This window comes from Halobacillus aidingensis, assembly GCF_900104185.1.
Classification (GTDB): Bacteria; Bacillota; Bacilli; order Bacillales; family Halobacillaceae; genus Halobacillus; species Halobacillus aidingensis.
The window spans coordinates 230,182-287,477 of record NZ_FNIZ01000002.1; the positions used below are offsets into that span (position 1 = coordinate 230,182).

Genomic DNA, 57,296 nt, shown 5'->3' on the forward strand with positions numbered 1-57,296 from the left:
GACTGCACGTCACGCTTGGTATCGGCTGGGCGATTCTGCTCTTGATCCAAATCAAGCAGCGTGGACTGACGAACGTCACAAGCCGTAAATTCTTTATCATCAGCTTATACTGGCACTTCCTTGATGTCATTTGGATCTTCATCTTCACGAGTGTCTATCTGATTGGGATGGTGATTTAATATGGCAGATTCGAAAAAACGTGTACCGATGAATCACGTCATTGGCTTTATTTTGTCGCTTGTCATGACACTTGTTGCCGCATGGGCAGCGATTCAATCCGACCTGCCTGTCACATGGGTCATCATCGGCATCATGATTTTGGCTCTGTTGCAAGCAGGCGTTCAATTGTTCATGTTCATGCACGTCACGGAAGCTTCAAGTGGAAATGGACATGTGCCATGGAACATGATGTTTCACGGTTTCGCCCTCGCTGGCATCATCGTAGCAGGCTCCCTTTTCGTAATGTCCTTTGGGCATGATCATGGAGACACAGGCGAACACCAACAGCACGAGCAGCAAGAATCAGAAGACCATAGCGGTCATTAATACAAATGGGGGTTATCAGGATGGAACAAAAGCAGAACATGTCGATGGAGGCCGGCTGGCCGTGGAAAGATTTAGTAGGATTCGTTCTTTGCATATTGCTGACGGCTTTTTCCTTAGGCGGAGCGCTTTACTCCTCCTATGACCCTAAATTTGTCCTATATATTCTAACTGGTTTCAGTTTCGTACAGGCGATGATCCAACTGTACAAACTGCAGCCGAGAGACTAAAAAAAGAAACGCTTCTTTCCTGGAATCAGGAAAGGAGCGTTTCTTTTTCTTTGGTTAAACTTTCTTGGTACCCAGGACTTGATTTGACGGTCGCCACGATGAACATCACCCATGCGACGTGCGCGCCGATCAATCCAAGATAAAACATCGACCATGTAATCGAGAAGGCACCTGGATCTGCGTACATCGTCACCTGGAAGAAATACAGCCACATGCCGATGAGCAGAATCGATTGTGCGACGGCAAAAGCCATCTTTTTCGCTTGTAAAAATAGAAATGGAGCTACTGTCGCCAATAACAAGAACATTACGATCGCACCCATGAAAATCATCTCCTTATTGATGTTTCCTTAATGTAAACGTTTTCTTTGATTTCATTGTAACAAAAAATTCGCACTTTGGACACAAAATGTTCATAAATTAGGCTGACAATTTTAGAATTACCGATTTAAGGCTCGTTTAAACAGGTTTTTTAGGGGCGGATGGTCGTCCTGTATGAAAGTGCCCGGGCGGGAAGCGAAAGTGACTTAACGTCGGTTGAAAGCGCCCTAACTGCCACCAAAGTGACTTAACGTCACAGGAAAGTACCTTAACGCCAATACAAAGTGTCCTAACTCTAAATTTTATGAAAAATTTCATTTTCTTAGACACCAAACGCTCACTTCTATCGATTATAGTTTGAGACTATAAAATGGGAGTGGAAGGAAAATGGATTGGAATAATATAAAAGAACATCAACGCTTCAAAGATAAAAAGGAGCTCGATCTGCATGTGCGCAGTTTTTTATACAAAAGAAAGGCAGCATTGTCAGAGGGAACGCTCAAGGTACTGACATTCATCTGGCGTCATGCCGTCAAGTTTCCCGGTGTCGCTTTTCCGAAAAGAGCGACGATCACAAAAGGGACTGGATTGAGTGAGAGCACAGTGGTTCGTGCATTAAGAAGCTTAGTGAACGAGAAGTTGATTGAAAAAGTGACAACGAAGAAGCCGAACGGACGGCAGGGTGGCAACCTGCTCGTTTTCCTGCCCCAGCCGGATCTTTTTTTACCCTCGGATGACACCCCTCGTGACACCCTTCCTGACACCCCACAAAAAACGTCAACTCCCCAACAGGACAACCCTCAAGCGGCCAAATCCACACCTGAAACAGAGAAAAAACAGGGAGAATCTTCTATTAGTAAAGTTGTACCGTTTGATGTGACATTTCTGCCATCGTTCATCCCGTCTTCTTTCATTGAAACCTCTCAGCCATTTGTAGGTGTGGAGCAGGTGCTGCCAGCTTGGCGGACGGTGCAGAGTGCGTTTAAACAATGGAAGCTGCAACAACCGATCGAGCATTATTTGGATAAGATCAACGAAACGTTCAGGCAGGCGGTTTTTGCTTATAAAAAAGGAATGGTACGTACAGAATTGCTGCGCTATTTTTATGGGGGATTGATGGAAGTGTTCAAACAGGTGGTGCGGAAGGAAGGCTTTGAGTCGGGGAAAGGTTTAATTTTTTATGATTGGCTGGAGGGAATGCATTCGTAATTGTAAGGATAGCGCCCTAAAGGAAATAGTAGCGACTTTAGGAGGTGGAGGAACGACTTAACGCAGGGAAGTAACGCCCTAACCACTTGCCATAGCGACTTAAGGTGGTTGAATATCAGCCTAATGTTTCACAAGCGATTAATTGAGAAAAGTTTTCATTGACAGAAATTTGAGTCTGAGGTAGGATAGTGATTGTGATGATAATGAGAATCTTTATCAGTTGTTAAGTTTTTCTATATAAGGGTATAAAGATGAAGCGACGGATAAAGGATTCTACATAAAAGAAACGTGTGAAAGGATGTCAAATATGAAGAAGTTTTGGTTGTTTGCCCTTATGCTTGGGCTAGTCGTTCTTGCTGCCTGTGGTGACGGATCTGAAGAAGGTTCCGAGAGTGAAGGAACAGAAAATCAGGAAGAAGAAACAACGGAAGAAGAGGAAACTCGTTCCGTGACAATTGAAGATGCAAACGGAGAACAGACGATCGAAGGAACACCTAAGAAAGTCGTTGTTTTAGAGTGGACCTATGCGGAAAACCTTCAGGCACTTGGCATGGAGCCGGTGGGTGTCGCTGGTCTTGATCAATATGGCGACTGGGTCAATGTCGGTATTCCATTCAGCGAAAAAGTGGAAGATGTAGGAACGCGTCAAGAGCCGAACTTGGAAGCGATCTCCCGTTTGAATCCTGATTTGATCATTGGTGTCGATTTCCGTCACAATGCCATCAAAGAAGATTTAGAAAGCATCGCGCCAACGGTCATGTTTGCACCATATTCTGAAGAAGCAGCACAGGATCAGTTCCAGAACATGAAAGATGAGTTCAACACGATGGCGAAAATCGTCGATAAAGAGGACAAGGCTGAACAGGTCCTTTCTGATATGGAGAATACATTCAAAGAGCAGCAGGCCCGCTTAGAAGAGGCGGGGAAAGATGGCATGAACTACGTGATCACACAAGCGTTCACGATGCAGGATACGCCGACGCTTCGTTTGTTCACAGACAACTCCATGGTCGCACAAATCATGAACAGCATGGGCATGAAGAACGATTATGAGTCTGAAAAGCTTGAAGTGTACGGCTACACAGAAACAACAGTAGAAGCGCTTCAGAACTATCAGGACTCCAACTTCTTCTACATCGTTCAGGAAGAAGACAACATTTTCAAAAATCAGCTGGCGGGCAACCCGGTATGGGAAAACCTTGCGTTCGTAAAAGAAGACCGTACGTATCAAATGCCAGGAGATGCTTGGACATTCGGTGGACCGCTTTCCGCAGAAGTCTTGGCTGAACAAGTGGTCAACGCAGCCCTTGAAGAAAAATAAAGTGAGTGGATGTTATGAATTCTACACTTAAGAACACAATGATTGCGGTTCTCACCTTCGGAGGTGGGACCGCGTTGTTGTGTCTTTTAACATTTATACATATTAATCAAGGAAATGTAGAGATACCGCTAGGGGTCGTCGTTGAATCAATTATCAATCCTCAGGATACCCTGCAGCACCATACCGTCCGTACACTGCGGATGCCGCGTGCAGTCATGGGAATTATCGCCGGTGGCGCACTTGCCGTTTCCGGTGTGATTTTGCAGACGGTTACGAAAAACCCGTTATCGTCTGCAAGTACGCTCGGCATCCATTCAGGGACGTATTTTGCCGTTGTCGTCACAACGATTTTTCTGCCGGCCGCTATGGTCGGAAATGGAATCATGACCGCTTTTCTCGGCGGTATTCTGACGTTCCTGTTTGTTTACGTTCTCTCCGGTGGTTCGGATGCAACGCCTGTCCGGATGGTGCTTGCCGGGATGATTGTTACGTTCCTATTCTCAGCGCTTACGTCCGTCCTGCAGATTTTTTATGAAAATGAAACGCAGGGGTTGTTTTTGTGGGGATCTGGAACACTGATTCAGAATGACTGGGATGGAGTGACCTTTTCTCTGCCGGTGATCATCGTTGGAGTGATTGTGACTTTAGTCTATTCAAGCAAACTTGATACGTTAACCCTCGGAGACGATGTCGCGACAGCGCTTGGACAGAATGTGCGCAGCGTTAAAGTGGTGACGATTATCGCTGCTGTGCTTTTGACGAGTGTGACGGTCAGTATCGTTGGACCGATTGGCTTCGTTGGACTTGTCGCGCCGCACTTGATCAAACTAATCGGTTACAGAGCCCACCTGCCGCTCATCTTAGGGTCGTTTTTATGGGGAGGAAACGTGCTCCTCTTAGCGGACGTCCTTGCCCGGGTCATCGATCCGTCCTTCAATGAACTGCCGGTAGGTGCTATTACAGCACTTGTCGGTTCGCCGTGGCTCATCTGGCTTGTCATGCGGATGAAGCGGACAGGGAGCCAGGACAGCGGGGCGATTATGGCCGGGAAGAATTCCGCTACTTTGTCCATGAAAAAATTGCTGCCCGTATTGTTAGCGCTTATTACGATAACGCTGCTCGTCAGCCTTGCTTCAGGGAACTACGGATTCGAACCGTTGGTTACCTACAATGCGTTCTTCGGGGAAGCGAACACCTTCTTACAAAGTTTGATCATAGACTTGAGACTGCCTCGTGCGCTTGTTGCTTTGTTCAGTGGGGCGGTTCTCGCGGTCAGTGGTCTTATTTTCCAAGGCGTGTTACGGAACCCGCTTGCCGATCCTTCCGTTATTGGTATCACCTCAGGGGCAGGGGTCGGTGCGTTGATGACGATGTACTGGTTCAGTGTCTCGGCCGTCTGGATTCCGGTCGGCGCGATGGCCGGTGCGTTGGTGTTTTTCATCGTCGTCATGGCTCTAGGAGCAAAAGCCGAATTCCAGCCGACGGTGCTTGCATTACTCGGAATCGGGATGTCTGCGTTCGGTTCGGCTTTAATTCAAATCATAGTCGTCCAAGCGGATATCGGGGTGGCTTCTGCGTTGACGTGGCTATCCGGGACGACTTATGCCAAAGGGTGGAGTGAGCTGCTGCAATACTTGATCTGGCCGGTCTTGTTGTTCATCCCGCTGCTTGCGTTTTACATTAAAACGCTCGACGTCCTGTCACTCGGAGATGATACAGCGAAAGGACTCGGACTTCGTGTTGTGAACGTCCGTTTCCAAATGGCCTTGATTGCCACACTTCTTGCTGCCTGCAGTGTGGCTGCAGTGGGTTCGATCGGGTTCGTCGGACTGATTGCTCCACACCTTGCGCGTTTGCTCGTCGGTAGCGTCAACCAGAAGCTGCTGCCTGTTACGATGCTGATCGGCGGGGCGCTGCTGGTCGTTGCTGATTTGTTCAGCCGGACACTGCTTGCGCCGAACGAAATTCCATCAGGGATCCTCGTTGCCCTGATTGGAGCACCTTACTTTTTATGGTTGATGAAAAAGCGTGCGACTTAACGGTCACACGCTTCTTTTTTTACGCGTATGTATGCTATGATAATGAAAAAATGAACGCCAGGGGAGAGTTTTATTATGAAGATTCCATACATCAAATGCCACGGGTCGGGGAACGATTTCATCCTCATTGACGAGATTGAAAAAGACTTTGGTTTTTCAGAAAAAGAGCGCGAGGAACTCTCGTTATTATTATGTGACCGTGAAAACGGAATCGGTTCGGATGGCATTCTTTTTGTGATGCCGAGTGAAAAAGCGGAAGGCCGGATGCGGATGTTCAACTTAGACGGCACGGAAGCGGAAATGTGCGGCAACGGTCTGCGCTGTGTCGCCCGCCATATGATTGAAAAACTCGGGAAAAAGGAAATTGCGATTGAAACAGAGAAAGCCGTGCTGCCCGTTTCTCAAGTAGAAGAGATTTTCCCTGAGATCGATACGTTCTCTGTCATGATTGAGCCTGTCAGTTTTGAGGTCGATTCACTGCCAATGAATTTTGCAGGGAAAGAAGCGGTCGATGTGAAGATTCCCGAGTTGTCTGAAGAGCGAACATTTACGGCTCTAAGTGTACCCAACCCGCACATCGTGACCATCGTCGATTCCGTCGATCAGGAAGAACTGCTATCGGTCGGGAAAAAGGCGAACGATTTGCCGGAAGTTTTTCCGAATGGTGTAAACGTAAGCTATGTCCAGGTGTTAGAGAAAAATAAAATCTTCGTCCGTACGTTCGAACGTGGGGTCGGATTGACAAACGCCTGCGGTACTGCCATGAGCGCTTCTTCGTTAGTGTCAACGATTCTAGGACCGAATGATTTGGGTACACCGATCGTTGTCATCAATAAAGGCGGACTCGTCAACTGTGTCGTCGAAAAAGACAATGGACGTTTTTCCATCCAGCTGCGCGGGAATGGAACCAATGTCTATCAAGCAGAGGTTGATGTCGATTTGGGAGCCCTTACTTTTGAAGTCTCAGAGAAGCAATTTTTTGCAGAAGAAAATGCGACCTATGAAAAACTAGAAGCGTTCGCCGCTTCAGAAATCGGAGGTTGATTCTATGTTAAAAACATTTCATGTTAAAACCGATCATCATGATCAAATGATTGATGTGACCAGCCAGGTTCAGGACTGGATCCGTGAAGAAGGCGTCAAAGACGGTGTTGTCGTTGTGCAGTCAATGCACACGACGGCAGGCCTGACTGTGAATGAAAACGCCGATCCTGACGTGAAAACCGATATGCTGCGCCGCTTCCGTGAAGTGTATCCATGGGACCACCCGGAAGATCGTCATGCGGAAGGAAACACAGCCGCACATATGAAAACAAGCACGGTTGGACATGCCCAGACGCTGCTTGTGGAAGATGGCAAACTCGTTCTCGGTACATGGCAGGGTCTTTACTTCTGTGAGTTCGACGGACCGAGAAGCCGGAAGTTTGTCGCGAAGTTGTTATAAGGAGAAAGGAAGGTACTTCGGTGCCTTCCTTTTTTAGATTATGGCCGGCTCGCGTAAGACTCAGTTTCGAGACGTTTTTTGAGTGGATGGGGGCTGCGGGGAATGAGTCGCTTTCCGCGGGAGCGCGGTGAGCCTCCTCGGACTGCGTCCTGCGGGGTCTCACCATGCACTTTTTTCCCACAGGAGTCTCCCCATTCCCCTCCGCCCCCTGCCATAAGAGTATCTCGAAACCATTTCTGAAAGCCGCCCATTCCAATTTGGTTGAGGCGAGTAATTCAAGTACCCTGGCCAGGCGTTTGTAACCCTAATGCTTGATATAGGGCGCTTTCTGCTTACAGCAAAGGTTTAGTGGAAGACAACTTGGTAAAGGGGTTCGTTTGTCACATACATCGAATGGGGGGGGTTGGGAAGCTGCGAGACTCCCGTGGGAGAAGGAGACAGGCGAGATCCCGCAGGACGTAGTCCGAGGAAGCTCGGCGCTCCCCCACAGGAAAGTGTTCAAATGCGGAATCGCTCTGGTAGACACGACTGGCATAAGCAGGACAGCATTGGAATGTGCATTTCATTCCTTTGCTGTCCTGCTTATGACGCGAGTGTCTGGGCGATGGAGCTAGACGAGTGGCTTCCCGACCACCCCTGACTCCAAACACGGCAAAGAACCCCGAAAACATCTCGAAACTGAGTCTTCCACAATAGGGAGCGATAGTGGAAGTAGGGATAGTCCAAAAAGACTGTCTGTTTCCGTGGAAGGACATGGTATAATTTAAAGTGGATCACGCTTTTCGCCAATTGAATAGGGTGTCGGCTAACCCCAGCGCAAAGGGGGTGATGCCTCTGAGTATGTATGAATCGTTGATGGTGATGATCGCGTTCAGTTCGTTCATCGTGTCCGTTCTCGGCTTAGTTGTCGCGATTTTACGCATAAAAAAATAGACTCCCTATTCTGACGTGAATGCGGGTGAGTCTATTTTAAGGCTGCGCCCTTTGGCTGAAGCGCTGATCCGGGAGGACCACAGTGCCAGCTGTGGTCCTTTTCTTATGTGTATCCTGTATCTGCTCTTATCATACCACATTTTTTGAAAAAGAAACAGGTGAGTGTTTCGAACAGATATCAATGGAACTTGGATGATATCGCTTGAAACTTAAATATATCGGTTGAAATCTCAATATATCAAGGAAAGGAAGACAGATCTCGGCTGAATATTCCACATATCAATAAACCTTAAAAACCTCCAGCCCGGAAGCTGGAGGTTTTCCTTTAGCATATCGAATCTTTAGGGTTCGGGTTTTTCATGCCGAACATCGGCCGCAGGAACAGAGCGAGATATGTTCCGGCTAAGGCCATGATCATCCATACCCAGCCATGCAGGCTGAAGGATGCGATGCCGCCGAAGTAGGCGCCGATGTTGCAACCGAAAGCAAGGCGTGCGCCGTATCCCATCAGAACGCCGCCGATGATGGATGCAGCCCCAATGCCGGGCTTGATTTTTCCCGGTTTGAAGTTACCTTGGAAGCTTGCCGCAATGAACGCTCCAAGGATGATGCCGAAGTTCATGACACTCGTGGAGTCGGCAAGGACCGTCTGATTCAATGGTGCCGGATCATTGGACCAATATGTCCAATTCGCGACATCTACGCCGAACATTTGGATGAACTTGGATCCCCAAAGCGCAAAGGCGGAGGTGATGCCCCAAGGGTTGCCGCGAACAGCAAGGGTGATGGCATTCAATACGCCTAGGATGACGGCAGCAAGCAACAGCGGCCACGCCCCGCGCCACAATTTTTTCAAACCGGTCGTCGTTTTGAGTGGCGCCATTTTCGGTGGGTTCTTTTTCCTGGCTACCTTAACGGTAATGCCGTAGATCCCTAAGAAAATCACCAGCTGCAGAATCCAGCCACCGAAATAGCCAAAGCCGGTGGATTCCGCTAAAGAAATGGCCGGTAGGGTCGGCGTCTCGCTCCAGAACCCGATATGATACGCACCGAGCACAGAGCCTCCGATGAAACCTAGCAGCGTGAGAATCATCGACGATTTTCCTCCTCCGACAGTATATAGCGTTCCGGATGCACAGCCGGATCCAAGCTGCATGCCGATACCGAAAATGAAGGAACCGAAGACGACGCTCATGCCGACAGGGAATACATAGCCTTGAGGGGCGTTACCTGTGAAGCTGAACCCTGTTCCTAATATAATGGCAAAAAGCGTTGTTGCAACAGCGAGCATGAGCATGTGGGCTTGAAGACCTTGGACATTACCGACAGATATCAGTCTTCTGAATGCTGAAGTAAAGCCGAACCTTGCGTGCAGAAGCACGAGCCCGAAAGCAAGGCCGATCAAGAATAGAACGCCCTGCGTGAAGGTGGTGACAGATACTATCGTTATAAATAAAAGCAGCGATACGATCGCACCGATCCATACGAATGGTTTTTGTACCGGATCTAATGGAGCGATGACGGTCGAACGGGTGTTGTTTTCTTCAACCGTCTGCTGGACAGTTTGTTGTTGCATGTTTCATTCCTCCTAAATCCGATTTGTTTACTTAGTTTTAAATGAACTTTTGATATTGTAACGGAGACTCGTCTATTTGTAAATCATCCTGCATACAATGGTTGTACAAAGAGAACAAAGCTCAGTCTTTACGTAGAATTAACATGATTCAACGAGGACAAGTGGTAAAATAAATGTGTAGACAGGACGACCTAAAACAATTATTGGAGGGATGTCTTATACCTGTCGCTCGCTCATATGTTACTCGCTGGTTTTTCTTTGTTTGTAAAAAAGCAAATCGAAGAACTTCTTGGCGTACATCTGGCGCACCTCCCCCTACATAAAGACTGATCGAAAGCGACGCTGCTGGCGTGGCTTTTTTGTTGTTTAGGGAAGGTGTTTTGTGAAAGTTGCTAATAAATGGGGGGAAGTCACTAATATATAGGAGAAAGTTGCTAATATTTATGCTGAAGCTGCTAATAAACAGGAGGAAGCCGCTAATATAGTTGCAAAAGCCGCTAATAATTAAGGCAATGTGGATATCTTATGTCAAGGTTTGGCGAACAGTACTAGAAGTTGATGTATGAGTTTTAATTTTAAGATTAAACTAAAAAACAGGTGGGTAAGTAATAGTAAGTTACATATAGGAAAAGGAGTGGTTAACATGGCGAAGAAAAAAGAGTGGCACGTGATTTTCCTTTTGGATAGCAAGCGTGTCGTGACGCACGACCTTGAGCTGAGTGAAGAAATGGATGAGCGTGAGGCGTCCGAATTCATCGTTAAACAGCTGGATAAGGGCACATGGTGGTTTTTGGAAGATGGTGTAGCGCTTCATACCAGTGGTGTGGAAAGTTTTTATTTGGACAAATGTGCGAAGAAAACAAGGTTTAGCAGAGATTAAACAAATGGGCAGCTTTCCTGTAAAAAGGAAGCTGCCCATTTTTTATACGCTTTTAAGGTTGAAAGAGTCGGCCTTTATGACAGCGTGATCGTTGATGAGAATTCATACCCCGTTCGTCAAGGCATTAGAATGAGTGGGTAAACAAGGAACGCTTCTAGGAAAAATGATTCGCTCTTAGAGAAGACTAATCGGTTTAAAATAAAAAACTCTCCCTGGAAGGAAGAGTTTAATTCAAGATCTCAACTTTTACTTGTCGGCGCCCATAGTCGAAGGCGTCTTTTTCCTGTGCCATAAAGAGATCGATGCGGTGACCTTCAATATCTCCGCCGATGTCGCCAGCAACGGCTACGCCATAGCCGGGCACGCGGACTTTAGAGCCGAGTGGGATGACGTTCGGATCGACGGCGATCACTTTTTGATTCGGATTGGCACGGAGATCGATCCCTGTGTACGTGACTCCGCTGCATCCTTCGCAAAAAGCCGTGTAGGCAGTCGCTTCAACAGCAACGGTACGCTTGACGTCATCTTTCGAAGCGGAGGCCGTGACGGCTTTCTTTTCTTTGTCAGGAAAACGTTCGAGATCTTTTGTTTTTTTATCTAAAGATAGGGATTTCGTTTCTATATTTTGTGCGGGCTTGTCCACTTCATCGGCAGCTACCGGAAGTGTAAGTCCGAAGATGATCATAGGCAGAAGAAGAAGGGAAAAAAGACGTTTGTTCATAAGTAATGGTCCCCTTTCAATATTTCACTTTGCCTATTGTAACAACCACCGGACCACCATACAAAGACAAAATACCTACAAAAAGATTACATTCCCGTGACAAATGACACCCTGTTGAAAAAGAGCCGCTTTTTTTTCGTGCGGCTCCTGCTATTTTCAGCGGGACGTCCCTTTACGTTTACGTCCACAACACGGTTTTGAGGGCTTTCTGCTCGGCTTGTTTTCATTAGGGCGATTCGACATGAGGACCCTCCTCTCGGGTTTGAGATATATCATTTTATGCAGACAAATGAGAACGGGCCGTGCGCTTACCCTGAATGCAGGAATTTTTTTAAAAAAAGGGACCTATGTCGTTTACTTATCCAGCGGAAGGCATGATATAATAGATAAGGATTCTTAGAGATTCCAGAATTATGAAAGTGATAGAAAAGGAGGACGGGACCATGACTGAATGTCCTCATTGTAAGCATATGGTGGATGACGGTGCCCGTTACTGTTCCCAATGTGGAAAGAACTTGATGGAAACACCTGAACCGAATAGCACGTCTAAACGATCGTGGTTGCCAATCATTACGCCTTTTATCATGCTTGCCGTAATGGGGGTAGCCCTTTATTTTGTTTATGACTATCAGAAAGATGTGAATGCCGAAGTCGTTGCGATGAAAAAAGAAGCGGAGCAGGAAGCTCTTGCCGGTGAGTACCGGGAAGCAGAAAAACTGCTCGTCGGAGCGATCGACCGCCGTCCGGAGCTTGAAGCGCTTCAAAAGGAACTCGGTTCTGTGCAGGAAGCTTTGACATGGGATCAGGAGCTTGAGACGGTCGGCCAGTGGATCGAAGAAGGTTCGTTGAAAAAAGCGAGTGAGAAGCTCACGGCCATTCAAGAGTCTTTGCGACAGGAAGACAGCCGTTTGCTTGTTACCCTTGTTCCAAAAATGAATGAAATGGATTCCAGACTGACATTGAAGGAAATCAATCAGGAACTTTCGAAAATCACAGATGTGGATGAACTGGCAGCAAAACTGAATACATTATCCGACCTGAATTTGGAGGAAGCTTCCAAAGTACGGGATAAAATTTTTGAAAAAATCGTAAACCAATCGACGAAAAAAGCGGAAGCGGCAGCGGGAGAAAAGCGCTATGCTGAAGCGATTGCCATCATCGATCAGGGCTTGCAGTACGTTTCCAATGACGAAAAATTGATTCAGTTGAAGGAACGGATCCAACAGGAGAAGAAGGCCTTCGAACAAGCGGAACAGCAAAGGCTGGAAAGTGCCATGCAGCAAGCGGCACAGGATGAATTGCGTAACCAGACCCAGGCACTTGAAGTTGTTGACCTCTCGATTACAAAAGATGAGTTCGGTGATTACAAAGTGAAGGGTTCCTTGAAAAGTGTGGCGACACAAATCATCAGTACGGTGACTGTGAAATATGACATCCTCGATAAAGAAGGAAACGTCGTCCGCTCTGAATCTGTGAAAGTTTTTCCGAACTATTTGAACCCTGGAGATCAGGGAACGTTTGATAAAGTACATTATGAATTAGAAGAGGGAGAATACTCCGTCGAAATGACAGAGATGGAGTGGCTCGTAGAATAGGGGGATGGAAGATGAAACGCTCTTGGATCATCAGCCTTCTCGCCACTCTTCTGATCCTCGGTGGCGGGATTGCGGGCGTTTTCTACGTCATGGATACCGTTCAAAAGGACGTGACGGTTTCAGCGGTTTTAAATGAACCACCGGCTGAGGATGACGAAGAGGGAGAAGTACCGAAAGAAACACAGGAGATCATTTTTGAATCACAGAAGCTTGTCGTGCAGTTAGAGCTTGAAGACGGTTCTGTCGGATCGGGGTTTTTGTACAATGATCAAGGAGATATCATAACGAACGCGCACGTCGTTGCGAATACAGAGAAGGTCAATGTCATTACATCCGATGGAAAGAAAATGCCCGGCGACGTAATCGGAGTCAGCCGCGACATTGACGTCGCTGTCGTTCGAGTGCCAGGCTTGAAAGGAAAAGAGCCACTGCCAATCAGAAAAGAAGATTCAGCAGAGCTGCTCGATGAAGTTTTGGCGCTTGGAAGTCCTCTAGGGCTGCAAAATACCGTCACACGAGGGGAAATCAGCGGCCTTGAACGGACGCTCGACATCGAGCCCTTCCATTACAAAAACTTATACCAAATTTCAGCACCGATCTCACCAGGAAACAGTGGAGGACCCCTTCTTGATAGGGAAACCGGTGAAGTCATCGGCATTAACTCCGCTAAAATGGATGACGAATCGATCGGTTTCAGCATCCCTATTGCCGATGTCCTGCCGATGGTGAGGCGTTGGAGTGAATCTCCGATGCGCTCCCTTCCGGAATTCCCGGAACTCACCGGTGAGGTCTACTCACCTGTAACAGGGACGGATGCCGAGCAGGCAAGTTATATGGTGCAGTATTTTTATGACAGTATCAATCAAGGTGATTTCGTCACAGCATATTCCCTGCTCAGCGCCAGCTGGCAGGAAGACATTTCGTTTGAAGACTTCCGCTCTGGGTACAACAATACGCTCAGTGTGAAAGTGGATAACCTCGTCGCAGATCCGCAGGGCGATCACGTCGAAGTCACCGCTTTCCTCACAGCCGAAGAAACGGTTGATGGCGAAGTACAGATGAAGAAATACAAAGTCGTCTATCCTGTCAAAAAAGAGAACCAATCCGTCAAAATCTGGAGCGGTTCCGGTGAAGAGCTAAGTGCCGAGCAGGAAGAAGCATCCTAAGAATAAAAATCCCTTTCCACTTTAAACGGTGGAAAGGGATTTTTTTGTTGGATATTGTGAAACGGTTAACAGCAAAACTGGCACTTGAGCTGCTTTTTTTGGTTCCAGGTACAGTCGCTCGTTTTTTGGTTCCAGGTACCGAACGCTTTCATGCGGTTCCAGGTACGAGAAAAAAGTTTTCCGTACCTGGAACCACCCACACAGTCACCGACCGTCACCGTTCATTAACTTCTTTCGCACTACGGATGCCGGATTCTACAGCTCCCTCCATCCAGCCGTGGTAGGAGGATGTTTGTTCTCCAGCAAAGTGGATCCGACCTTCCGGGAGCGGCATCACTTCTTCAAGGTCACGGCTCTGTCCCGGGGTGAATAAGGTGAAGCACCCGGCGGAGAATGGATTTTGGCTCCAATTGTAAACAACGCTCTGCATGTATTCTTCGTACACGACGTTTCCATACACACGAGCGAGATTCTCTAGTACTTGTTTGGTCGCTTCTTTTTTGCTGAGGCTGTTGAACAGCAGCGCGTTCTGCCCCCAGGTGTAACTGGCAAGCAGGATCCCCGGCCCCGGCATACCCTGATGATGGCTCGCCTGATAAGCAAAGCGGATCGGTAAGTCAGAAATGAGGTTTCCGACCGCATACCTTTCCCAAAAACGGGACTTGAATTCGATGCCGATCTTGACGGCTGGTACGTTAATGACCTCTCGAATGACTTGCCATTTTTTCTGTGATAAGCACCCAAAGGGAAAAACGTCAATGAATTGAAAGGCGCTGAAAGGAATGGTCGTCAGTAAAAAATCTCCACTCCAGCACGATGGCTTCAAAAAACGCTGGTCTTCCGTGTGAACGGTGACACGGTCATGGTTGTGGACGATCTTCGTCACTTTTTGTTCAAAGTAAAGGTTATCGATGAGTTCAGGAAGAAAAGCATGAGGGAGCCGGTCATTGCCGCCCTGGATTTCAACGAATTCTGTCTGCCCATTAAAAATGGGGAACGTGATATCAATTAAAATATCAAGAAAAGAAAACTCAGGAAAGCCTTCCATGCCAAGCACGACTTTGATCATGCGTACAGCATTATTAGACATCGAGGGGCCGTAAGGGTTGTTTCTCAAATATTCCCCCATCGAAAAATTAGAAAATTGATCCTCCAATTTCTTTTTTTCCTGATCTGAACTTTTCCGGTAAAGGTCTAAAAATGGCTGAACAGCGTCAAGAAACAATTGCTCCGCCGTTTTCCCTCGTTCGTGCGGGAGGAGGTGGTATTGTAATAGGTCAGGATTTTGTTCATATTGTGAACGGAACACCTTTTGACCATTAATCATCAAAAGGTCGTTGGGTTTAGAGTTAATAAAGGGGTTGGTCGTTATGCCAAACTTATCTATATACGTTTGGACGTATTGGTGGTTTTTGGGAATTCTCATGGCGCCGGCGTCTATGTAGTTTCCGTTTGAAAAAGGTTCCCGGATGGTATGGACCCTTCCACCGACTCGATCGTTTCCTTCTAAAATAATGACGTCATGCCCGGCTTTCTTTAAAAGGGACCCGGCAACAAGCCCGGCCATACCCGCACCTAAAATAAGTATCCGTTTCTTACGTCCGTAATTAGGTAACCCCTCGAGAATATAGGATTTATATTCTTGCACGCTTTCTTCATATGCACGATGCATCGTCGCCACCCCCTTTTACTATCTATTCAAAAAATGGAAATAAAAGTATAGGGAGAAATCCTTATCTAGAGAAAGGACATAATCCTCTGCCCTCCTTCATTAAATAAAAAAGGAGGAGATGCGAGATGTATTACTCTGGTATGAGACAGGTAGGAAGAGAAGGGGAGAGCCGACTTCTTAAAGTCAATGGCGTCGGTAAAGTTCAAGTGCGTCCCGATGTTGCGAATGTGAACATCGGCGTCGTGACACAGGATAATAACTTGGAAAAAGCACAGCAGGAAAATGCTAGTACGATGGAAAATGTGCGCAGTCAGTTGGTTGCTGCCGGGATTCCGGAAGAAAACATTCAGACGGCCGACTACTTCATTTTTCCTGAGTATGATTATGTGGATGGCAAGCAGGAGTTTCGCGGTTATCAAGTGACCCATACCTTAAAAGTGACGATCGATGATGTGAGTCAAACCGGTTTTATCATCGATACAGCGGTAGCGGCCGGGGCGAACCGGATATCCAATATTTCGTTTACCGTGAGTGATCCGTATCAGAATTATCAAGAAGCGTTAAGAATCGCTCTCGGAAACGCGCTCGCAAATGCGCAGACCATTGCTAACACGATGGGGCTGAACCTGGATCAAACTCCTGTTAAGATCATTGAACTAGGCACAACGCCTGCTGTGCCCGTGCAAAGTTTTCAAAAAGCGGATGTACTCGGAGCGACTGCCACTCCGATCGAACCCGGTACGCTTGAAACGGTCGCCAGGGTGGAAGCGCATTTTCAATATTTACCTTAAATAGCTGCTTTCCAAAATGGAAGGTGGTTTTTTTATGGGCAAAAAAGGATAGATTATGCACGGGAGGACCTAAATATGAATATAAAAGTTGGGAATAATGTGTAGCACTTATTTTATGGGCTCATAAAATATAACTGAAACTAAAAAAGTTGCTCTAAGGAAAAACCTTCGTTACAATGTGCTTAGAGAAAATGTTCGAATTGAAGGAGAGGTACAATGGAAAACTTGTTATTGGCTTTCGGGCTGACCTTACTTGCCGGATTAGCCACAGGTGTAGGGAGCTTGATCGCATTTTTTGCGAAGACGACGAACACGAAGTTCCTTTCCCTTGCGCTCGGTTTTTCAGCAGGGGTCATGATCTATGTATCTATGGTGGAAATCTTTTTTAAAGCACAGGATGCCTTAGTTGATGCAATGGGGAACGAACCAGGCCGGTGGATGACCGTTGGTGCCTTCTTCGGAGGAATGCTCGTCATTGCACTCATCGATAAATTCATACCGAAGTTAGGGAACCCTCACGAAGTGAAAAAAGTGGAAGACATGTCGAAGCGTCAAACAGCTGTGAAAGATCCGGATTTATTGAAGATGGGAACGTTCACAGCGCTTGCGATCGCGATACACAACTTCCCGGAAGGAATCGCGACATTTACGGCTGCCTTGAACGACCCGGCACTCGGAATTGCGATTGCTGCGGCGATTGCGATTCATAACATTCCAGAGGGAATCGCGGTATCCGTGCCGGTTTACTATGCCACAGGAGACAAGAAGAAAGCATTCAAGCTTTCGTTCCTGAGTGGTTTGTCTGAACCGATTGGTGCGGTTCTAGCCTATCTTTTGTTGATGCCGTTCTTGAACGACATGGTGTTCGGTATTCTGTTTGCAGGGGTGGCAGGGATCATGGTGTTCATTTCTCTTGATGAATTGCTGCCTGCATCCAGAAGATACGGAGAAGCGCATTTATCGATTTACGGGGTCGTCGCCGGAATGGCGGTCATGGCTTTGAGCCTTCTGTTATTTATCTAAAAGAAAATGCCCAGCAAGCGATATCGCTTGCTGGGCATTTTTTGTTAACACGTTTTCTCGTGGATTAGATCTTCGATGGTCTCTTGGATCTTTTGTTTCGATCTTTGAACAAGCCGCCAGTTGAGATGGATGCGGTCTTGATCTTTCACACCGAGCCTGAGGTAGTCTTGTTCTGACAAGACTTGCACATCTGAAAGCATCGAAAACTTTTCCTCCGCTTTCCGGCTAAGCCATTGGCTCGCTTCTATTCTGAGCTGTTGGTTCGCTTCTTCCGCTGTCCATGTTTCGGGATAAGCAAAAAGGAAGGTTCCTTTTCGAAAAGCGAAGTGCGCTTCATCTTTATGTTCAATTTTCAGCCGGTAAGAGCGGCCAAGGTAAGAGATCTTTTCATTCTCGGAAGCGGTAAACTCATCGACCGCGTATAGATCTTCATGCGTCTTCTGCCATTTTTCAAAAATCCAGTCCGCTTTTTTCTCTACAAAAGCCTGAATCTTTGCTTCCTCTTTTTGAGGGGAAACGGTCACTTTTACACCATTTAAATCGTCGAGATAAATTTTGATAAAAGAGACCTCTTGTTTTTCTACAGTATAAGTTATTTTTCTTTTGTCAAAAGTAACAGTTGGCATCATAGCCTCCTTTCTGCCTTACAACGTAATGTGCGTTTTCCGTTTTTGGAAATCGACACCTTCATAGTACGTGTTTTTGACAAGGACATTCGGGCCGAGGCATTTCACGGCTGGACAATGACAGTTCAGGCTTTTCGCTGTACTTGTAGTAAGCCAGTTGTTGTAAGCATCTGTAAGCTTCGTGTCTTGGATGTTCCCAAGCCCAGGCTCGTCACCGAAATCTGTCACAATAATATCGCCTGAGAAAATGTTGACGTTCAAGCGGGAGCGCCCGTCTGGATCATTTCTTACCGTCACATTCTTTTCGCTGTACAGGCGCTTCAGCATATCGAGATCATCCTGTGAAGAACTGCATGGATAGTAGGGAAGCGTTCCGAATAACATCCACATGTCGTTATCGCGATGATCAAGAAGACGGTTGATGCCTTCACGCATTTGTTCAAGGCTCAACGTCTCCAAACTGCTGGCAAAATCCACTGGGTACATCGGGTGTATTTCGTGGCGCGCACATTTCATTTCTTTCACATGATCATGAATCGATTCAAGGTAGGGGAACGTACGGCGGTTGAGCATCGTTTCAGCCGAGACCATGACCCCTTCTTCAGAAAGCCGCTGAGAATTTTCTACCATCCGGTCAAAGAATTTCTTGCGGTTTTCTTCCGATGGTTTCCGCTCCATGCGGGCAAAACCGGTATGGATGAATTCTTCGATCGTTCCCCAGTTGTGGGAAATATGTAAAACGTCCAAATAAGGAATGATCGGGATGTAACGCTCATACGGAAGCGTCAAGTTGGAATTGATTTGTGTCCGCACTCCGCGCTCGTGCGCGTATTTCAGCAATGGGACCACATAGTTCTCTACAGACTTCTTCGACATCATTGGTTCCCCGCCCGTGATGCTGAGCGTCCTCAAATGAGGGATTTCATCGAGTCGCTTTCTGAGCAAGTCCATCGGCAAAGCCTCGGGGTCCTTCGCACCTAACGTATATCCGACCGCACAGTGCTCACAACGCATGTTGCAGAGCGTCGTCGTCGTAAATTCAATATTCGATAACGTCATTTTTCCGTGTTCTTCCACGTCCATATACGCTTCCCACGGGTCATAAGAAGGGGTAAGCGCCTGAAGCTTCATGTTCGTACTCATAAAATATGAAACTTCCTTTCTATTAATATTTATTCGGTCGATAACCTTTACCATTCTACCATTAATATGCTTAAAACCATACAATATGTATCGGAATTATGCCGTGACATGCCCATATGGATCTGTTTAGCTTTTATGGAAAGAGGAGAATAAGGGTGTGACATCGAATGATATGGGGTAACGACTAGCACAAGGGGGAGTCAGAATATGAAACAAACCGTACTCATTACAGGAGCATCCAGTGGATTCGGTTTCCATACAGCTGTGAAATGTGCACAAAAAGGTTTTCGTGTTATCGCCACGATGAGAAATGTAGAAAAGGCCTCCGCATATGAAACGCTCGACGAGGAGGTACAGAAACGCATCGAAGTATGGCCATTGGATGTGACGGATGCACAGTCGCTCGAGCGTTTTTCAGAAAAAGTGAACACGCTGGAACGACTGGACGTACTCGTCAATAACGCGGGTTATGCTGTCGGCGGATTTCTTGAACAGGTGCCGCTTGAAACGTACCGCAAGCAATTTGATACGAACGTTTTCGGTGTCATTGCCGTAACTAAAGCGGTTCTGCCATTAATGCGCAAACAGGGGAGAGGAAAGATTTTAAATGTCAGCAGTGTGAGTGGCTTGATCGGTTTTCCGGGTTTATCTGCCTATGTTTCTTCCAAACATGCATTGGAAGGATTATCGGAAAGTCTCCGTTTCGAAGTGAAACCGTTTGGAATTGATGTCGCTTTGATCGAGCCGGGCTCTTACCAGACGAATATATGGTCGACAGGTCTTGAAATGCCGGAAGCCGTACAGGATCCGGAATCTCCTTATGCCGAATACATAAAAGGGTTGTGGAGTGCGCTCAACAAAGAAACGCATGGAAATCCTCAGGATGTATCTGACCTGATGACCGGGTTGATGGAAAAAGAATCGCTTGGGAAACTCCGCTATCCGATCGGTGCCGGTGTGAGGGCGAACGTGTGGTTCAAACGCTTGCTGCCGTGGAAGTGGCTGGAAAAGACCGTGTTACAAAAAATTCTAGGAAAAGAGAAAGCCAAAGGAGTGGGATTGAATGGAAAAAGTGATGCATGGAGCGGAGGAGATGCGCTTCGAGGGTAATGAAGTCGGAATCCTCGTGTCTCACGGGTTTACAGGAACGACACAAAGCATGAAGCCTTTAGTTGAAGCCTATGCTAGAGCTGGGTACACCGTTTATTGTCCGAGGTTAAAAGGTCACGGAACAAGCCCGGAGGATATGGAATCCACCTCTCATATGGATTGGGTGCATTCAGTAGAAGAAGCGTACACCTGGTTAAAAGAAAGGTGTTCGAAAATATTTGTCGTAGGGTTATCCATGGGGGGAACCCTTGCGTTGTATATGGCGAGTGAGTACCGGGACATTGAAGGAGTCATTCCAATCAATGCGGCCATTGATATTCCCGCACTTGAAAATAGCCAGGGAACGGACGAACGCTTTTTAGATGCGATCGGCTCGGATATCAAGGATCCTGCAACTGTCGAGCTTGCGTATGACCGCACACCGGTGAAATCGATCGGTGAGCTCGTCGGATTGATGGGCAAGGTGAAGGACAGGCTTGATGAAATTCATTGCCCGATTATGATTTTCGTATCGGATGAGGATCACGTCGTTCCTCCTCACAATTCAGAAGTCATCTTCGAATCGGTATTTTCTGAACACAAAGAGATCATCCATCTGGAAAACAGTTACCATGTGGCGACCCTTGATCATGATAAGGATATGATTATCGAGCGAACCCTGGAATTTTTCCAAATGTACACGAACACAAAGTGATTGCCCGGGAAATATAAAAGGTTTTGTAATCTAGTAAAAAGTTTATTATAATAGAGACAAATCAAGAAAAGTAAACGGTATAAAGCCTTCAAGGGGAGCCTCCGGCTGAGAGTGAACGTTAATGTTCTGACCCTTCGAACCTGTCAGTTAGCACTGGCGTAGGGATGGCGGCTTTTTTGATGGTGCAATGCAGAATTGGGACTCCTCCATCAGGAAGCTTCCCTATTTGGCGTTGCTTTTTTTGTGTCTTTTTTTAGGAGGAATGTTGAAATGAGAAATCGTCGCGTTTTATTTCTCGTAGAGATTGCGATTTTTTCAGCACTCGCACTATTGTTGGATATCATCCCGTTTTTATCGTTTAAACTGTGGGCGCAGGGAGGATCCGTATCCTTTGCCATGGTCCCAGTCTTCATCATGGCGTTCCGCTGGGGGGTAAAAGGTGGTGTCACCACTGGTTTGCTTTTAGGGATCTATCAAATCATGACAGGCGCCTATATTATGACCCCTCTTCAGGCGTTTCTTGACTATGTCGTCGCCTTTGCTGTGATTGGAACGGCTGGATTAGTAGCTAAACCGCTATGGAATGCGATCAAATCGAAAGAGTCCCGTCGATTGGTCGGATGGATCATTGTCGGCTGCCTGATCGGAAGTGTGCTGCGCTTTTTCGGACACTTTTTTGCAGGCATTGTTTTTTATGGCGAGTTCGCCCCTGAAGGCCAGCCGGTCTGGTTGTATTCCCTCGTCTATAATGGTGGATACATGCTTCCGGCGTTTATCTTAAGCAGTATCGTCGTCAGTCTCCTATTTGTAAAACGACCAACACTATTAAGCCATTAATAAGAATCCCCCGATTGATGTTTCGGCATCAAACGGGGGATTTTAGTTATTTCTTTATCATTGTTCCATAAACGCTCCAGTTTGTGGAAGATTCAGTTTCCAGATAACCGGGGTTCGTTTGCCTTATTTAGAGTCAGGGGTTGTTGGGAAGCCACTCGCTTTCCTGTGGGGGAGCGCCGAGCTTCCTCAGGCTATCGCCTTGCGGGATCTCGCCTGTCTCCTTCTCCCACGGGAGTCTCGCAGCTTCCCAACAACCCCATTCCATGTAACAGAAACGAACCCCTATACCAAGATGAGGGGTGTTCACACCATACTCAGATGTAGGCATAAGAGGCTCTATATCAGGCTTCCTGGGGAGAGTATGATGTTATCCATTTTGCTTGAGTACACAAGCAGCGTTTCCAGAAATAGTTTCGAGACACTTACATGGCAAAGGGGCGGAGGGGAATGGCGAGACTCCTGCGGGAAAAAAGTGCTTGGTGAGACCCCGCAGAGCGAAGCTCGAGGAGGCTCACCGCGCTCCCGCGGAAAGCGAGCTATTCCCCGTAGCCCCCACCCAATCAATAAAAGTCTCGAAATCGAGTCTTCCACAATCCTGCCATTTATTCGAATAAAATGTATTTTATTTGATTTTTTCTTCTATCGAGGTTTGAAACAGGCGATTATAGTGAAAATAAGATAAGCACTTTAGTTGGGGAGGCTACGTAATGGACCGTTTAAAGCGGATAGGGAAAAGTAAGTGGTTTTGGATCATCGTCATCATTATAGCTATTTTAAGTGTTACGATTGCTTATCATACTTCATGGAAAGCTCTTCCTGAGGGGATTTCTTATGAAGGGGAAAAGCACAAGATGGAAAATATCGAGTTTTTCCGTGATTTAACATACGAAAATGAAGCAGGAAAGACCGTGCATGACCTTCAGGTTTTTAAAGAGATCAATCAAACCATATCGGAAGCTGAAGACTTTATTGTAGCGGATATGTTCTTATTCAATGGCTACACGAATGGGAAAAACGAGTTTCCACAGATCTCCAGTAATTTAGTGGATGCCATCTTAAAAAGGAAAGAGGAAGTCCCTGATTTGAAGGTTGTTTTCATAACCGATCAAATTAACACGATTTACGGGTCGTATGAATCGGAGACGATCAAGCGTCTGGAGGATGGCGGGGTCGATGTCGTTTTGACCAATTTGAATAAATTGAGAGATTCGAATCCTTTATACTCGAGCGTTTGGCGCCTGTTGTTTTCATGGATGGGTACCGGAGACAATGGTTGGATCAGTAACCCTATGGCCAAAGAAGCTCCGGATGTGACGCTCAGATCGTATATGAAGCTGTTGAACATCAAGGCGAACCATAGGAAAATCCTTGTGACAGAGAAATCTGCGATTGTCTCGACAGCGAATCCTCATGATGCCAGTGGTTATCATGAAAACGTGGCGTTCAAGATGACGGGGCCGATCATCAAAGATATTTTAGAAGCCGAAGAAGCCGTTGTTAACTATTCAGGGGAGGCTGATTTTCCTGAATATGAGAACCGTAATTGGGAGGCGCAGGAAGGTCCTCTGACGACTCAATTTGTAACGGAAGGGAAAATTTATCGAGCGATTCTCGATGAATTGTCTGCAGCAGGTGAAGGGGATACCGTCTGGCTCGGGATGTACTATCTGGCTGATAAGAAAATCATGAGTTCGCTTGATGATGCAGCCAACCGCGGAGCTACGGTGAACATTGTGATGGACCCAAACAAAAAGGCGTTTGGTCATGAAAAAACCGGCATTCCTAATTTACCTGTAGCTGCCGAGTTACAGCGCCTGGGTAACGAAAATATCCACTTGCGCTGGTATGACGTCAATATTGAACAGTATCACACGAAAATGCTGTACATCGACCATCCTGAGGAAGATGTCATCATCGCGGGGTCTGCGAACTATACGCGTCGTAACCTATCCAATTTAAACTTGGAAGCCGATGTTGTCATCAAAGGGAATGGAGAAGAACAAGTATTTACAGATGTAAATGATTACTTTACACGTATTTGGAATAATGAAGATGGACATTATACGGCTGACTATAAAGAATACCAGGATAATTTAACATTCATCCGTTATGCCACCTATTACTTGCAGAAATGGACATGGTTTACCACATACTGATAGAAAAGGAGCGCACATTCCGTGCGCTCCTTTCTTTTTATAATAGGGTTTCTGCTTTAGCAGGGTTTGTCACGATAAGGAGAACTTTCCCTTCATCCAGATCTTCTTCGTATTCTTCTGCTTCCTGTTCAGAAAATCCGATTTCCTGAAGTTTTGTACGTAGTTCGTCGCCCTGTTTGCTGAAGAGATTGCTGATTACGTTTTTGATGTCCTGTTCGGAAAGGCCGATGGTATTGGCGTTGACGTTTTTAGCAATGCGGTCTGTACGGTCGTCATCGTGCGACAGGATGTAAATGTCTTTGTTGTCGATGCCTTCGTCTTTTAAGCGCTTCACATCTTCCATCAGTTTTTCATCATTTGTGTATTCACGAACTGTTGGTTTCATCTTTGATCTCTCCCTTTTTCTAATAGCTGCTACGGTATGGAATGTACCCGGGTGGAGATGAATTAAACGTGTGAATGCGCAGAGGTTTTATCAACCAAAACGAAAAGGATATCAATCAAAACGTAAAAATATCAATTGAAAATTTCTTATATCAATTAAAAATTCAATAAATCAACTGAAATCCAGATATATCAATTAAGCTTCTAATCGCTAAAAACTCCCAAACCGAAATTTTGCAGGAATTTGTCCAAACATCCCGAATTACATATAAGATTGGAGGGAAGAAAATGAAATCAAAGATCATCGCTACGTTTTCTATTTGTGCGCACGACCCTGAAACAGGGGAGTGGGGCGTTGCCGTACAGTCGAAGTTTTTAGGTGTTGGATCGATTGTTCCGTGGGCGAAAGCAGGTGTGGGGGCAATTGCTACCCAGGCGCTTGGAAACCCCCAGTATGGGCCGGACGGACTGAACCTGCTCGAACAAGGGCTTTCAGCTGAGGAAGTGATCGAGCGGTTAACTTCTGAGGATCCACAAAAGGAAGACCGCCAAGTCGGAATTGTCGATGCGAAAGGAAACGGGGCTACGTTTACAGGTAAGGAGTGCTACGAGTGGGCTGGCGGCAAAGTCGGCAAACACTATGCCGCTCAAGGAAACATCCTTGTGAATGAGGAGACCGTCACCGATATGGGGGGAGCTTTTGAACATGCAAAAGGTTCTCTTGCTGATCGTTTGATGACAGCCATCAAAGCCGCTCAGCGTGCTGGGGGAGACAGCCGCGGGAAACAATCGGCAGCCATCCTCGTTGTTAAAGATAAGGCAGGATATGGGGAACTCAGCGATGTCGCTGTCGATCTCCGAGTCGATGATCATCCGGAACCGATTGAAGAACTGGACCGCATCTATCAGCTGCACCAACTCTATTTCGGGGCATCCGATTCTGATGATGTCGTAGGACTGGATGGTGAGGTGAAGGCAGAGGTCGAAAGTCACTTGCGTCGTCTCGGTTATCTCGAATCAGAGGACGTTACCCTTGATGAGTTTTACGATACGTTCACAACATACTTGCACACGGAAAACTTTGAAAGCCGTGAGCAGGAGCGCGGTAAGATTGATTTGAAAGTTCTTGAATACATGAAAAATCAATGAGTGTGAAAGCCGTACATGAGAGATGTACGGCTTTTTGATTGAACTATTTTCTAGGAATCCTTTTACCTAATAGGGAAAAGTTCAGCAACTTTTGTCTTTTCTGTGAAATTCATAAAAGCGTTTGCAAAAACCACACCATCGGTATAAAATATAAGTAAAGCAGGTCATCTGATGACCTTACTTTTATACATGTATTGAAAGCGTTGACAAATCGTGTGGTGGGGGAGGATTTATATGATTTTATTCGTAGCTTTGAGTGCGATACTCGCTCCTTTTATTTTTCTGGTCCTTTTACGAATGCCAGCGAAAAAAGGGATGTTGTATAGCGCATTGATTGTGATCGGCCTTGCTTACTTCGTATGGGGTGTGGGGGAGAGGGTGATTGCTGCCTCTATACTGGAGGGCGCGCATAAGACGTTAACCATCCTGTTTATTTTATTCGGAGCGATTGTTCTTTTGAACACACTAAGGAACACAGGTGCGGTGGATCGGATCAATCAAGGATTCCGGAGCATTTCCAAAGATATGAGAGTGCAGATTGTCATTGTGGCCTTCTTATTCGGCGCCTTGATCGAAGGGGCCGCGGGTTTTGGGACGCCGGCGGCTGTGACAGGGCCGTTGATGGTAGCTTTAGGATTTTCACCACTGGCTGCCGCGGCCATTGCGCTTATAGCGGATAGTTCAGCGGTTTCTTATGGAGCAGTTGGCACGCCGATCCAGGTCGGATTGAGTAATATTCCGGGAGCAGATCTTTCTTATTACAAAGAAATTGGAGTACAAGTCGCGTTTTTTGATCTGTTTGCAGGAAGTTTCATTCCACTTATACTTGTAGTCATTCTAACCGTCTTTTTTGGGAAGAAACGAAACCTCAGAGATATTAAACAAATGATTCCTTGGACACTTTTGATCGGTTTCGCCTATACATTATCCGCTTATCTTTATGCAAGTTTGTTCGGTCATGAGTTCGTCGCAATATTAGCTTCTTTGACCGGCCTGCTCGTCGCCACCTTAACGGCGAAGAAAGGTTTTCTGCTTCCTGATGATCCTTGGCAGGAAGCCCTTCAAGAGGAAAAGGGGGCCGATGAACCTGTCTCTATGAGTTTGTGGGCGGCTTGGGCTCCTTATGTGATCATTGTCTTGCTCTTGCTTGTGACAAGGATTGTTCCATCAGTCAAATCATTCGCGTTGACCTGGGTTGATCTTTCCTGGGCAGATATTTTAGGTGTGGAAGGGATTACGTCCTCTTGGCAAGTGCTTTATTCTCCGGGATCTGTATTAGTCTTTGCTGCCATCACGGCGGTCGTTGTGCAGAGGAAGTCCTTTGACCGGTTTACGAAGGCAGCGAAAGAATCCGTGCTCTCCATGAAGGATGCGGCTTTAGCGTTAGTCGCGACACTTGCGCTTGTTCAGGTGTTTACGAATTCAGGAATGAACGCTCAAGATCTTGTAAGCATGCCCCAGTACATCGCCCAGACACTCGCCGCGGGATTCGGGTCCATGTGGGTCATGGTTGCTCCTTTTCTTGGCCAGCTCGGAGCGTTCATTACCGGAAGCGCTACGGTCTCAACGCTGACGTTTTCACCCGTTCAGTACAGTATTGCTCAGGAAACGGCCCTTGCAAAAGATACCGTGTTGTCCTTGCAGGTTCTCGGTTCATCGGCAGGCAATATGATTTGTGTGCATAATGTCGTAGCTGCAGGTGCGGTCGTAGGACTCGCAGGAAAAGAAGGGGATATCATTAGAAAAACGATCGGCCCTGCTTTGTTGTATGGGCTGCTTGTCGGAACCGCTGCTCTTGTTTATCTTTTCTTTACTTAGAAATCGCTTTCTCTTTTAAAGGATATGGTTTTCGATTAGAATAGTAGAAAGAGACAAGCGAAACTTTGGAGGAAACAGCGTGAATTATAAACCGATTCGTACGAAAAAAATATATGAACAAGTAGCCGATTCGCTTTTGGATTCATTGAAAAAAGGGGAATTGAAGCCGGGAGACAAGTTGGATAGTGTCGAGAGTCTGGCCGGCAGCTTCAGTGTCGGAAGGTCGGCGATCCGTGAGGCGTTAAGTGCACTGAGAGCCATGGGAATTCTCGAAATGCGCCAGGGGGAAGGAACGTATGTGAAGGCCTTCGATCCTTCGAGGTTTTCTTTACCCGTATCCGTCGCTTTTTTGATGAAACAGGACGATATGAAAGATTTGATGGAAGTGAGACATATTCTGGAGGTCGGTGCTGCTGGGACAGCTGCCCGGACGAGGCAGGAGGATGACCTCAGAGCGATGGAGCAGGCCTTGGCGGATATGGAAAAAGCGAAAGGAAACGGGGAGCTCGGCGAAAAGGCGGACCTCGAATTCCATATTGCCCTTGTTAAAGCGACACAAAATCAGATTTTAATTAATCTGATGAACAGTGTTTCTGAAATTATGATGCAGGCCATGAGGGAAACCCGCAAACTTTTGCATACGCCGCAAGGAACGAACCGTCTGCTGAAGCAGCATAAACAAATTCTGGATGCGGTCACAGCTCAAGATGAAGCCTTAGCCCAAGAGGCGATGGTCCGTCACTTGGAAAGTGTGGAAGAACATTTAGCTGAATATTTATCATAAAAAGGATTCTGTTGTCAGTATCCTTTCTCAAATGTTAAGTCATCTGATGACCTTATGTGTAAAAAGGAGGATATACCCTTATGAAGGTTTCATTATTTATTACCTGTCTTTGCGATACGTTCACACCAGACGTCGGGAAAGACACGGTCCAACTGCTCGAACGCTACGGATGTGACGTGGATTTTCCTGCCAACCAGACCTGTTGCGGCCAACCGGCATTCAACAGTGGATACAAGCAAGAAGCGATCAAAGCGATGAAACAAATGATCCGAGCCTTTGAAGCATCACAATACGTGGTCGGCCCATCCGGTTCCTGCGTGCAGATGATCAAGGAGTATCCACATGCGTTGAAGGATGAACCGGAGTGGCGCGAACGAGCACAGGCTGTCGCGGAGAAAACATATGAACTGACGCAGTTTTTAGTAGAAGTTTTGCACGTGGAGGATGTGAAGTCGACGTTTCAAGGGACAGCGACGTATCATCCGTCCTGTCATATGACACGTCTTTTAGGAGTGAAGGATGCGCCAAGAATTTTACTGGAAAACGTAGAAGGGTTGCATTTGATCGAGCTTCCGATGAAGGAAGATTGCTGTGGGTTCGGGGGCACGTTCGCTGTGAAAAATGCGGCCGTGTCTGGTCAAATGGTGGATGAAAAAGCCCAGCATATCGATGAAACCGGGGCTGAATATCTCATTGGCGGTGATATGGGCTGCCTGATGAATATGGGTGGATGCATGAGCCGGAACAAACAGGATGTGAAAGTACTGCACATCGCTCAAGTGCTGAACAGCCAATAAGAAAGGAGAAATCACATGGGAATTAAAATCGGGGATAAGCCGTATGCCGAACGGATTCAGGCCGGGATCGAAAATAGTTTTATGAGACAAGCCGTATCTTCGGCTCAGGGCCGTTTCCGAAGCGGACGTTTGAAAGCGGCCGAAGAACTCGGCGATTGGGAAGATTGGCGGACGCTTGGCGAAGAAATCCGTCATCATACGATGGAAAACCTGGACTACTATTTGCATCAGCTGAGCGAACAAGTGGAAAAGCGAGGCGGAACGGTATTTTTTGCAGAAACCGCTGAGGAAGCGAACGCTTACGTCCAGGAAGTCGCGAAGAAAAAGCAGGCACGTAAAGTTGTGAAATCAAAGTCGATGGTCACAGAAGAAATCGGCTTGAATGAAGCCTTGGAAAAGAGCGGCTGTGAAGTGGTGGAATCAGATCTAGGGGAGTGGATCTTGCAGCTCGATGAAGATCCCCCGTCCCACATCGTCACCCCTGCCCTTCATAAAAATAAAGAGCAGATCCGCGAAACGTTTGCGAATAAAAAGGGCTATACGAAAACCGATCAGCCCGAAGAACTGGCCGCCTTTGCCCGCGAACAGCTCCGAAAAGATTTTCTGGAAGCAGACCTCGGTGTGACGGGATGTAACTTCGCTGTCGCTGAATCCGGAGCGGTCACGCTTGTAACGAATGAAGGAAACGCCCGCATGGTCACTTCCCTTCCTGATACCCACATTGCCGTCATGGGCATGGAGCGCGTCGTTCCCACGTGGGAAGAGCTTGAAGTCGTGGTCAGCTTACTTACGAGAGCGGCCGTTGGCCAAAAACTGACGAGTTACATCACGGCACTTACAGGAACAAGGTTAGAAGACGAAACAGACGGGCCGGAGGATTTCCATCTCGTCATTGTCGATAACGGACGTTTGAAAATTCTAGGGACAGAATTTCAGTCTGCGCTGCATTGCATTCGCTGTGCCGCCTGTATCAATGCCTGCCCGGTGTACCGGCATGTGGGCGGCCACTCTTACGGTTCCATCTATCCCGGTCCAATCGGTGCTGTCTTAACACCACTCCTCGACGGGTACGAAGACCACAAAGATCTGCCTTATGCATCTACGCTGTGCGCCGCCTGCACAGAGGCATGTCCTGTGAAGATTCCGCTTCATGAACATTTGATCCGGCACCGCGAAATCATCGTTGAACGGGAACAAAGGGGGGCGAAGTCTGAAGAATGGATGATGAAAGGATTCGCCAAATGGGCATCCACACCTGCTGCCTATAAAATGAGTACGAAAATGGCGAGAACAGCGATGAAACCGTGGACGAAAGACGAGCAGATCGAAAAAGGTCCGGGACCGCTGAAAGGATGGACGGAGAGCCGCGATTTTCCTGCCCCCGCGAAGAAGAACTTCCGGGAATGGTACAAACAACGAGAAAAAAGGAGGGGAGAAGCATGACCGTTCATAATCGGACATCGTTTCTTGATCGTGTCGCCGAGAATCTTGGCCGGGAGCGGCGTACAGAAGTGCAAGCTCCCGTGTATTCCGTACAGCCGCAGGACCGTGTTTTCCAAGGAGCCACCCAGGACGAACTGATCGAAAAGTTGGAAGCCCAATGCAGCGTCATTCATACATCCTTCGATCGAACAACACGCGCTGCTCTTGGTGACTCCTTACAAAAAGTGCTCGCTTCGTTTGAAGGTTCCAGGAAAGTCATCAGCGCAGGAGGTCCGAGGTTGGATGAATTTGGGTTGCCCGGTATTTATGATGAGCTACGGGAAGAAGGCTTCGACTTTCGCATTTGGAATGACCAAGAAGGCGACGTAACCTTTGCCGAACAGGCAGGCGTCGGGATCGTCTTCAGTGACATCACCCTTGCAGAATCCGGGACGGTGACCCTTTTCAACGATAAACATAACGGTAGATCCATCAGCCTTCTCCCGGAAACGTTTATCGCCATCATTCCGAAAAGTACGTTGGTACCGAGAATGACGCAGGCAGCGCGGGTGATTCATGAACAGGAACAGAAAGGGAACCCTGTTTCGTCATGCGTCAGTTTTATTACAGGACCGAGCAACAGTGCGGATATTGAAATGAACTTGATCGTCGGTGTTCACGGACCTGTAAAAGCGGCCTATATTCTGGTGGAAGATTTATAGTGGTTGGGATAACGAAAAGCACCCGGTATGGGGTGCTTTTTTTTGATGGGAAATAGTGGAATCATCTATAATCAAACCGACATTTTAGAACCTTCTCCATTCACTTCCTCCTTCTCCAATGATTCAGTTATCCCATCACAATGGAGAGGAAGTTAATAAACGTAAACCAACCGAGTGAAGCTAAGCTTAGTGACAAGACGGAAACGCTCAATAGAGGGTGCTTTTTGGATCGTAAAAGATGGATGCTGGAATAGAAAAGGCTCGTGATGAATATAAAACCGAGCAAAATGTTCCACTCCATGGACATCCTTAGTCCGAAATCAAAAAGGGCATGCGCGATATAAAATACATGTACAACTAATAAAAACAAGAAAAATTGCTTTTTCATAAAATGCTCCTCTCCAGCACATTTGAACTTTATTCTCATTTTTCCAAACCTAGATCTTAAGCTCCATTATTTCAAAACTAGAAAAATTATACAAATCGTTTAGATATTAGGATTCTTCCAATTCCATGGGACTTGTCGTTATTGACATTTTCAACTAATTAGATTAATGTTTAATTAGATATACATTTAATTAGTGGGGTGGAAAGATGCAATTAGAAAAAATGGTCGCGTTTCATAAAGCGGTGGGAGATCCGACACGGTTAAGGATCATCGCACTTTTACGAAAGGGACCTCTGCACGGCCAGGCAATCGCAGGGAAGCTGGGATTGCGCCCGCCGACAATTACCCATCATTTGAAGAAGCTGAAAGATACAGGGGCGGTCTACTCGAGAAGGGATAAAAATACGATTTATTTTTATTTGAATGAACAGAATTTGGAATTCATGACGACCGCTATATTAAGGATTGGAGATGGTGAACGAGTGGTAGCCGAAGAATTGAAAGTAGATGCAAAAGATCAGGCGAAAATCATTAAAAATTTTGTCACGGTGGAAGGGAAACTGAAACAGATGCCAAGCCAGCTGAAGAAGAAAAACGTCATTCTTTCTTATTTTGTCCAATGGTTTGAACATGGAAAAACCTATGACGAGAAAGAGGTCAATGAATATATCAAAACATTCTTCGATGATTTTGCGACCGTCAGACGGGAATGGATCATGCAGCAGTTCATGTACAGGGAAAACAATCAGTATGAGCTGAACCCTGTGGAAATGTGGCCGGTCGTCGTCCAAAGGTGACGACATGGCTTCTTTTTTTGAAAATCTAATTAGATGTATATCTAACTGGTTGTGGTTTGTATGATACGCACGCATTCTTATCGTTATCTGTTTTATTCAGGGATCGTCAATGGGATCGGTGACCGCTTCAGTCAGGTAGCGGTTTTGACGCTTCTTTTACAACTGACCGGTTCAGGGTTGGCGGTAGGAGCGGCTCTTGGGTTAAGGGTGGTTCCCTACTTGCTGTTATCCCCGCTCGGAGGAAGGCTGGCCGATCGTTTTCACAAAAAGTGGCTGCTTGTGCTGACAGACGTGTTCAGGATTCCGTTTGCCCTCAGTTTTTTGCTGGTGGATACGAAGGAGATGGTGTGGCTCGTCTTCACGGCGATGTTCGTCCTGGCTTGCGGGGAGGCTGTTTATCAGCCGGTACGGAAAAGCTTGATTGCTACGATTGTAGAAAAAGAGGATTTGGTGAAGGTGAATGGCTGGGAGCAGCTGCTGCTTGGAGTCGTTTTGATCGCCGGCTCCATTACAGGTGGCGTGGTCGCATATGTCTTCGGAACTTCATTCGCCTTTTGGCTTAACGGCCTTTCTTTTGTTGCGGCAGCTGTACTGGTTCTCCCTCTAAAGCGACCTCTATCGAGCAGCCATTTTGAAAAAGAAGAAACGAAAAAACGCGTCCATTGGGAAGGGTGGATGATTTTTGTTGTTGTCATTCAGCTTGTCGGCGCTACGATGGATGGGGCGTTCAATGTCTTAATCAGTGTATATGGGGCCGAAACGTTTCATCTTGGCGAACTTGGCGTCGGTTTCTTATATGGAGCTCTCGGCACAGGGCTGGTGGCCAGTTTCTTTTTTTCTAGTAAGATTAAAACCTATGGTCTCCCGTTATGTCTGGCTCTCCTTATCGTCGAAGGGATGCTCCATCTGCTCGCCAGCCGTATGGCCAATTTTCCTGGTTTGTGGATGACGTTCGTATCGATCGCCTTGATCGGTGGTGTATGGGGCGCTCTGCTGGATGCTTTTCTCATGAAAAATATGAAAGCCGAAGATCAGGGGCGTGTTTTCGGTTGGATGGAATCATGGACTAACGTTCAGCTTGGGCTCATGATGTTTGCCTCCGGTTGGTTTTTAGATGTGTTCAGTGCCCGCACCCTTGGTTTGTGGGGAGGGGGGATCGGAATCATTGGAGGTGTTTGGCTGCTATTCTTCTATTTTCAATTTAGAAAAAGGCAAGCTTTCACATCAGTTGAAGAGGGAAGTGATGTATCCTGCCGCAATAAAGAGCGCGAATAGAACGATGAAAATGAGAACGATCGATAAAATAATGCCGCGGATTTTTCGAATGATTTGAAATAGGGTTTCTAGTACATTCATTGCCATCACCACTTTTCATAAGTTTATTTTATTTGTTACCTTCCCATTAATTGTAATTATAAACGCCAGCAAAAAAGGGAAATGGACACGAAAAGAGAAAATATTAAAGAGAATAATCACCCAGGCACCTGTCCAACTTTTCCAATGGCAGGTGTTTGTTTTGTCGAAAGAACGGGAATAAGTTAGGGAACGATTGGTAAGGGGGTAAAAAATTGGGGACGAGGTCGTGGCAGATTCATAGATTTCGAGAGAGAGAATGGTCCTCTGAAGAAGATGAAGTCGCTATCGAGTATCCACTCACGGTGACCGTCAACGGGGAAGAATTCGCGACGATGGTCTGCACTCCGATGGACAAAGAGGAAATGGTCATCGGATTCCTCGCATCCGAAGGTCTGATTCGGAATGTGAAGGAAATCAAGGAGATGACCATCGATGAAGACCGTGGGTTCGCTTATGTGGAAACAGTGAAGAGCCTTCCACAGATACAAAGCGGTCAAAAAAGGTGGCTGGGATCCTGCTGTGGGAAAAGCCGGGCGTTTTATTTTCAAAGCGATGCGGCGACAGCCCGTACAGCCATGGATGAAAGTACCTTCGATCCTGATGTCTGCTACAAATTGATGGAAGAGTTCCAGTCCCAGGCGGGCATGTTCCAACGGACGGGCGGGGTGCACCAGGCAGCCATAGCCACAGAAGATGGAATAGTGAAAGCGTATGCGGACATCGGCCGTCATAACGCGCTGGACAAATTGTATGGTTTTTTATTGAAAGAAAACGTAAGCAGAAAAGGGAAGATCATTTTATTTACAGGCAGGATTTCATCAGAAGTCCTTTTGAAAATATCGAAAATGGGGTTTGGTGTCCTGTTGTCCAAATCGGCACCGACAGATTTAGCCCTTCAGCTTGCGGATGATTTGAACATTACGGCTGTCGGATTTTTACGGGGGGAGCGGATGAATGTGTACACTCATCCGAGGCGTATTGCTGCAGCCAGTGGAGGAGGAGTAACGATTGAATGAACACACGGTAGTGACGATCAACGGAAAAGAATTTTTGGCTGAACCGGGGCAGAATCTGCTTCAACTGATGAACGAGGCGGAAGAACAGGTGCCGCAAATCTGCTACAACGAATCGCTGGGTCCGATCCAGACGTGTGATACGTGTATCGTCCAGGTCGATGGCGAACTGACGCGCGCATGCGGCACGAGTGTGAAAGCAGGGATGAAAGTCCAAACGAAACTTCCTCATGTACATAAAGCACAGAAGGAGTCGTTGGACCGCATTTTGGAAAAACACGAATTGTACTGCACAGTTTGTGATTACAACAACGGCTCGTGTGAGATTCACAATACGATGGCGGAGTTTGGACTAGAGCATCAGTCCCGTCCGTTTCAGCCGACGAGTTATGAAAAGGACGACTCCGGTTCTTTTTACCGCTATGACCCGGATCAGTGTATCCTCTGCGGTCGCTGCGTCGAGGTCTGTCAGGACGTCCAGGTGAACGAAACACTGACGATCGACTGGGATCGCAAGGAACCACGTGTCATCTGGGATAATGATGTGCCGATCGACGAATCGTCCTGCGTCAACTGCGGGCAGTGTTCCACCGTCTGTCCTTGTAACGCCATGATGGAAAAAGGGATGGAAGGCGATGCCGGATTCTTAACCGACACCGAGCCTGGGCTTTTGAAGTCGATGATCAATTTAACGAAAAAAGTAGAGACGGGCTATGGTCCGCTTTTCGCTGTATCTGATACGGAAGCAGCGATGCGCGAAGAAGTCATCCAAAAGGAAAAAACGGTCTGCACGTACTGTGGTGTCGGCTGTTCCTTCGACGTATGGACGAAAGGAAGAGAAATCCTTAAAGTCGAACCGAGCGCCGAATCTCCGGCGAATGGGATTTCGACATGTATAAAAGGGAAGTTCGGCTGGGACTACGTCAATAGTGAAGAACGTCTGCAAAAGCCGCTCATCCGTCGTGGCGACCATTTTGAAGAAGTCGAATGGGACGAAGCGATCGCCCATGTCGCTGATCGTATGACAGAGATCAAGGAAGAAAAAGGCGCGGACCACCTGGCATTCATTTCTTCATCGAAAGCGACGAACGAAGAATCCTATGTGATGCAGAAATTGGCCCGTCAAGTTATCGGGACGAATAACGTCGATAACTGCTCCCGTTACTGTCAGGCACCAGCGACGAAAGGATTGTTCCGTACAGTCGGATATGGGGGAGACTCCGGATCGATCGATGATATCGCCGCAAGTAAACTGGTCTTAACGATTGGATCGAATACGGCAGAATCCCATCCAGTTTTAGCTTCTAGAATTAAACGTTCCCAAAAGCTGTTCGGGCAGAAACTCTTCGTCTTTGATTTGAGAAAGCACGAAATGGCGAAACGCGCCGACCGCTTTTACCAGCCGAAGACAGGTACGGATCTCGTCTGGCTTTCCGCTGTTGCGAAGTACATTCTTGACCAAGGTTGGGAAGATAAGAGCTTCCTTGAGGAATGGGTCAATGATTTTGACGCATACCGCGAAAGCTTGGAGCCGTTCACGATGGCCTATGCCTCCGAGTTGACCGGCATCCCTGAACAGGAATTGAAGGATGTCGCGAAAGAAATCGCCCATTCGGAATCTGTTGCCATATGCTGGGCGATGGGTGTCACGCAGCATATGCTCGGAAGTGATACGAGTACAGCCATCAGTAACCTGCTTCTCATCACCGGAAACTACGGCAAACCGGGAACAGGGGCTTATCCACTCCGCGGCCACAATAACGTGCAGGGATGCAGTGATTTCGGAAGCATGCCGAACTTCTTCCCTGGTTATGAAGCGACTTCAGATGATGACGTCCGCGCCCGTTATGAAAAAGCGTGGGATGCGACGATTCCGAAAGAGCCGGGTATGGATAACCACGAAATGATCGAGGCGATCCATAATGATGAGCTTTCCATGATGTACGTCATGGGTGAGGACACAGGGGTTGTCGATTCCAACATTAACTACGTAACGGCAGCTTTCGAAAAGTTAGATTTGTTCATCGTACAGGATCTTTTCTTAACAAAAACCGCTGAATACGCGGATGTTGTGCTGCCGGCATCTCCTAGTCTTGAAAAAGAAGGTACATTTACGAATACCGAACGCCGCATCCAGCGTCTGTATCAGAGTTTCGAGCCACTTAAAGGAACGAAGCCGGACTGGCAGATCATTCAACTGATCGCAAAAGAACTGGGCCGTGACTGGAACTACCAGCATCCATCTGAAATCATGCACGAAGCAGCAGGCCTTGCACCGTTGTTTGCGGGTGTCCATTACGATCGTCTTGAAGGGTACAAGTCCCTGCAATGGCCGGTCGCAGAAGACGGATCCGATCAGCCGCTCTTGTTCACGGAAGGATTTCCTTTTGAAGATAAAAAAGCGAAGCTGTACCCACTGACGTATGAGCTGATGTATGATACGGATGAAGAATACGACCTGCATGTGAATAACGGGCGTCTGCTCGAGCACTTCCACGAAGGAAACATGACATATAAATCTGAAGGAATTAGACGGAAGACACCGAATGCTTTTGTTGAAGTGTCACAAGAGCTTGCGAAAGAACGTGGAATTGAAGAAGGAGCAGAAGTGAAGCTGATCTCAGAATCGGGAGAAGCGACAGGAACCGTTACTGTCACCGACCGTGTCCGTGGCAATGAACTGTTCCTGCCACTGAATGACAATGGCAAGTCAGCCATCAACTATTTGACAGATAACCGTGTGGATAAAGATACGGATACACCAGCATATAAGGAAATCGCGGTGAAGATGAAAGTGTTGAAGAAAAAAGGCAAATCCCCGATTCCGCACAACAACCACCGCCGCGGGAATCCTGTTCCGCAAAAAGGTGTCAAAGTACAGGAAAAATGGAAGCGTGAAGATTATATATTCCCAGGCAAGGGGGGACGATGATGGCCAAAGCCATTACGAAAATCAAAAGGTATGAAGTATCAAGGGAAGACCAGATCGAGCAGGATGTCCGCGAAGTGAAAGAAGCCGTCGCCGACAACAAAGATTCTCTTTTGAAGGGGATTGAATTGCTGAAGGCGCTCGACAACGGAGGAACCCTGGATTCTGTGACCGCTTTTGTCAAAGCGAAAGATGAAGCCTTAGCGAACGTTGTGAAAGAAATCGATAAAGATCAATACGAACCTTTGCTGCGCAACCTGCCTGAACTCGTCTTCCTGTTAGGAGAGATCAATGTAAGCGGCATCCGTGAGCTGAGTTCACGATTGAATCACGGTCTGGAAGCGATGGAAGGAGAAGGGACGACCGACAAGACGTCGTTCCTGGACCTTGCCAAAGCGTTGAAGGACCCGGAAATCAACCGCAGCATCACGATGCTCCTCCATTTTCTGAAGGGCATGGGAAGGTAACAAACGTAGAGGGTGAAGCCATAATGGCTTCACCCTCTTTTTAACTAAGCTCGCTGGGGATCTTACTGATAAAGTCAGTAAAGTCACCGATAAATGTGCGAAACCCACCGATAAAAGCCCGGAAGTCGCCGATAAAATCTCGAAACCCACTGATAAAAGGTTAAAACCCACCGATAAGGATTCGCGCCATACAACACCGCTGGGTAGAGACTAGCTTCTTACCCATTATTGGCTCTCGGTGGCAGCGCCCCCTGCCATATCGAAACCATACAAAAAGCTTGAAAAAGAAGAAAAAAAGAATTGACATTTTTCTGAAAACTCATTATGATTGAGTTACAGTCAGCGAGTGAAAACTGTGCTCAATAGAGCTTATATAACTCCAAAGGGGAGTAGCTTACAGTTATGTCGTCATTACGTGGCCCATCCGGCCTCCGGCATACCTGGCAACGTAACGTTGTTCGCGAGACCTTTGCCATGATGGTGAAGGGATATGATGAAGAACTCTCAAAAACCTTTACCATCTGTTGGTAAAGGTTTTTTTATATTCATAGGAGGGATTTTCATTGTTAACGAAATGGATGAATGGATTATGGGGCGGTAAGCCGAAGGTGGATCTAGTTCTGGACTCAAAAGGAGAGGATCCCTATGTTTTGTCAGGAATCTTTCAACTCTCTGGAAGTTGGAGAAAGCAGAACATCAAGCGTCTCGAATGCGATTTGGTCGTCGTTGAGCGGGGGAGGAAGCCTCTATTGGTAGAGCCGGTCACCACTGTCCTCATGACACGGACAATGGAAGCGGGAGGGTATGATGAGTATCCCTTCCGCTATGAACTGCCGCGAAATCTTCCTCTATTATCAGAGGGGAAATCTTATAAACTGCAGACGCGGCTGGTCTATGAAAACAATGCTAAAAGTTTTGATCATGATGAGATCGTCGTAAACTAAAAAACTTAAAAAATAAGGAGTAAAGAAGATGGACTTCGGTTTAGTTATGGAATACAGCTGGGTGTTGTTGATTTTGATCGGTCTTGAAGGGATTCTTGCTGCGGATAATGCGCTTGTTATCGCGACGATGGTGAAACATCTTCCTGAGGAAAAGAGAAAGAAAGCCTTATTTTACGGGTTAGCCGGTGCCTTTTTGTTCCGTTTCGGTTCCCTGTTCCTCATTTCTTACCTCGTCAACATATGGCAGGTTCAAGCGATCGGAGCCCTATATCTTATCGGTATTGCCGCTTATCATTTGTTGAAAAAACACGTCTTGAAACCTAAGGTGAAAACAGCCAAAACCCTAGCCGAAAAGGGGTCCGGTTTTTGGGCTACGGTTATAAAAGTGGAGCTTGCTGATATTGCCTTCGCGGTCGATTCCATTCTTGCGGCAGTTGCCTTAGCCGTAACCTTACCGTTGACAAGTCTCCCTCAAGTCGGAGGGTTGGATGGCGGCCACTTTGCTGTCATTCTTGCGGGAGGAATCATCGGTCTTGTCATCATGCGGTTTGCTGCCAGCTATTTTGTCGGATTGCTTGACCGCCGTCAGGGTCTTGAGACAGCGGCTTACATGATCGTTGGCTGGGTAGGCGTCAAGCTTGCCGTCTATACGATGGCCCACCCGGAAATCGCGTTTTTATCCGAAGGTTTTGCGAAAAGCGCTCCATGGAAAATCACGTTCTGGTCGATTCTATTGTTGATTGCTGTTGGCGGCTGGTTCTTATCTAAGGAAAAGAGCGAGGATAGGAATAAGTCTGAGGAAAAAGACGTTTCATGAAATAAGCGTATGTCCACTAAATGATTGTCACTCCTGGATGGTGCTTGCTATACTTGTTTTGGCAAGTGACGAAGGCCGTTGTAGGAGGGGGAATATGGGGATTTTATGGGTAATCATGGGTTTTGTGCTCTTTTTATATCTTGTTTTCCAAGTGAGCTATATGGAGAAATTGTTAAAAAAGCAACAAGCAGATGTTGAGGAAACCAAATCCTTACTGAAAGTCCTGATTAAAGAACAGCAGAGAGAGAAAAAATGAGCGAAACGATGGGCATGAAAAATCTCAGAGAAACAACCTCTGGGATTTTTTTCATTTATCACTAAATGGAAAGCATAAAATTTAGAAAGGCTTGGATGATGATCTTCACTATTGTGGCACTTTTCACAAAAGCGTTCTCGTTTGAAAATACCAATATCATCCATAATAATGAGTACATATACATAGGTAGAACAAAAGTAGCAACAGGAATGGTCATGGGGGGATGGAACCTGGAAAATCCAGCTGGTTTTTGGAACAGAGTCGGAGCAAGGTTTTTAGATGGGTTCATTTTGGCTGGCTTTTTCGGAGTCATAACGGGTGAGTTCGTTGTTCGGGAAAGTTTCACAGTTATCGATGTATTGTCGATTTTTTATGCCCTTCTTCTGCCGCCGATATGGTATGGTTATACGCTTGGCAGAAGAGCATTGGGAAACAGAATTGTCAAAACCGATGGTTCAGATGTTACTTTTATCAATATCGTCTTACGTGAGCTTGTCGGGGGGTTATTGTACTTTGTGACGTTCGGGATCGCTCTCGTCGTCAGCGCCTTCATGGTCGGACTAAGGGAAGATAAAAGAGGGGTCCATGATTTTATCGGCGGCACCTATGTGACGAAGGATGCGCCCAATGATCGTGACCGGTCCGAATACGATGAACTTAACGCGTAAAAAAAGAAACAAAAAAATCTCAGAGCCATGAACTCTGAGATTTTTTCTATCGCGTTTAAATGTCAAAGAAAAACCAGATAATGAGAATCGCCTGAATGATGATCTTCGCAACCGTTCCGCTGAGAAAGCCAAACAGAGAGCCGATGGCTGCTTTAAAGGCCTCTTCCGACGATCGTTTCTGCACAAGTTCCACAACGATGACGAGCACGAATGGAATGACGATGATGCCGAACGGCGGAATAATGAACGATCCAATGATGACACCGATCGCCGCTGATCGCTCGCCCCATTTGCTTCCACCGTATTTTTTCACGAAGTAGCTGTTGGCAATAATGTCAGATACGATGAGCAGTATGGTTAAGACAACCGCTCCGATCCAGAAGAAGACCGAAAGTCCGCTGCCATTGATGAAAAACGCATAAGCAAGGAATCCGATCCACAGCACGAGCGGTGCCGGTATGATTGGAAAAATGACGCTTGCAAAACTAGCGATGAAGCAGGCGATGATGATCACCCAAATAAGTATATCCATAAACGTGTACCTCCTGAGTTTCTGATTCTTTCCTTTATACGATTGACGAGAATAAAAGTTTCTAAACTTTTATGGGTTTCTAGTTTTCTATGCTCGTTCAACCTTTCAATGTCCTCAAACGTAAAAACGGACCCTCCTAAGAGAGAGGGTCCGCCCAAAATTCTTATTTTAATCCTAGTTCCTGACGATCAGGGGGAGCCATGAACTCCGGCCCCACGGGATCATTCACGTGTTTCAGCAAAATTTCATCAATGTCGTGTCGTGTTTCTTCATCGATCGTAAAGCTGTCTACGCCGTCAATCGGGTTGAGCTGATCAGGACGGCGGCCTCCCATGAGGGCGATGCCGGAGCCTGGCTGGTCAAGCACCCAGCGGATGGCGAGCTGTAAGACGCTTTTGCCAAAACGGTTTTCAGCGAGCTGTTCGAGTTCGTTTACAGCGTTCAAGTACTGCTTGAAGCGTGGCTGTTGGAATTTTGGATCATTGTTTCTCAAGTCGTCGCCTTCAAACTCACGTTTTGTGGACATTTTTCCTGACAACAGTCCACGGCATAAAGAGCCGTAGGAAATGGTCGTGATGTTATGATCCTGGACGTAAGGCAGTGTTTTCGACTCGATGTCCCGTTCGAACAGGTTGTACGGCGGCTGTAACGTGTGCAGCGGTGCTGCTTCACGGAAGATGTCCATTTGTTCTGGTGAAAAGTTACTGACACCGATGGCGCGGATTTTCCCTTGTTTGTACAAGTAAGATAGAGCTTCCGCTGTTTCGTGGATCGGTGTGATCGGATCCGGCCAGTGGACCTGGTAAATATCGATGTAATCGGTTTTCAATCGTTTCAGTGAATCTTCGACTTCTTTATGGATGCGCTCTTTGCTGGCATTACGGAACACGGAGTCTTCGTTCCAGTCGATGCCCACTTTCGTCGCAAGCAGAAGGTCTTCACGTCGCCCATATTGTTCGACGGCTTTTCCGATGATTTCTTCTGAGCGTCCGAACCCATAAGCAGGTGCGGTATCGATCAAGTTGATGCCCTGGTCAAGCGCAGAGTGGATCGTTTTAACGGATTGTTCTTCATCCGTGCCTCCCCACATCCAACCGCCAATCGCCCATGTGCCAAGGCCGATGCGGCTCGCTTCCATGGATGTATCACTAATTTTGATTTTTTCCATTTTTACACCTCCAAAGTCAAGCACATTCGTTCCATACCCGTTTCGAAAATTTTTTAATCTATTTTCTCGAAAATGAGATATAATGAAGAAAAGTTTTGGAGGTGGGGGAATGGAGACAGCTCGACAGATCGATCCACAAAAAAAGAAAAGGCCACGGTGGAAAAAGGCAACCTGGCTGACGCTTGGAATCATCGTGTTATTGATCGTTAGTGCTGCGATTTTTGTAAACGCTTACACCTTAAGGAGTTTGCCCGAGACCGACGGGGATGCATCACTTGCCGGACTGGAAGCTTCCGTGACCGTGACAAGGGACGATCAGGGTGTGCCTCATATTCAGGCTGAAAACGAACTCGATGTCTTTCGCGCCCAAGGCTATGTGCAGGCACAGGATCGGCTATTTCAAATGGAACTTGCGCGCAGGCAGGCCTCGGGCCGGTTGAGTGAAGTGGTCGGGGAGGCGACGGTCGATCAGGACCGTTATTTCCGGACGCTCGGTCTGAGACGGGCCGCAGAAAAATCGCTGGCGGTTTATTCAGACGAAGCCGTCGAACGGCTTGAGGCGTTTGCGGAAGGGGTTAATGCGTTCATAAATAACGAACCGCTGCCTCCGGAGTTTGCGATGATGAATATCGACCCGGAACCGTGGACACCGCTCGATTCGTTGACGATCGGAAAATACATGGCGTTTGACCTTGGCGGCCACTGGGAGCGGCAGGCGTTCAACTATTATCTCATGCAGAATTTTTCTGAAGAGGAAGCGTATGAACTTTTCCCGACGTATCCGGAAGATGCCCCGACAGTCCTTGCAGAAACGGACGCGGTCGATATTGAAAAAAGCTTTGCCGATGTCATCATTACGAACGAATTCAATGGCAGCAACAACTGGGTCGTGAGTGGAGATCGTACGGCTTCCGGATCTCCGATGCTCGCTGATGACCCGCACCTCGGAATGGCGACACCATCGATCTGGTACCAGATGCACCTCGAAGCTCCCGGCTACAACGTTTCCGGAGTAATTTTTGCAGGCATCCCCGGCATCATCCTCGGACATAACGACAATATCGCCTGGGGGGTGACGAACGTCGGGCCTGATGTGCAGCAGTTATACTTAGAAAAAAGGAATCCCAAGAATCCGCACCAATTTTTATATGAAGACGAATGGGAAGAAGCGGATGTGTTCACAGAAACGATTGATGTGAAAGACGGTGAGCCTGTTGAGCTCGAGGTCGTAGAGACCCGTCACGGACCTGTAATCAGTGATTACGCGGGGGAGTCTGGAAAAGATACGCTGCTCTCGTTACGATGGACCGCTCTTGATGCGACGACCGAACTGGAAGCGGTCCTAGAAATGAACCGCGCCGATGATTGGGAGTCGTTTGAAAAAGGGTTGGAAAAATTCCTCGTTCCCGCGCAGAATTTCGTTTTTGCGAGTAAAGACGGAACGATTGCCTACAAGGCGAATGGCCAGGTGCCGATTTATAATGAACCGGATGATGCGTTGCTTCCGATGCGGGGGTGGGAGTCTGAGGATGAGTGGCAGGGGTTCGTTCCTTTTGATGAGCTGCCGCGAGTGGTCAACCCGGAAGAAGGATTCATTGCGACTGCGAACAATAAAATTACAACAGATGACTACCCTTACCATATCAGCCACAATTGGGCACAGCCTTATCGTTACGCACGCATCAGCGAAATGCTCGAAGGGGAAAATGAGCTGACGCCGGAACAATTCCAATCGATGCAGATGGATGTGAAAAACCTCCAGGCGGAAGAGTTTCTGCCTTTATTGCTTGATCATGTCGAACCTGTAACCACGATTGAAAAAGAAATGACCGCTTTAATGGAGGAGTGGAATATGGAGGATGACCGAGCGCTCGCCCAGCCTCTGATCTTCCATCGCTGGATGGCGAACATTGAAGATGAGCTTTACAATGTAGATTTGTCCGCGGATATTCAAAAGTTTTTCAAAGGCTCCGGGCAGACGACCGATGAATTGCTGCGTATGGGGGAAGAGTCACGGTGGGTTCAAAAAGCAGGAGGCATGAATCCTATGATTTCCAATGCCTTTCATGCGACGATCGATGAAGTGGTGGAAGAATTCGGGGAAGAGCCTTCTAAATGGAAGTGGGGAGATGCTCATGCTGTCGAATTTACTCATCCACTCTCAAGCATCGGATTCCTGGAACGATTCCTGAACCCAGGCGATCCTCATCCAGTCAGTGGCAGCCGGGTGACTGTTCGTGCCGCTGGTTTCAACAGCGAAGGTCTCGTCAATCACGGAGCATCGTGGCGTTTTGTCATCGACATGGATGATCCGACCGAAGCGTACCACGTCGTCGGACCAGGACAATCCGGCCATTTCAGGAGTGACTGGTACCATGATCAACTGGAAGATTGGGTGGAAGGGGAGTACCACCTGACATCCACCGAAGAACTGGACGGCGATGTCCTGACCCTTACTCCGTAATCATTTAGGCTCAGAGTTTACCTCTGAGCCTTTTTCTTTTTCCGCCATTTTTTTCAATCCAGCGGCGCGAAGTTCTATGAAGCTTCTCATATATTTCTCCAGAAACAGCCGATCGGCGAGCATACCAAGAGGGCCGAGTGGTGATTTATAGGCAAACGTGTCCACCATCACTGTAACTTCTGTTTTTTCGAAAAACTCATGGGTATGGGTGAACGAGTGGAAAGTTCCTTTGACCATCACATCAACAAAACGATGGGGCCGGTCCATTTCTGTGATCCGGGCCGTCAGTCGTTGGCGGATCCCGAAGTGTGTCGCTTCCCACGTCACTTCGTCTCCTTCTTCCATCAAACCTTCCGTCACCCCAGCCACCGCTTTTTCATTCGTCTTGCTGGTCGTTTGTGTGTGAACATCCACATTTCTCGCGAGATCAAAGCACACATCCACTGGCGCTTTAATAAATGTCCGCTGAACAATGACAGGCACCTCCACCAACTCCCCTCAAATATCTTTCCTACCATTATAACGCATCTCTCTTCCATCAAATAAGCTCCCTATTCTAGAAGACTCAGTTTTGAGACTTTTGTCATTAGCCGCTGGCGCCGGAACCGCATATCGAAGAGGAAAAGAGAGCAGGATGAGATCCCGCAGAGCGAAGCACGAGGAGGCTCACCGCGCTCCCGCGGAAAGCGAGCTATTCCCCGCAGCCCCACCCACTCAAGACTTCCCTCGCTTCTGTACGATAAGTCAACATCGAATAAACCACGTCGATATAGGATTCTTAACCATAAAAGCGCTTGTTCCTGGAAGGTAGTTTCGAGAATTTTTTACGGCAAGGGACGGAGGGGAATGGCGAGACTCCTACCTTAAGTGTGGAGGCGCCTTGATCAGCGGCGTATGGACTGGACTGAGCTGGCGGAGGTAAAGGAAACTAGGCAGGACTTTGCCACAGAATTAGGCAGGGTACTATAAGAGGGATTTCGAGAACCTCATATGGCAAAGGGGCGGAGGGAAACGGTGAGACTCCTATGGGATTGTGCGGGACAGCTGAGACCCCGGAAGGCGTAGCCTGAGGAGGCTCAGCGCCCGCCCCATGGAAAGCGAACCTTTTCCCGCAGCCCCTAGAACCCCACAAACATCTCGGAATCAAGTCTTCAAGAATAATGTCATATACTTAAAGAAATTTAATGTGTAAAAAAGAATAGATTTGGAGTATTCGTGCCACTCTAGAATAAAGGAGTGGACACGGATGACGAAAGAACAAATGCAGGAAGTGTTTGAAACCTACGGACATGGAAAGATGTACACCCGTTTTCAAACCCCTTTATACGTGACAGGGTTACTGGATGAAGTGGAGGAGGAGCAGTTGGAGGATTTTTTCGATAATATCGAAATATCCCCACACACATTTTTTGATGAATTTCGATTCTGGTTCCAATATTTTTCTGTAACACAAAGATCTTAATGCAGGGAACAGCTATAAGCTAGACGATAAGAAGTCCTTTTCCAGAGGGCTTCTTTTTTTGCATGTTCTTCCTTGACGAAAAAATGATTTCCGTATACGATTAATTGAGAATGATTATTACTATCTAACTTGAACGGATATAGAACATGCAAGCGCATGCAAATAGAAAAGGTGAGGTGCACAACAATGGTGAGAATGTCCATGCAGGACTTAGGCATTGCCTATGGTGAAGTGAAAATTGTCGAAGATTTGAACTTACATATCCCTGAAGGCGAAATCACGACGATCATCGGTCCGAACGGCTGCGGGAAGTCGACGATACTAAAAACGATGTCGCGCTTGCTTGAGCCGAAGTCGGGGGTTGTCTATTTGGACGGAAAAGCGATTCATAAAGAATCGACCAAGCAGATTGCCAAGAAGATGGCGGTTCTTCCCCAAACTCCGCAGGCACCGAGTGGATTGACGGTTTATGAACTCGTTTCTTACGGGCGTTTCCCACACCAGCGTGGATTCGGGAAATTGACGGACGAAGACCGTGATATTATTCAGTGGGCGCTTGAAGTAACAGGGGTCCTCCAATTTTCTGAACGTCCGATCGACGCTTTATCCGGTGGGCAGCGTCAAAAGGTATGGATCGCGATGGCTTTAGCACAAGGCACGGATTTACTGCTTTTGGATGAACCGACGACCTATCTGGACCTCGCTCACCAGCTTGAAGTGCTCACTCTTTTGGAAAAATTGAACAAAGAAGAAGGCCGCACGATTGTGATGGTGCTCCACGACTTGAACCACGCGGCACGTTTTGCCGATCATTTAGTTGCGCTGAATGGTGGCAAGATCATCAAGGAAGGAACAGCTCATGAGGTCATGACTTCTTCTGTTCTAAGACGTGTGTTCAACATTGATGCAGCCATTGTCACCGACCCACGCACCCACCGTCCTGCGCTGATTACTTATGATTTGATTGGACAGGAAAAGGAACAAAAAGAGCCTGTTAGTATATATGGATAAGACGTAAAGCCTGGAGAATCGACCTCCAGGCTTTTTTTATATTTTGCAGGAAGCATTTCTTTCTGAAGAAATAAGGATGTGTTATGTTTTAAAAGAGAACATTTTCCATAATCAGGATTTTAAAAATATTATTTTAACAGGAGGAAATGGTGTGAAAACATTACCCATCGCGGACTTATTTAAAGATTTCGCCACGAACGAGTGTGAAGGCTCAAGTGAGCTTTATAAACAGTTATCTCTACATATTGCTGAAGATGAGAAAATCCTGCAACTATGCCGGCATACAAGAGAATCACAACCCGTCCCCAATCTGCTTTTCGGTGCTGTTCATTATTTGCTGCTGAAAGGAAATCATCATGAACTGGAAACCTTTTACCCTAGCCTCACGAAATCTCCTGATCTAACTCAAAACCCTTTCCCTTTCTTCCAATCCTTTTGTAAAGAAAATAGAGAAGCCATCATCACCATACTTGAAACGAAGCGTGTACAGACAAACGAAGTCCGCCGGTGCGCCTATCTCTATCCTGTTTTCTGCACCATCCACGAACAGACAAAGAAACCTCTCTCCCTCATAGAGATCGGAACAAGCGCCGGGCTACAATTGCTGTGGGACAAATACAGTTATTCCTATGGAGATCATGAAATTTACGGGAATCCATCCTCCCTCGTCCAGCTCCATTCGAAAGTAAGGCGAGGCACACTGTCGCCGGAGGTCATGAAATCACCACCTCCCGTGGAAAAACGGATAGGCGTTGATCTCCATGTCAGTGATTTAACAAAAGAAGAGGATGTTCAATGGCTGAAAGCTCTCATATGGCCGGAGCACGAAGAACGTAGAAGGAACTTTGAAACGGCCGTCCGACAGTTTAGAACGTCCCCACCTACAATGATGGAAGGTGATGGAGTGGCCCTGCTTCCGCGCGTTGCTGAGGATATTCCGCATAACTCTACTCTATGTATCTATCATACTCATGTAGCCAACCAAATGCCTGAGAATGTAAAAGAAGACCTTCTTCAAAAAGTGGAGGAAATAGGACAAGGAAGAGACGTCTTCCATATTTATAACAATATCCATGACAGAAGAAAGCTTCATGTGGATTCCTATTTGAAGGGAAGCTTTAAGACGCAGACGATCGGTGAAACGGATGGCCATGGACGGTGGTTTGATTGGGAACTGCAGAATTAGGAGGAGTGCAATGTGATAAGAGGAGTACATGTATGAATATTGTTGATTTAGGCGCACCATTTGCAGCAGGGAATACAGCAGAGGTGTATCTTTTTAAAAACAAGGTTGTCAAAATATTCAAAGAGTATTTGCCGGATTCGGAAGCTGTGAACGAGGCTCAAAAACAGAAGTATGCTCATTACTGCGGGCTTTTTGTGCCAAAGGTTCTTGAAGTCACAAAAGTAGATGGCAGACAAGCGCTGATCATGGAATATGTTCAGGGCGAAACGGTGGGCCATCTCATCTCCCAACACCCGGAACAGGTGGAGTATTATATGAATCTTTCTATAGATTTACAGCAAAACATTCATGAGCACGAAGCACACTCTATGGAATCTATGCAAGAGAAACTGAGTCGACAAATAAAAGAAGCCCCTCGTTTGGAATTCAGTCTGAAAAAGGAATTATTGGGTCAGTTGAATGCCATGACATATGAGAAGAAACTCTGTCATGGGGACTTTCATTTTTTTAATTTGATTCAATCAGGGAATGAAGCTGCTGTCATCGATTGGGTGGATGCAAGTGCAGGGGATATTCGCGCTGATATTTATAGAACGTACCTTTTATATTCACAAGTTTCAATAAAATGGGCAGAAATGTACATTGAGCTGTATTGTAAGAAAACTGGCCTCTCCAAAGATGAAATTTTCCGATGGGCGCCAATTATTGCTGCCGCAAGATTGTCTGAATCAGTATCTGCTGAAGAAGGCAGCAGGTTAGTGGAACTTGTCAATCACTATTACGATCGATTATAAATGGTATTTTGAATGATCTTTCATCACCTTCTGCCGCCACTTTGTTATCACTTTAACAGGGTGGGGGCAGGCACCGGCCACTTTCCTGAACAGTAACAATATATAGGCTTTCTTCATACGTTGTTGTGAACGTAGTGCTTTTTGTTTTTTGTGCACAAAGGATGGAATGATGGAGGGGAAACAAAGTGAATGAGTTTCAAAATCAAATTCAAAACTTAGACGTCGGTGAATATCGGGCTCAACAGTTGGTCCCGAGTCAGCAGCAGGAAGTTTATTCGAATGACGCACGTCTGTGTGTGGGGCTTGGGTTCGGAATCGGAGGATGTTTCGGCTGTTTCAGTTGCTTTGGTTGTGGCGGATGTGGAGGCTGCGCCCGTTGCGCGGGATGTGGCGGTTGTGCGCGCTGTGCGGGATGCGGCGGCTGCGCTCGTTGTGCAGGATGCGCCCGTTGTGGGGGTCGCTGCGGAGGACGCTGATCCATCGACCCGGACGGATATAATAAAAGAGAATGCTCACCCCTGTTGGATATTCCGACAGGGGTTCTTCCGTGTTGTCCACGCATAACTCCGGTGTCGGCATACATAAAATCGGTTAGGAAGTCACCTTAGCGGGCAAGGAGGAACGTCATGACAAAGGTCCAACCTTCCATGTGCTTGAAAGTCAAAAAGGGCACGTTTTTTATGCCGGAGACCGATCGTGTTTATTTCAGAAACAATGCGGGTTCTTTCCGTATGGAAGGCCCGATGATCCAGCAATGGATTGAAAAACTCATCCCGATGCTGAACGGAAGTCATTCTATGGAAAGTCTGACAGACGGCCTACCGAATCCTTATCGCGAACGGCTTTATGAAATTATCGACACCCTTTATCAGAATGGATTCCTTTTAGATGTCAGTCAGGTACGGCCTCACGACTTGAGAGAGCAGGTGGTGGGAGCATTCGCGTCTCAAATCGAATACTTAGAAAGTTTCGTTGCTTCCCCTGCATACCATTTTCAGCAGTTTCGTCAGAAAAAAGTGTTAGCCATCGGTGAGGGGACGATGGTGACCGGGCTTGTTTCCGCTATGCTTCAATCTGGGTTGGCGGACGTTTCTGTCTTTCTCACAGGTCCCAAGAAGACAAACGTACACCGGTTATCGGAATTAGAAACAGCAGCCAGAAAAATTGACTCTGACGTATCGGTGAATATCTTTGTTGAAAAGGAGTCCTTTTCCTGGGCTGAGGAGATCGATTCTTATGATGCGGTTCTCTACGTATCTCAAGAAGGGAAGGTGGAAGAGCTTCAGAGCATCATGAACCAATGTCTGGAAAAGAAGAAAGGCTTCCTTCCGGCTATGATTCTAGGAGATTATGGAATCGCAGGGCCCTATATAGATGAAGCTTCAGACAAAGCTTGGGAATCGGCCTGGCGGAGCCTGCCCCATCATATGAAAAGCGGATCCCCGTCCTTGAATGCTTCGAGTCCTGCTCAATCCATGCTTTCCACGATCCTGGTATTTGAACTGTTCAAGAAAATGACAGGAATCAAGGAGCCTCATCAGACCAATCACGTCTATCTGATGAACTTGGAAACCCTTGAGGGAAGGTGGCATCCTTTTAAACCGCATCCACTCGCTACAAAGAGTATTTCAACGGAAAAAATGAACCCTGGAGGAGAAGGCTCGACTCAAAAGAAAGACCAAAACGAATGGCTGTACTATTTTAGTGAGTTAACGGCAAGCCCTTTAGGAATCTTTCATCATTGGGAAGAAAAGGACCTGGAACAGCTCCCTCTTTCCCAATGTGCCGTTCAAGTGGTCCATGTCCGGACACAGCAGTTGAATCCAGAGATCATTGCCGGTGGGAGAACCCATGAAGAGGCAAGACGGGAAGCGGCTCTCATGGGGGTGGAAGCGTATGTGAAGCCTCTGAAAAGGGATATCTTACAAAGTTTTGACCCTCATGCAGAGGAACCGCAAACGGTTTCTGAAAATACCTTCCACATCGGTGCCGGAGAAACTCGAACAGAAGCCTGCCTCAGGGCTTTGCAAAAAGCGGTTGAAAACGTATGGATGATGCAGGACCATCACAAAGTCAAAAAAGCAAGAAAGATTACGTTAAACAAGATCGAAGATGAGCATTGCCGCTATTATTGGCAGGTTCTCAAGACGATGGATAAGGAACCGGAACTTGCCATTTCAGAAGATGGTTTCGGATTTCCTGTGGTGTGGGTGAAAACGCTCAACAGCAAATGGCGGGGGACGATCGCTCTGGATCAGACACTGGCTGTCCGCGAGGCATTACTCCTTCTCGTCATGGAACAGCAAAATCATGGCCTTCCCTCTGCTTATTCTTTCCTTTCTTGCTCTCAGCTCTATTTTGAAAATGAATCTCCAGACGTTTTTGACCTTCCTTCTATGGAAGCGGAAGATAATCAAAAGCTCCTTCGTAGTGCAGTCGCGCAGCTCGAAAAACGACGAAACAAACCTTCCTTCGTCAAAATTTCCATGGATCCTTTCGAGAGGGACGGGATGATCGAGCTTTACGGGGTATGGGTGGATAAGGAGGAAAGCCAATGAGCGCTTTGATTACGGCGGTAGGCGAAGGCGTTCTGCTTGATTGCGTCGTCAAGGAACTGAAAGCGGATTATGAAGTGGCCTGTATCCCAAGTTTTGAAAAAAAAGTTCCGGATAACACGGATTTGCTTGTTGTATTAGAGGACGGCTGGAATCCGGGGACCTCTCTCATGGGAGAAAGAATCGCCAGGGAATATGGCATCGATTGGCTGAGAGGCTTTGTTGCTTTTGGTGAAGGAGTCATCGGCCCGTTTGTGCGCCCGGGGGATGAGGGATGTTCGCAGTGTGCGGATTTGAGAAGAATCATGACAGCGAGCGATCGCGAAGACCTCTGGAATATTCAACAGACACTTGTGGAGGATACACGGGCAAGACAGGATGAATGGGTTTCACTGAACGGGGTCATGCAGATGACGTGCTTTATCAAAAATGAGGTCCAGCGTTGGAGCGAAGGGAAACGCGTCTTAACAGAACAGGCCGTGCATCTGGTCAATATGAAGACATTGGAAAGCTCGCGTCATCTCTTTTTACCAGATTCCCAATGTTTGTATTGCGGCAGAGTCGTAGAGGATTCCCCTTACCTTGCTGAGGTCCCCATGATGCCGAGTATGAAAATCACGGAAGACAGTTACCGAACAAGGTCGATGGAAGATTTAAGCACCTTTCTGACCAAGGATTACCTCGACCCGCGTACAGGAATTCTCAATCATAAAATGATCGATTTTGAGACACCGTTCGCTGATGTGATCGTGAATCTTCCGCTCATGAACGGCAATGAAGGATCGGCAGGGAGGACGAATTCCTATGCTGCCAGTGAAAGGACCGCCATTCTGGAAGGTTTGGAACGCTTTTGTGGAATGGATCCGAAAGGGAAAAGAACGCGTGTGTATGACAGTTACAGCAACCTACGCTCAGCGCTTAACCCTCTGGATGTCGGTATTCACTCTGATGCACAGTATGCAAAAAAAGATTTTCCTTTCACCCCCTACCATCCGGATAAAAAAATGAACTGGGTGTGGGGGTATTCGTTATTGCAGGAAAAGCCGATCTTAGTGCCGGAAAGGCTTGCCTATTACAGCATGGACTGCGGGGGCGGGTACATTTTTGAAACCTCCAACGGATGTGCCATCGGAGGAAGCAGGGAAGAAGCCGTTTTCCATGGAATCATGGAAGTCCTGGAGCGCGATTCTTTTCTCATGTCCTGGTATGCAGAACTTCCTCTTCCGCGCATAGATCCATATTCATCCGGTGATCAGGAACTGCATTTGATGATCGACCGGATGAAAGAGGTCGCAGGCTACGACCTTTATTTATATAACGCGACGATGGAACACGGCATCCCTTGTATTCTGACCATCATCAAAAACAGAAAGGCGGATTCGGGGGATTTGAACCTGATCTGTGCCGCCGGGGCCCACCTGGATCCTGTCAAAGCAGTGAAAAGTGCCGTATTTGAAAGTGTCGGCATGATCGAGCCTTTAAATAAAGAATTCAAAAAGAATAAAGAGACGTTTAGGAAAATGCTTCACGATTCTTTCCTTGTGAAGAAAATGGATGATCACGGGATGGTGTATGGACTTCCTGAAGCAGAAGAACGCCTCGGCTTTTTGCTGCATCAGGACCGCCCTCTCCAAACGTTTGAAGAAGCTTTCCATCGGAAGCAGACTCATCCTGATCTGACCGAAGATTTAAAGGAGATTCTGGAAGTTTTGCGAAATTTGAATTTGGATGTCATCGTTGTCGACCAGACGACTTCCGAATTAGAAAAGAATGGACTGCACTGCGTCAAAGTTATAATCCCGGGCATGCTGCCGATGACTTTCGGACATCACCTCAGGCGTCTTGAAGGGTTGAACAGAGTTTTCGAGGTGCCGAAAAAGCTTGGTTATACTGATCGGAATCTCACTCCAGAGGATCTTAACCCATATCCGCATCCATTTCCTTGATGGCTGAAGGAGGCTTGTGATGGATCTTGACAGGTTCTTGCATGATTTACAATTTCAGAGTGATCGGGTCATCCCGGCCGATTGGGAAGCGGCATGGGAGGATGCTCCGCTCCCTTATAAACTCTACGAGCGTTTACAGGAGGTTCCGCTCGACAGTGAAATTCCGCTGTCGTTACAGGAGGAAGATGATTTAGCTTCAAAGAGTGAACGTACGAGGCTCAGCGCTTTTCTCTGGTACACGTACGGGCTTGCCCGCTACAGTGAAACAGCGGTTCCCTCAGCAGACGGGTCCCACCCCGAAACCATCCATGCCTTCCGACGGTTCGTCCCTTCGGGGGGAGGATTGTATCCGAGTGAATTGTATATGTATTTAAAAATGGAAGGGTTTCCGGACGGCGTCTACCATTATGATGCCGCACACCACCGTCTGCTTTTGATTCGTGAGGGGAATTTCGATTTGTATATAACAGAGGCTCTTGGAAACCGATCTGATCTGTCCGAAGCGAAGGGTGTTCTGTTCGTGACGACGATGTTCTGGAAAAACTTTTTCAAATACAACCACTTCGCCTATCGTCTTCAAGGCCTCGATGCAGGGGCACTGCTCGGTCAATGCCGGGAAGTGGGTTCATGTGCGAGGTTTTTTACTAACGTACACTTTCAATTTGTGGATCGCTCCATCAACCACCTGCTTGGCCTGGATGATGAGGAGGAGAGCATCTATGCCGTTATTCCATTTGCAGATCGGACCTCTTCCTTTTTTAATCCATGGGCAGCAACTGAAGGGGGCAGAGAAATCCCCGTCGTTCACACGAGCCATTATCAACGTTCAAACAAGGTTCTGGACTTCCCGTACATTAAAAAAATGAACCAGCATTCCATGTTCGACTCTCCAGCGCAGTTCGGGCTTTTAAAAGAAAAAGAGGAGGTTCGGGATTTTTACCGCAGCCACCCGTTACCGGAAGTTGAACCATTGACCTACGACCTGGCTGAAGTCTGCCGGAAGCGGCACTCGCCAGAACTGGACTTTATCAAACAAACGATTCCATTAAAGTATATTGCTATGCTTCTTAAGGAAACAGTCCAAACATCCCATACAGACCTTTATACAAAAAGTGGTCGATCCTCTCTTTCTATTTATGGATGTTTTCATGGTGTGGAAGGGTTGGCTGACGGCGCCTATCGATATCATGCGCGGACCCATTCGTTGATTGAAATACGTCAAGGTGATTTCCGTCTCCCGTTGCAGAAAGCGATGAAAGTCGATAACGTCAATCTCCATCAAGTGCCAATCTGTTTTCATATCGTAGGTGAACGAACTCATTACAAAAAGGAACTCGGGTACAGGGGATACCGGATTCAGCAGATGGAAGCAGGCATGCTCCTTCAAAAATTGTTGTTAACCGCCAGTGCCCTTGGTATGAACGGCCATCCGCTGCTTGGGTATGATGGGAAGGCTTGTGATCAGATGTATCAGTTGGAGTGCTCCGGAGAAACGACGCTCATTCAAATTCCTGTTGGTTTTTATCGACCGAAAAGCTGGCTTGTTGGAAATATGCATACTTAAATATAAAGAACATGACCCTTTTCACATAGAGAAATCTCCTGAAAGATGAATGGGAGATTTCTGTTTTTTAAATCTGGAAATATAGCGTGAGATCTCCTGTATTTTCTAGAAAGGCCATGGTCTTTGACCCGAGCAGTTTAGTTGTGAATAGCAGGGGAGGCAGCTAGAATAATAGGGAAGAAGGGAGATGTTCATATGAATGAAGAACAGCTGTTTGAACAAATCAACTTGGTAAGACAAGCAACATTAAAGATATTGGAAAGTGTCACAGAGGAAGAGGCAGATGAACAACCAGAAGGATTCAAAAACACGATCCGCTGGAACCTCGGACACATATACGTTGTGCAAAACTCATTGCTGGCTAAGTTTGGAGGTAAAACTATTGAAACCCCATCCCGTTACATAGAGTTGTTCGCACCAGGAACAAAACCAGCTGATTGGCAGGGGGAGGTTCCTTCTCTTGATGAGCTGAAGCAAGTGCTTCAGGAGCAGCCGGTGCAACTGAAGGAATTACTGACTGGACAGTTGGAAGACGAAGCGGCACAAGCTTTCTTATCTTTGCCAACGGTAGGAGAAATCCTTAACTTCACCTTATACCATGAAGGAGTCCATACCGGTACAGTGAAAGCATTGAAAGAAAAGGTAGCCACATGAATGATGGGGGGAAGCTGACTAGATGTACTAGTCAGCTTTTTTTGATATCTATTCTTTTTTATGGCGCCCCGTATGTAGAGAACCCATTCCTACTTAGGGAGGGTGTTGAAAAGGCAAAAAACGTCTCCATCCTCTATAGAGGACGGAGACGTTCAATCATTAGCTGCGGATCAGGTTGTGCGGGTCAAGAACGAATTTTTTCGCTACCCCGCTGTCAAATTCCTCATAACCACGTGGAGCGTCTTCTAAACGAATCACTGTAGCATTTACGGCTTTTGCGATGTCTGCTTTTCCTTTCAAGATCGACATCATCAATCCGTGATGATATTGCATGACAGGTGTTTGCCCTGTCGCAAAAGATTGAGCTTTTGCCCACCCGAGACCGAAGTCAAGCTTCAATGAGCCTCTGCGGGCATCTTCATCAGAGGCGCCTGGGTCTTCGGTTACATAAAGACCGGGGATGCCTAAACCTCCGCCAGCTTTGGTCGCATCCATAATGTCATTAAGGACAGCGGAGGGAGCTTCCTGGTGGTTATGTCCATGCGCTTCGAAACCGACACAGTCCACGGCTGCATCCACCTCCGGAACCCCGAGAATCTGCTCAATCTGTTCGGAAATGTCATCATGCTTACTAATGTTGATCGTTTCACAGCCAAAGCTGCGTGCCTGGGCCAACCGTTCTTCTATCAAATCCCCTACGATGACAACAGAAGCTCCAAGTAATTGGGCGGAGTGGGCGGCCGCTAAGCCTACAGGACCTGCACCGGCGACATAAACCGTCGATCCCATTTTCACTCCAGCTGTATAGGCGCCGTGAAATCCGGTAGGGAAGATGTCCGAAAGCATTGTGAGGTCGAGCATTTTTTCCATGGCTTCGTCTTTATCTGGGAATTTCAGTACTTGGAAATCGGCATAAGGAACCATGACATATTCAGCCTGCCCGCCGACCCAGCCTCCCATATCGACATAGCCATAAGCGGAACCTGGTCTGTCAGGGTTTACGTGTAAGCAAATGTGGGTTTTTCCTTCAATACAGTTCCGGCAGCGACCACAGGCAATGTTAAAAGGAACCGAAACGAGGTCGCCCTTTTTAACAAACTCGACATCTCGTCCGGTTTCAATCACTTCACCTGTAATTTCATGTCCGAGCACAAGTCCTTCCGGAGCCGTCGTCCTTCCGCGGACCATGTGCTGATCACTGCCGCAAATATTCGTCGAAA

Annotated in this window: 55 protein-coding genes and 1 riboswitch (2 of these 56 only partly in view); of the genes, 43 read left to right on the forward strand and 12 right to left on the reverse strand. The window is 47.0% G+C overall.

Annotated elements, in window-relative coordinates; translation table 11 throughout:
• The 3 genes in view from qoxC to BLS23_RS02965 are tightly spaced (at most 20 nt apart) and all read left to right on the forward strand, a layout consistent with a single transcriptional unit that may run on beyond the window.
• A protein-coding gene (qoxC, locus tag BLS23_RS02955; protein ID WP_089651036.1) for a cytochrome aa3 quinol oxidase subunit III crosses the window boundary here: on the forward strand, positions 1-179 show its 3' portion. Its footprint begins 427 nt before the window's first position; 179 of the gene's 606 nt are visible here — the last part of the coding sequence; the start codon falls outside the window, past its left edge; the stop codon is at positions 177-179.
• Between the two features lies 1 nt (position 180).
• Complete coding sequence (gene qoxD, locus BLS23_RS02960) at positions 181-546, forward strand: cytochrome aa3 quinol oxidase subunit IV (protein WP_089651037.1); 366 nt, start codon at positions 181-183, stop codon at positions 544-546.
• Positions 547-566: 20 nt separating this feature from the next.
• Positions 567-773: a cytochrome C oxidase subunit IV family protein gene (locus BLS23_RS02965; protein ID WP_089651038.1), complete on the forward strand. Its 207-nt coding sequence runs from the start codon at positions 567-569 to the stop codon at positions 771-773.
• 25 nt (positions 774-798) lie between these two features.
• Here the strand turns inward: BLS23_RS02965 and BLS23_RS02970 are convergent, their stop codons facing one another.
• Positions 799-1,095, reverse strand: coding sequence for a hypothetical protein (locus tag BLS23_RS02970; protein ID WP_089651039.1), 297 nt, complete (start codon positions 1,093-1,095; stop codon positions 799-801).
• Positions 1,096-1,480: 385 nt separating this feature from the next.
• Here BLS23_RS02970 and BLS23_RS02975 point away from each other — a divergent pair, with 385 nt between their 5' ends.
• The 6 genes from BLS23_RS02975 (at position 1,481) to BLS23_RS22240 (ending at position 8,039) form a co-directional block, all read left to right on the forward strand.
• Positions 1,481-2,302 carry a helix-turn-helix domain-containing protein gene (locus BLS23_RS02975; RefSeq protein WP_089651040.1) on the forward strand — a complete coding sequence of 274 codons (822 nt, stop codon included), beginning with the start codon at positions 1,481-1,483 and terminating at the stop codon, positions 2,300-2,302.
• 307 nt (positions 2,303-2,609) lie between these two features.
• Entirely contained in the window at positions 2,610-3,623 is a 1,014-nt protein-coding gene (locus BLS23_RS02980; RefSeq protein ID WP_167355991.1) for an ABC transporter substrate-binding protein, read from the forward strand.
• A gap of 14 nt (positions 3,624-3,637) precedes the next feature.
• A complete protein-coding gene (locus BLS23_RS02985) occupies positions 3,638-5,662 on the forward strand; it encodes an iron ABC transporter permease (protein WP_089651041.1) in 2,025 nt (674 codons plus the stop codon).
• Between the two features lie 75 nt (positions 5,663-5,737).
• Positions 5,738-6,706, forward strand: coding sequence for a diaminopimelate epimerase (gene dapF / locus BLS23_RS02990; RefSeq protein WP_089651042.1), 969 nt, complete (start codon positions 5,738-5,740; stop codon positions 6,704-6,706).
• A 4-nt stretch (positions 6,707-6,710) separates the two neighbouring features.
• Positions 6,711-7,106 carry a secondary thiamine-phosphate synthase enzyme YjbQ gene (locus BLS23_RS02995; RefSeq protein ID WP_089651043.1) on the forward strand — a complete coding sequence of 132 codons (396 nt, stop codon included), beginning with the start codon at positions 6,711-6,713 and terminating at the stop codon, positions 7,104-7,106.
• A gap of 840 nt (positions 7,107-7,946) precedes the next feature.
• Positions 7,947-8,039, forward strand: a complete 93-nt coding sequence (locus tag BLS23_RS22240; protein WP_226591619.1) for a putative holin-like toxin — start codon at positions 7,947-7,949, stop codon at positions 8,037-8,039.
• 325 nt (positions 8,040-8,364) lie between these two features.
• Here BLS23_RS22240 and BLS23_RS03000 read toward each other — a convergent pair whose 3' ends face one another.
• Positions 8,365-9,615, reverse strand: a complete 1,251-nt coding sequence (locus BLS23_RS03000; protein ID WP_089651044.1) for a YeeE/YedE family protein — start codon at positions 9,613-9,615, stop codon at positions 8,365-8,367.
• Positions 9,616-10,258: 643 nt separating this feature from the next.
• Here BLS23_RS03000 and BLS23_RS03005 point away from each other — a divergent pair.
• Entirely contained in the window at positions 10,259-10,495 is a 237-nt protein-coding gene (locus BLS23_RS03005) for a hypothetical protein (RefSeq protein WP_089651045.1), read from the forward strand.
• Positions 10,496-10,721: 226 nt separating this feature from the next.
• Here the strand turns inward: BLS23_RS03005 and BLS23_RS22245 are convergent, their stop codons facing one another.
• On the reverse strand, positions 10,722-11,216 hold the full coding sequence (locus tag BLS23_RS22245; protein ID WP_089651046.1) for a 3D domain-containing protein: 495 nt from the start codon (positions 11,214-11,216) through the stop codon (positions 10,722-10,724).
• Between the two features lie 443 nt (positions 11,217-11,659).
• On the opposite strand from BLS23_RS22245, the gene BLS23_RS03015 reads away from it, so the two are divergent.
• Both BLS23_RS03015 and BLS23_RS03020 read left to right on the forward strand, forming a co-directional pair.
• Positions 11,660-12,811: a zinc ribbon domain-containing protein gene (locus tag BLS23_RS03015; protein ID WP_089651047.1), complete on the forward strand. Its 1,152-nt coding sequence runs from the start codon at positions 11,660-11,662 to the stop codon at positions 12,809-12,811.
• 11 nt (positions 12,812-12,822) lie between these two features.
• Entirely contained in the window at positions 12,823-13,977 is a 1,155-nt protein-coding gene (locus BLS23_RS03020; protein WP_089651048.1) for a S1C family serine protease, read from the forward strand.
• Between the two features lie 214 nt (positions 13,978-14,191).
• Here BLS23_RS03020 and BLS23_RS03025 read toward each other — a convergent pair whose 3' ends face one another.
• Positions 14,192-15,649, reverse strand: coding sequence for a flavin monoamine oxidase family protein (locus BLS23_RS03025; protein WP_089651049.1), 1,458 nt, complete (start codon positions 15,647-15,649; stop codon positions 14,192-14,194).
• A 125-nt stretch (positions 15,650-15,774) separates the two neighbouring features.
• On the opposite strand from BLS23_RS03025, the gene BLS23_RS03030 reads away from it, so the two are divergent.
• Together BLS23_RS03030 and zupT are read left to right on the forward strand one after the other, a co-directional pair.
• A complete protein-coding gene (locus tag BLS23_RS03030; protein ID WP_089651050.1) occupies positions 15,775-16,440 on the forward strand; it encodes an SIMPL domain-containing protein in 666 nt (221 codons plus the stop codon).
• A 216-nt stretch (positions 16,441-16,656) separates the two neighbouring features.
• A complete protein-coding gene (zupT, locus tag BLS23_RS03035) occupies positions 16,657-17,463 on the forward strand; it encodes a zinc transporter ZupT (RefSeq protein WP_089651051.1) in 807 nt (268 codons plus the stop codon).
• A gap of 44 nt (positions 17,464-17,507) precedes the next feature.
• Here the strand turns inward: zupT and BLS23_RS03040 are convergent, their stop codons facing one another.
• Both BLS23_RS03040 and yfkAB read right to left on the reverse strand, forming a co-directional pair.
• On the reverse strand, positions 17,508-18,089 hold the full coding sequence (locus tag BLS23_RS03040; protein ID WP_167355992.1) for a YgjP-like metallopeptidase domain-containing protein: 582 nt from the start codon (positions 18,087-18,089) through the stop codon (positions 17,508-17,510).
• A gap of 18 nt (positions 18,090-18,107) precedes the next feature.
• The gene (yfkAB, locus tag BLS23_RS03045; protein ID WP_089651053.1) at positions 18,108-19,232 is read right to left on the reverse strand and encodes a radical SAM/CxCxxxxC motif protein YfkAB; all 1,125 of its coding nucleotides are present in this window, start codon (positions 19,230-19,232) and stop codon (positions 18,108-18,110) included.
• Positions 19,233-19,439: 207 nt separating this feature from the next.
• Here yfkAB and BLS23_RS03050 point away from each other — a divergent pair, with 207 nt between their 5' ends.
• From BLS23_RS03050 to BLS23_RS03065, 4 genes are all read left to right on the forward strand, one after another.
• Positions 19,440-20,342 (forward strand): SDR family oxidoreductase, encoded by a 903-nt coding sequence (locus BLS23_RS03050; RefSeq protein ID WP_089651054.1) that lies wholly within the window; start codon positions 19,440-19,442, stop codon positions 20,340-20,342.
• Positions 20,296-21,036 (forward strand): alpha/beta hydrolase, encoded by a 741-nt coding sequence (locus BLS23_RS03055; protein WP_089651133.1) that lies wholly within the window; start codon positions 20,296-20,298, stop codon positions 21,034-21,036. Before BLS23_RS03050 ends, BLS23_RS03055 begins: the two co-directional genes overlap by 47 nt.
• Before the next feature lie 81 nt (positions 21,037-21,117).
• Positions 21,118-21,218: riboswitch (TPP riboswitch) on the forward strand.
• 88 nt (positions 21,219-21,306) lie between these two features.
• Positions 21,307-21,873 (forward strand): energy-coupled thiamine transporter ThiT, encoded by a 567-nt coding sequence (gene thiT, locus BLS23_RS03060; protein WP_089651055.1) that lies wholly within the window; start codon positions 21,307-21,309, stop codon positions 21,871-21,873.
• Positions 21,874-22,580: 707 nt separating this feature from the next.
• Positions 22,581-24,029 carry a phospholipase D family protein gene (locus tag BLS23_RS03065; RefSeq protein WP_089651056.1) on the forward strand — a complete coding sequence of 483 codons (1,449 nt, stop codon included), beginning with the start codon at positions 22,581-22,583 and terminating at the stop codon, positions 24,027-24,029.
• A 37-nt stretch (positions 24,030-24,066) separates the two neighbouring features.
• On the opposite strand, the gene BLS23_RS03070 is transcribed toward BLS23_RS03065, so the two are convergent.
• Positions 24,067-24,414 carry a YflT domain-containing protein gene (locus BLS23_RS03070; protein ID WP_089651057.1) on the reverse strand — a complete coding sequence of 116 codons (348 nt, stop codon included), beginning with the start codon at positions 24,412-24,414 and terminating at the stop codon, positions 24,067-24,069.
• Positions 24,415-24,701: 287 nt separating this feature from the next.
• On the opposite strand from BLS23_RS03070, the gene BLS23_RS03075 reads away from it, so the two are divergent.
• The 6 genes from BLS23_RS03075 to BLS23_RS03100 all read left to right on the forward strand — a co-directional run bounded on the left by BLS23_RS03075 (position 24,702) and on the right by BLS23_RS03100 (position 31,105).
• The gene (locus BLS23_RS03075; protein WP_089651058.1) at positions 24,702-25,562 is read left to right on the forward strand and encodes a DUF1028 domain-containing protein; all 861 of its coding nucleotides are present in this window, start codon (positions 24,702-24,704) and stop codon (positions 25,560-25,562) included.
• 234 nt (positions 25,563-25,796) lie between these two features.
• The gene (locus tag BLS23_RS03080; protein WP_089651059.1) at positions 25,797-27,380 is read left to right on the forward strand and encodes an L-lactate permease; all 1,584 of its coding nucleotides are present in this window, start codon (positions 25,797-25,799) and stop codon (positions 27,378-27,380) included.
• Positions 27,381-27,459: 79 nt separating this feature from the next.
• Positions 27,460-28,164 carry a FadR/GntR family transcriptional regulator gene (locus tag BLS23_RS03085; RefSeq protein WP_089651060.1) on the forward strand — a complete coding sequence of 235 codons (705 nt, stop codon included), beginning with the start codon at positions 27,460-27,462 and terminating at the stop codon, positions 28,162-28,164.
• Between the two features lie 80 nt (positions 28,165-28,244).
• Entirely contained in the window at positions 28,245-28,961 is a 717-nt protein-coding gene (locus BLS23_RS03090; protein ID WP_089651061.1) for a (Fe-S)-binding protein, read from the forward strand.
• A 15-nt stretch (positions 28,962-28,976) separates the two neighbouring features.
• Positions 28,977-30,404 carry a LutB/LldF family L-lactate oxidation iron-sulfur protein gene (locus BLS23_RS03095; protein ID WP_089651062.1) on the forward strand — a complete coding sequence of 476 codons (1,428 nt, stop codon included), beginning with the start codon at positions 28,977-28,979 and terminating at the stop codon, positions 30,402-30,404.
• Positions 30,401-31,105 (forward strand): LutC/YkgG family protein, encoded by a 705-nt coding sequence (locus BLS23_RS03100; RefSeq protein WP_089651063.1) that lies wholly within the window; start codon positions 30,401-30,403, stop codon positions 31,103-31,105. The genes BLS23_RS03095 and BLS23_RS03100 overlap by 4 nt, the downstream gene beginning before the upstream one ends.
• 127 nt (positions 31,106-31,232) lie before the next feature.
• Here the strand turns inward: BLS23_RS03100 and BLS23_RS03105 are convergent, their stop codons facing one another.
• Entirely contained in the window at positions 31,233-31,493 is a 261-nt protein-coding gene (locus BLS23_RS03105) for a hypothetical protein (RefSeq protein WP_089651064.1), read from the reverse strand.
• 206 nt (positions 31,494-31,699) lie between these two features.
• Between BLS23_RS03105 and BLS23_RS03110 the strand changes: the two genes are divergently transcribed.
• The 9 genes from BLS23_RS03110 to BLS23_RS03145 all read left to right on the forward strand — a co-directional run bounded on the left by BLS23_RS03110 (position 31,700) and on the right by BLS23_RS03145 (position 40,740).
• A complete protein-coding gene (locus BLS23_RS03110; protein WP_089651065.1) occupies positions 31,700-32,290 on the forward strand; it encodes a DUF2087 domain-containing protein in 591 nt (196 codons plus the stop codon).
• A gap of 60 nt (positions 32,291-32,350) precedes the next feature.
• Complete coding sequence (locus BLS23_RS03115) at positions 32,351-33,565, forward strand: MFS transporter (RefSeq protein WP_089651066.1); 1,215 nt, start codon at positions 32,351-32,353, stop codon at positions 33,563-33,565.
• A 293-nt stretch (positions 33,566-33,858) separates the two neighbouring features.
• Complete coding sequence (gene fdhD, locus BLS23_RS03120) at positions 33,859-34,662, forward strand: formate dehydrogenase accessory sulfurtransferase FdhD (protein WP_089651067.1); 804 nt, start codon at positions 33,859-33,861, stop codon at positions 34,660-34,662.
• Entirely contained in the window at positions 34,655-37,591 is a 2,937-nt protein-coding gene (gene fdhF, locus BLS23_RS03125; RefSeq protein WP_089651068.1) for a formate dehydrogenase subunit alpha, read from the forward strand. Before fdhD ends, fdhF begins: the two co-directional genes overlap by 8 nt.
• Positions 37,591-38,055 carry a helical membrane plugin domain-containing protein gene (locus BLS23_RS03130; RefSeq protein WP_089651069.1) on the forward strand — a complete coding sequence of 155 codons (465 nt, stop codon included), beginning with the start codon at positions 37,591-37,593 and terminating at the stop codon, positions 38,053-38,055. Before fdhF ends, BLS23_RS03130 begins: the two co-directional genes overlap by 1 nt.
• A 563-nt stretch (positions 38,056-38,618) precedes the next feature.
• A complete protein-coding gene (locus tag BLS23_RS03135; protein ID WP_244157047.1) occupies positions 38,619-38,999 on the forward strand; it encodes a sporulation protein in 381 nt (126 codons plus the stop codon).
• A gap of 28 nt (positions 39,000-39,027) precedes the next feature.
• On the forward strand, positions 39,028-39,816 hold the full coding sequence (locus tag BLS23_RS03140) for a TerC family protein (protein WP_089651070.1): 789 nt from the start codon (positions 39,028-39,030) through the stop codon (positions 39,814-39,816).
• A 94-nt stretch (positions 39,817-39,910) separates the two neighbouring features.
• Positions 39,911-40,072 carry a hypothetical protein gene (locus tag BLS23_RS21660; RefSeq protein WP_167355993.1) on the forward strand — a complete coding sequence of 54 codons (162 nt, stop codon included), beginning with the start codon at positions 39,911-39,913 and terminating at the stop codon, positions 40,070-40,072.
• A gap of 215 nt (positions 40,073-40,287) precedes the next feature.
• Positions 40,288-40,740, forward strand: coding sequence for an RDD family protein (locus tag BLS23_RS03145; RefSeq protein ID WP_089651135.1), 453 nt, complete (start codon positions 40,288-40,290; stop codon positions 40,738-40,740).
• Between the two features lie 55 nt (positions 40,741-40,795).
• Here the strand turns inward: BLS23_RS03145 and BLS23_RS03150 are convergent, their stop codons facing one another.
• Complete coding sequence (locus BLS23_RS03150) at positions 40,796-41,272, reverse strand: DUF456 domain-containing protein (protein WP_089651071.1); 477 nt, start codon at positions 41,270-41,272, stop codon at positions 40,796-40,798.
• Between the two features lie 163 nt (positions 41,273-41,435).
• Entirely contained in the window at positions 41,436-42,440 is a 1,005-nt protein-coding gene (locus BLS23_RS03155) for an aldo/keto reductase (RefSeq protein ID WP_089651072.1), read from the reverse strand.
• 109 nt (positions 42,441-42,549) lie between these two features.
• Here BLS23_RS03155 and BLS23_RS03160 point away from each other — a divergent pair, with 109 nt between their 5' ends.
• The gene (locus tag BLS23_RS03160) at positions 42,550-44,904 is read left to right on the forward strand and encodes a penicillin acylase family protein (RefSeq protein WP_089651073.1); all 2,355 of its coding nucleotides are present in this window, start codon (positions 42,550-42,552) and stop codon (positions 44,902-44,904) included.
• On the opposite strand, the gene BLS23_RS03165 is transcribed toward BLS23_RS03160, so the two are convergent.
• Complete coding sequence (locus tag BLS23_RS03165; protein ID WP_089651074.1) at positions 44,905-45,387, reverse strand: SRPBCC family protein; 483 nt, start codon at positions 45,385-45,387, stop codon at positions 44,905-44,907.
• Positions 45,388-46,150: 763 nt separating this feature from the next.
• Between BLS23_RS03165 and BLS23_RS03170 the strand changes: the two genes are divergently transcribed.
• The 9 genes from BLS23_RS03170 to BLS23_RS03210 all read left to right on the forward strand — a co-directional run bounded on the left by BLS23_RS03170 (position 46,151) and on the right by BLS23_RS03210 (position 56,076).
• Complete coding sequence (locus BLS23_RS03170) at positions 46,151-46,366, forward strand: hypothetical protein (protein ID WP_089651075.1); 216 nt, start codon at positions 46,151-46,153, stop codon at positions 46,364-46,366.
• 186 nt (positions 46,367-46,552) lie between these two features.
• Entirely contained in the window at positions 46,553-47,377 is an 825-nt protein-coding gene (locus tag BLS23_RS03175; RefSeq protein WP_089651076.1) for an ABC transporter ATP-binding protein, read from the forward strand.
• Between the two features lie 151 nt (positions 47,378-47,528).
• Positions 47,529-48,563: a DUF2332 domain-containing protein gene (locus BLS23_RS03180; protein ID WP_244157048.1), complete on the forward strand. Its 1,035-nt coding sequence runs from the start codon at positions 47,529-47,531 to the stop codon at positions 48,561-48,563.
• Between the two features lie 32 nt (positions 48,564-48,595).
• On the forward strand, positions 48,596-49,357 hold the full coding sequence (locus tag BLS23_RS03185; protein WP_089651077.1) for a phosphotransferase family protein: 762 nt from the start codon (positions 48,596-48,598) through the stop codon (positions 49,355-49,357).
• Positions 49,358-49,753: 396 nt separating this feature from the next.
• Positions 49,754-49,921, forward strand: coding sequence for a hypothetical protein (locus BLS23_RS21905; protein WP_208599156.1), 168 nt, complete (start codon positions 49,754-49,756; stop codon positions 49,919-49,921).
• A gap of 62 nt (positions 49,922-49,983) precedes the next feature.
• Positions 49,984-51,915, forward strand: a complete 1,932-nt coding sequence (locus tag BLS23_RS03195) for a hypothetical protein (RefSeq protein ID WP_089651079.1) — start codon at positions 49,984-49,986, stop codon at positions 51,913-51,915.
• On the forward strand, positions 51,912-53,858 hold the full coding sequence (locus BLS23_RS03200) for a TOMM precursor leader peptide-binding protein (protein WP_089651080.1): 1,947 nt from the start codon (positions 51,912-51,914) through the stop codon (positions 53,856-53,858). Before BLS23_RS03195 ends, BLS23_RS03200 begins: the two co-directional genes overlap by 4 nt.
• Before the next feature lie 19 nt (positions 53,859-53,877).
• Entirely contained in the window at positions 53,878-55,422 is a 1,545-nt protein-coding gene (locus tag BLS23_RS03205) for a SagB/ThcOx family dehydrogenase (RefSeq protein WP_089651081.1), read from the forward strand.
• 195 nt (positions 55,423-55,617) lie between these two features.
• Positions 55,618-56,076: a DinB family protein gene (locus tag BLS23_RS03210; protein ID WP_089651082.1), complete on the forward strand. Its 459-nt coding sequence runs from the start codon at positions 55,618-55,620 to the stop codon at positions 56,074-56,076.
• Between the two features lie 159 nt (positions 56,077-56,235).
• Here BLS23_RS03210 and fdhA read toward each other — a convergent pair whose 3' ends face one another.
• Positions 56,236-57,296, reverse strand: partial view of a formaldehyde dehydrogenase, glutathione-independent gene (gene fdhA, locus BLS23_RS03215; RefSeq protein WP_089651083.1) — the 3' portion only. It continues 151 nt past the right edge of the window; 1,061 of the gene's 1,212 nt are visible here — the last part of the coding sequence; the start codon falls outside the window, past its right edge — the gene reads right to left on this strand; its stop codon occupies positions 56,236-56,238.

Excerpts from the sequence above, each read along its gene's own strand:
- BLS23_RS03130 (WP_089651069.1), top strand. The coding sequence starts at position 37,591 with ATGGCCAAAGCCATTACGAAAATCAAAAGGTATGAAGTATCAAGGGAA.
- BLS23_RS03070 (WP_089651057.1), bottom strand. The coding sequence starts at position 24,414 with ATGAAACCAACAGTTCGTGAATACACAAATGATGAAAAACTGATGGAA.
- BLS23_RS03095 (WP_089651062.1), top strand. The coding sequence starts at position 28,977 with ATGGGAATTAAAATCGGGGATAAGCCGTATGCCGAACGGATTCAGGCC.
- BLS23_RS03080 (WP_089651059.1), top strand. The coding sequence starts at position 25,797 with ATGATTTTATTCGTAGCTTTGAGTGCGATACTCGCTCCTTTTATTTTT.
- BLS23_RS02970 (WP_089651039.1), bottom strand. The coding sequence starts at position 1,095 with ATGGGTGCGATCGTAATGTTCTTGTTATTGGCGACAGTAGCTCCATTT.
- BLS23_RS22240 (WP_226591619.1), top strand. The coding sequence starts at position 7,947 with ATGTATGAATCGTTGATGGTGATGATCGCGTTCAGTTCGTTCATCGTG.
- thiT (WP_089651055.1), top strand. The coding sequence starts at position 21,307 with ATGAGAAATCGTCGCGTTTTATTTCTCGTAGAGATTGCGATTTTTTCA.
- dapF (WP_089651042.1), top strand. The coding sequence starts at position 5,738 with ATGAAGATTCCATACATCAAATGCCACGGGTCGGGGAACGATTTCATC.
- zupT (WP_089651051.1), top strand. The coding sequence starts at position 16,657 with ATGGAAAACTTGTTATTGGCTTTCGGGCTGACCTTACTTGCCGGATTA.
- BLS23_RS03030 (WP_089651050.1), top strand. The coding sequence starts at position 15,775 with ATGTATTACTCTGGTATGAGACAGGTAGGAAGAGAAGGGGAGAGCCGA.
- BLS23_RS03170 (WP_089651075.1), top strand. The coding sequence starts at position 46,151 with ATGACGAAAGAACAAATGCAGGAAGTGTTTGAAACCTACGGACATGGA.
- BLS23_RS03185 (WP_089651077.1), top strand. The coding sequence starts at position 48,596 with ATGAATATTGTTGATTTAGGCGCACCATTTGCAGCAGGGAATACAGCA.
- BLS23_RS03150 (WP_089651071.1), bottom strand. The coding sequence starts at position 41,272 with ATGGATATACTTATTTGGGTGATCATCATCGCCTGCTTCATCGCTAGT.
- BLS23_RS03110 (WP_089651065.1), top strand. The coding sequence starts at position 31,700 with ATGCAATTAGAAAAAATGGTCGCGTTTCATAAAGCGGTGGGAGATCCG.
- BLS23_RS03040 (WP_167355992.1), bottom strand. The coding sequence starts at position 18,089 with ATGCCAACTGTTACTTTTGACAAAAGAAAAATAACTTATACTGTAGAA.
- BLS23_RS03065 (WP_089651056.1), top strand. The coding sequence starts at position 22,581 with ATGGACCGTTTAAAGCGGATAGGGAAAAGTAAGTGGTTTTGGATCATC.
- BLS23_RS03020 (WP_089651048.1), top strand. The coding sequence starts at position 12,823 with ATGAAACGCTCTTGGATCATCAGCCTTCTCGCCACTCTTCTGATCCTC.
- BLS23_RS02965 (WP_089651038.1), top strand. The coding sequence starts at position 567 with ATGGAACAAAAGCAGAACATGTCGATGGAGGCCGGCTGGCCGTGGAAA.
- BLS23_RS03015 (WP_089651047.1), top strand. The coding sequence starts at position 11,660 with ATGACTGAATGTCCTCATTGTAAGCATATGGTGGATGACGGTGCCCGT.
- BLS23_RS03005 (WP_089651045.1), top strand. The coding sequence starts at position 10,259 with ATGGCGAAGAAAAAAGAGTGGCACGTGATTTTCCTTTTGGATAGCAAG.
- BLS23_RS02995 (WP_089651043.1), top strand. The coding sequence starts at position 6,711 with ATGTTAAAAACATTTCATGTTAAAACCGATCATCATGATCAAATGATT.
- BLS23_RS03075 (WP_089651058.1), top strand. The coding sequence starts at position 24,702 with ATGAAATCAAAGATCATCGCTACGTTTTCTATTTGTGCGCACGACCCT.
- BLS23_RS03205 (WP_089651081.1), top strand. The coding sequence starts at position 53,878 with ATGGATCTTGACAGGTTCTTGCATGATTTACAATTTCAGAGTGATCGG.
- BLS23_RS03155 (WP_089651072.1), bottom strand. The coding sequence starts at position 42,440 with ATGGAAAAAATCAAAATTAGTGATACATCCATGGAAGCGAGCCGCATC.
- BLS23_RS02985 (WP_089651041.1), top strand. The coding sequence starts at position 3,638 with ATGAATTCTACACTTAAGAACACAATGATTGCGGTTCTCACCTTCGGA.
- BLS23_RS03145 (WP_089651135.1), top strand. The coding sequence starts at position 40,288 with ATGGGGGGATGGAACCTGGAAAATCCAGCTGGTTTTTGGAACAGAGTC.
- BLS23_RS03025 (WP_089651049.1), bottom strand. The coding sequence starts at position 15,649 with ATGCATCGTGCATATGAAGAAAGCGTGCAAGAATATAAATCCTATATT.
- BLS23_RS03100 (WP_089651063.1), top strand. The coding sequence starts at position 30,401 with ATGACCGTTCATAATCGGACATCGTTTCTTGATCGTGTCGCCGAGAAT.
- BLS23_RS03210 (WP_089651082.1), top strand. The coding sequence starts at position 55,618 with ATGAATGAAGAACAGCTGTTTGAACAAATCAACTTGGTAAGACAAGCA.
- BLS23_RS02975 (WP_089651040.1), top strand. The coding sequence starts at position 1,481 with ATGGATTGGAATAATATAAAAGAACATCAACGCTTCAAAGATAAAAAG.
- BLS23_RS03200 (WP_089651080.1), top strand. The coding sequence starts at position 51,912 with ATGAGCGCTTTGATTACGGCGGTAGGCGAAGGCGTTCTGCTTGATTGC.
- BLS23_RS03195 (WP_089651079.1), top strand. The coding sequence starts at position 49,984 with ATGACAAAGGTCCAACCTTCCATGTGCTTGAAAGTCAAAAAGGGCACG.
- BLS23_RS21660 (WP_167355993.1), top strand. The coding sequence starts at position 39,911 with ATGGGGATTTTATGGGTAATCATGGGTTTTGTGCTCTTTTTATATCTT.
- yfkAB (WP_089651053.1), bottom strand. The coding sequence starts at position 19,232 with ATGAGTACGAACATGAAGCTTCAGGCGCTTACCCCTTCTTATGACCCG.
- qoxD (WP_089651037.1), top strand. The coding sequence starts at position 181 with ATGGCAGATTCGAAAAAACGTGTACCGATGAATCACGTCATTGGCTTT.
- BLS23_RS02980 (WP_167355991.1), top strand. The coding sequence starts at position 2,610 with ATGAAGAAGTTTTGGTTGTTTGCCCTTATGCTTGGGCTAGTCGTTCTT.
- BLS23_RS03050 (WP_089651054.1), top strand. The coding sequence starts at position 19,440 with ATGAAACAAACCGTACTCATTACAGGAGCATCCAGTGGATTCGGTTTC.
- BLS23_RS03160 (WP_089651073.1), top strand. The coding sequence starts at position 42,550 with ATGGAGACAGCTCGACAGATCGATCCACAAAAAAAGAAAAGGCCACGG.
- BLS23_RS03055 (WP_089651133.1), top strand. The coding sequence starts at position 20,296 with ATGGAAAAAGTGATGCATGGAGCGGAGGAGATGCGCTTCGAGGGTAAT.
- BLS23_RS03175 (WP_089651076.1), top strand. The coding sequence starts at position 46,553 with ATGGTGAGAATGTCCATGCAGGACTTAGGCATTGCCTATGGTGAAGTG.
- BLS23_RS03115 (WP_089651066.1), top strand. The coding sequence starts at position 32,351 with ATGATACGCACGCATTCTTATCGTTATCTGTTTTATTCAGGGATCGTC.
- BLS23_RS03140 (WP_089651070.1), top strand. The coding sequence starts at position 39,028 with ATGGACTTCGGTTTAGTTATGGAATACAGCTGGGTGTTGTTGATTTTG.
- BLS23_RS03090 (WP_089651061.1), top strand. The coding sequence starts at position 28,245 with ATGAAGGTTTCATTATTTATTACCTGTCTTTGCGATACGTTCACACCA.
- BLS23_RS03105 (WP_089651064.1), bottom strand. The coding sequence starts at position 31,493 with ATGAAAAAGCAATTTTTCTTGTTTTTATTAGTTGTACATGTATTTTAT.
- BLS23_RS03000 (WP_089651044.1), bottom strand. The coding sequence starts at position 9,615 with ATGCAACAACAAACTGTCCAGCAGACGGTTGAAGAAAACAACACCCGT.
- BLS23_RS22245 (WP_089651046.1), bottom strand. The coding sequence starts at position 11,216 with ATGAACAAACGTCTTTTTTCCCTTCTTCTTCTGCCTATGATCATCTTC.